Source organism: Comamonas sp. 17RB (assembly GCF_030056555.1).
GTDB lineage: Bacteria > Pseudomonadota > Gammaproteobacteria > Burkholderiales > Burkholderiaceae_C > Comamonas > Comamonas terrigena.
This window is the reverse complement of the sequence record NZ_JASHHY010000014.1, coordinates 56,787-113,516: the sequence shown is the minus strand read 5'-3', so window position 1 is coordinate 113,516 and position 56,730 is coordinate 56,787. Positions and strand designations below refer to the sequence as shown.

Annotated in this window: 50 protein-coding genes, 1 pseudogene and 1 riboswitch (2 of these 52 running past the window's edge); of the genes and pseudogenes, 24 read left to right on the top strand and 27 right to left on the bottom strand. The window is 67.6% G+C overall.

The features are described from left to right. Window positions 1-655, bottom strand: the 5' portion of a protein-coding gene (locus QM470_RS21170; protein ID WP_280025142.1) for an LrgB family protein. It extends 41 nt beyond the left edge of the window; the window shows 655 of its 696 coding nt (coding positions 1-655); the start codon lies at window positions 653-655; the stop codon falls past the left edge of the window. Between the two features lie 2 nt (window positions 656-657). Beyond that, window positions 658-1,131, bottom strand: a complete 474-nt coding sequence (locus QM470_RS21165) for a CidA/LrgA family protein (RefSeq protein ID WP_283340640.1) — start codon at window positions 1,129-1,131, stop codon at window positions 658-660. A 77-nt stretch (window positions 1,132-1,208) separates the two neighbouring features. Between QM470_RS21165 and QM470_RS21160 the strand changes: the two genes are divergently transcribed. The 7 genes from QM470_RS21160 (at window position 1,209) to QM470_RS21130 (ending at window position 7,093) form a co-directional block, all read left to right on the top strand. Further along, window positions 1,209-2,126 carry a LysR family transcriptional regulator gene (locus QM470_RS21160; protein WP_283340639.1) on the top strand — a complete coding sequence of 306 codons (918 nt, stop codon included), beginning with the start codon at window positions 1,209-1,211 and terminating at the stop codon, window positions 2,124-2,126. Between the two features lie 196 nt (window positions 2,127-2,322). After that, a complete protein-coding gene (locus QM470_RS21155) occupies window positions 2,323-3,291 on the top strand; it encodes a tripartite tricarboxylate transporter substrate binding protein (protein WP_283340638.1) in 969 nt (322 codons plus the stop codon). Between the two features lie 85 nt (window positions 3,292-3,376). Next, a complete protein-coding gene (locus tag QM470_RS21150) occupies window positions 3,377-4,135 on the top strand; it encodes an SDR family NAD(P)-dependent oxidoreductase (RefSeq protein WP_283340637.1) in 759 nt (252 codons plus the stop codon). An 89-nt stretch (window positions 4,136-4,224) separates the two neighbouring features. Next, window positions 4,225-4,908 (top strand): ankyrin repeat domain-containing protein, encoded by a 684-nt coding sequence (locus QM470_RS21145; protein ID WP_283340636.1) that lies wholly within the window; start codon window positions 4,225-4,227, stop codon window positions 4,906-4,908. Window positions 4,909-5,256: 348 nt separating this feature from the next. Beyond that, entirely contained in the window at window positions 5,257-5,640 is a 384-nt protein-coding gene (locus QM470_RS21140; RefSeq protein ID WP_283340635.1) for a hypothetical protein, read from the top strand. 216 nt (window positions 5,641-5,856) lie between these two features. Next, complete coding sequence (locus QM470_RS21135) at window positions 5,857-6,057, top strand: hypothetical protein (protein ID WP_066538664.1); 201 nt, start codon at window positions 5,857-5,859, stop codon at window positions 6,055-6,057. Window positions 6,058-6,250: 193 nt separating this feature from the next. Beyond that, a complete protein-coding gene (locus QM470_RS21130) occupies window positions 6,251-7,093 on the top strand; it encodes an HNH endonuclease (RefSeq protein ID WP_283340634.1) in 843 nt (280 codons plus the stop codon). 39 nt (window positions 7,094-7,132) lie between these two features. On the opposite strand, the gene metH is transcribed toward QM470_RS21130, so the two are convergent. The 3 genes from metH to QM470_RS21115 all read right to left on the bottom strand — a co-directional run bounded on the left by metH (window position 7,133) and on the right by QM470_RS21115 (window position 11,628). After that, window positions 7,133-9,883 (bottom strand): methionine synthase, encoded by a 2,751-nt coding sequence (gene metH / locus QM470_RS21125; RefSeq protein ID WP_283340633.1) that lies wholly within the window; start codon window positions 9,881-9,883, stop codon window positions 7,133-7,135. 35 nt (window positions 9,884-9,918) lie between these two features. After that, window positions 9,919-10,022: riboswitch (S-adenosyl-L-homocysteine riboswitch) on the bottom strand. A gap of 90 nt (window positions 10,023-10,112) precedes the next feature. Continuing rightward, complete coding sequence (locus tag QM470_RS21120) at window positions 10,113-10,880, bottom strand: VIT1/CCC1 transporter family protein (protein ID WP_283340632.1); 768 nt, start codon at window positions 10,878-10,880, stop codon at window positions 10,113-10,115. Between the two features lie 226 nt (window positions 10,881-11,106). Continuing rightward, window positions 11,107-11,628: a PACE efflux transporter gene (locus QM470_RS21115; protein ID WP_283340631.1), complete on the bottom strand. Its 522-nt coding sequence runs from the start codon at window positions 11,626-11,628 to the stop codon at window positions 11,107-11,109. A 94-nt stretch (window positions 11,629-11,722) separates the two neighbouring features. Between QM470_RS21115 and QM470_RS21110 the strand changes: the two genes are divergently transcribed. The 3 genes from QM470_RS21110 (at window position 11,723) to QM470_RS21100 (ending at window position 14,767) form a co-directional block, all read left to right on the top strand. Further along, window positions 11,723-12,640 (top strand): LysR family transcriptional regulator, encoded by a 918-nt coding sequence (locus QM470_RS21110; protein ID WP_283340630.1) that lies wholly within the window; start codon window positions 11,723-11,725, stop codon window positions 12,638-12,640. A gap of 145 nt (window positions 12,641-12,785) precedes the next feature. Next, a complete protein-coding gene (locus QM470_RS21105) occupies window positions 12,786-13,688 on the top strand; it encodes a PPK2 family polyphosphate kinase (protein WP_283340629.1) in 903 nt (300 codons plus the stop codon). A gap of 104 nt (window positions 13,689-13,792) precedes the next feature. Then, complete coding sequence (locus QM470_RS21100) at window positions 13,793-14,767, top strand: Bug family tripartite tricarboxylate transporter substrate binding protein (RefSeq protein ID WP_283340628.1); 975 nt, start codon at window positions 13,793-13,795, stop codon at window positions 14,765-14,767. Window positions 14,768-14,809: 42 nt separating this feature from the next. Here QM470_RS21100 and QM470_RS21095 read toward each other — a convergent pair whose 3' ends face one another. Next, window positions 14,810-15,739 carry a fumarylacetoacetate hydrolase family protein gene (locus QM470_RS21095; protein ID WP_283340627.1) on the bottom strand — a complete coding sequence of 310 codons (930 nt, stop codon included), beginning with the start codon at window positions 15,737-15,739 and terminating at the stop codon, window positions 14,810-14,812. Window positions 15,740-16,078: 339 nt separating this feature from the next. Between QM470_RS21095 and QM470_RS21090 the strand changes: the two genes are divergently transcribed. After that, window positions 16,079-17,386: a Glu/Leu/Phe/Val family dehydrogenase gene (locus QM470_RS21090; protein ID WP_283340626.1), complete on the top strand. Its 1,308-nt coding sequence runs from the start codon at window positions 16,079-16,081 to the stop codon at window positions 17,384-17,386. A gap of 70 nt (window positions 17,387-17,456) precedes the next feature. Here QM470_RS21090 and QM470_RS21085 read toward each other — a convergent pair whose 3' ends face one another. The 7 genes from QM470_RS21085 to QM470_RS21055 form a co-directional block, all read right to left on the bottom strand. Further along, window positions 17,457-18,323, bottom strand: a complete 867-nt coding sequence (locus tag QM470_RS21085) for an HpcH/HpaI aldolase/citrate lyase family protein (protein WP_283340625.1) — start codon at window positions 18,321-18,323, stop codon at window positions 17,457-17,459. A 29-nt stretch (window positions 18,324-18,352) separates the two neighbouring features. Then, window positions 18,353-18,730, bottom strand: coding sequence for a VOC family protein (locus QM470_RS21080; protein WP_283340649.1), 378 nt, complete (start codon window positions 18,728-18,730; stop codon window positions 18,353-18,355). A gap of 66 nt (window positions 18,731-18,796) precedes the next feature. Next, a complete protein-coding gene (locus QM470_RS21075; protein ID WP_280012667.1) occupies window positions 18,797-19,798 on the bottom strand; it encodes a tripartite tricarboxylate transporter substrate binding protein BugD in 1,002 nt (333 codons plus the stop codon). Between the two features lie 106 nt (window positions 19,799-19,904). Further along, entirely contained in the window at window positions 19,905-21,269 is a 1,365-nt protein-coding gene (locus QM470_RS21070) for an MmgE/PrpD family protein (RefSeq protein WP_283340624.1), read from the bottom strand. 72 nt (window positions 21,270-21,341) lie between these two features. Next, a complete protein-coding gene (locus tag QM470_RS21065; protein ID WP_283340623.1) occupies window positions 21,342-22,538 on the bottom strand; it encodes a CaiB/BaiF CoA transferase family protein in 1,197 nt (398 codons plus the stop codon). A 19-nt stretch (window positions 22,539-22,557) separates the two neighbouring features. Continuing rightward, entirely contained in the window at window positions 22,558-23,724 is a 1,167-nt protein-coding gene (locus tag QM470_RS21060) for an acyl-CoA dehydrogenase family protein (RefSeq protein WP_283340622.1), read from the bottom strand. Between the two features lie 93 nt (window positions 23,725-23,817). Further along, window positions 23,818-24,708, bottom strand: coding sequence for an HTD2 family dehydratase (locus tag QM470_RS21055; protein ID WP_283340621.1), 891 nt, complete (start codon window positions 24,706-24,708; stop codon window positions 23,818-23,820). A gap of 147 nt (window positions 24,709-24,855) precedes the next feature. On the opposite strand from QM470_RS21055, the gene QM470_RS21050 reads away from it, so the two are divergent. Further along, window positions 24,856-25,785 (top strand): LysR substrate-binding domain-containing protein, encoded by a 930-nt coding sequence (locus QM470_RS21050; protein WP_283340620.1) that lies wholly within the window; start codon window positions 24,856-24,858, stop codon window positions 25,783-25,785. A gap of 67 nt (window positions 25,786-25,852) precedes the next feature. Here QM470_RS21050 and QM470_RS21045 read toward each other — a convergent pair whose 3' ends face one another. The 9 genes from QM470_RS21045 to QM470_RS21005 form a co-directional block, all read right to left on the bottom strand. Beyond that, window positions 25,853-26,281 carry a hemerythrin domain-containing protein gene (locus QM470_RS21045; RefSeq protein ID WP_283340619.1) on the bottom strand — a complete coding sequence of 143 codons (429 nt, stop codon included), beginning with the start codon at window positions 26,279-26,281 and terminating at the stop codon, window positions 25,853-25,855. Further along, the gene (locus tag QM470_RS21040; RefSeq protein ID WP_283340618.1) at window positions 26,281-28,578 is read right to left on the bottom strand and encodes a nitric-oxide reductase large subunit; all 2,298 of its coding nucleotides are present in this window, start codon (window positions 28,576-28,578) and stop codon (window positions 26,281-26,283) included. The genes QM470_RS21045 and QM470_RS21040 overlap by 1 nt, the downstream gene beginning before the upstream one ends. Before the next feature lie 277 nt (window positions 28,579-28,855). Then, on the bottom strand, window positions 28,856-30,070 hold the full coding sequence (locus tag QM470_RS21035; RefSeq protein WP_283340617.1) for a Fe-S oxidoreductase: 1,215 nt from the start codon (window positions 30,068-30,070) through the stop codon (window positions 28,856-28,858). Window positions 30,071-30,219: 149 nt separating this feature from the next. Beyond that, on the bottom strand, window positions 30,220-31,284 hold the full coding sequence (locus tag QM470_RS21030) for a homocysteine S-methyltransferase family protein (RefSeq protein WP_283340616.1): 1,065 nt from the start codon (window positions 31,282-31,284) through the stop codon (window positions 30,220-30,222). Window positions 31,285-31,375: 91 nt separating this feature from the next. Then, window positions 31,376-32,044 carry a DNA oxidative demethylase AlkB gene (gene alkB / locus QM470_RS21025; protein WP_283340615.1) on the bottom strand — a complete coding sequence of 223 codons (669 nt, stop codon included), beginning with the start codon at window positions 32,042-32,044 and terminating at the stop codon, window positions 31,376-31,378. 17 nt (window positions 32,045-32,061) lie between these two features. Continuing rightward, window positions 32,062-33,183, bottom strand: coding sequence for a histidinol-phosphate transaminase (locus QM470_RS21020; RefSeq protein WP_283340614.1), 1,122 nt, complete (start codon window positions 33,181-33,183; stop codon window positions 32,062-32,064). A 47-nt stretch (window positions 33,184-33,230) separates the two neighbouring features. Further along, window positions 33,231-34,046 (bottom strand): N-formylglutamate deformylase, encoded by an 816-nt coding sequence (gene hutG / locus QM470_RS21015; RefSeq protein ID WP_283340613.1) that lies wholly within the window; start codon window positions 34,044-34,046, stop codon window positions 33,231-33,233. Window positions 34,047-34,105: 59 nt separating this feature from the next. Further along, window positions 34,106-35,503: an FAD-binding oxidoreductase gene (locus tag QM470_RS21010; protein ID WP_283340612.1), complete on the bottom strand. Its 1,398-nt coding sequence runs from the start codon at window positions 35,501-35,503 to the stop codon at window positions 34,106-34,108. Window positions 35,504-35,651: 148 nt separating this feature from the next. Continuing rightward, window positions 35,652-36,212 (bottom strand): acyloxyacyl hydrolase, encoded by a 561-nt coding sequence (locus tag QM470_RS21005; RefSeq protein ID WP_283340611.1) that lies wholly within the window; start codon window positions 36,210-36,212, stop codon window positions 35,652-35,654. Window positions 36,213-36,487: 275 nt separating this feature from the next. Between QM470_RS21005 and recQ the strand changes: the two genes are divergently transcribed. The 8 genes from recQ (at window position 36,488) to QM470_RS20965 (ending at window position 48,406) form a co-directional block, all read left to right on the top strand. Continuing rightward, window positions 36,488-38,356: a DNA helicase RecQ gene (gene recQ, locus QM470_RS21000; protein ID WP_066538612.1), complete on the top strand. Its 1,869-nt coding sequence runs from the start codon at window positions 36,488-36,490 to the stop codon at window positions 38,354-38,356. Window positions 38,357-38,473: 117 nt separating this feature from the next. Next, window positions 38,474-40,138, top strand: a complete 1,665-nt coding sequence (locus tag QM470_RS20995) for an acyl-CoA dehydrogenase family protein (RefSeq protein ID WP_283340610.1) — start codon at window positions 38,474-38,476, stop codon at window positions 40,136-40,138. A gap of 166 nt (window positions 40,139-40,304) precedes the next feature. Then, complete coding sequence (locus QM470_RS20990) at window positions 40,305-40,820, top strand: sigma-70 family RNA polymerase sigma factor (protein ID WP_283340609.1); 516 nt, start codon at window positions 40,305-40,307, stop codon at window positions 40,818-40,820. Window position 40,821: 1 nt separating this feature from the next. Beyond that, window positions 40,822-41,847: a FecR domain-containing protein gene (locus QM470_RS20985; RefSeq protein WP_283340608.1), complete on the top strand. Its 1,026-nt coding sequence runs from the start codon at window positions 40,822-40,824 to the stop codon at window positions 41,845-41,847. A gap of 183 nt (window positions 41,848-42,030) precedes the next feature. Further along, a complete protein-coding gene (locus QM470_RS20980) occupies window positions 42,031-44,490 on the top strand; it encodes a TonB-dependent siderophore receptor (protein ID WP_283340607.1) in 2,460 nt (819 codons plus the stop codon). Window positions 44,491-44,693: 203 nt separating this feature from the next. After that, window positions 44,694-45,893, top strand: a complete 1,200-nt coding sequence (locus QM470_RS20975) for a threonine ammonia-lyase (RefSeq protein WP_218333311.1) — start codon at window positions 44,694-44,696, stop codon at window positions 45,891-45,893. Between the two features lie 208 nt (window positions 45,894-46,101). Further along, window positions 46,102-46,254, top strand: a complete 153-nt coding sequence (locus tag QM470_RS20970; RefSeq protein ID WP_172591880.1) for a hypothetical protein — start codon at window positions 46,102-46,104, stop codon at window positions 46,252-46,254. A 283-nt stretch (window positions 46,255-46,537) separates the two neighbouring features. Next, window positions 46,538-48,406 (top strand): phosphoenolpyruvate carboxykinase (GTP), encoded by a 1,869-nt coding sequence (locus tag QM470_RS20965; RefSeq protein WP_283340606.1) that lies wholly within the window; start codon window positions 46,538-46,540, stop codon window positions 48,404-48,406. 339 nt (window positions 48,407-48,745) lie between these two features. Here the strand turns inward: QM470_RS20965 and QM470_RS20960 are convergent. After that, window positions 48,746-49,216 (bottom strand): annotated as a pseudogene (locus QM470_RS20960) (LysR family transcriptional regulator); the annotation flags it as partial. A 96-nt stretch (window positions 49,217-49,312) separates the two neighbouring features. On the opposite strand from QM470_RS20960, the gene QM470_RS20955 reads away from it, so the two are divergent. From QM470_RS20955 to QM470_RS20945, 3 genes are all read left to right on the top strand, one after another. Beyond that, window positions 49,313-50,653: a D-amino acid dehydrogenase gene (locus tag QM470_RS20955; protein ID WP_283340605.1), complete on the top strand. Its 1,341-nt coding sequence runs from the start codon at window positions 49,313-49,315 to the stop codon at window positions 50,651-50,653. Window positions 50,654-50,810: 157 nt separating this feature from the next. After that, window positions 50,811-51,368, top strand: coding sequence for a flavodoxin family protein (locus tag QM470_RS20950; RefSeq protein ID WP_280013930.1), 558 nt, complete (start codon window positions 50,811-50,813; stop codon window positions 51,366-51,368). A 125-nt stretch (window positions 51,369-51,493) separates the two neighbouring features. Beyond that, window positions 51,494-52,009, top strand: a complete 516-nt coding sequence (locus tag QM470_RS20945; RefSeq protein WP_370510822.1) for a flavin reductase family protein — start codon at window positions 51,494-51,496, stop codon at window positions 52,007-52,009. Window positions 52,010-52,117: 108 nt separating this feature from the next. On the opposite strand, the gene minE is transcribed toward QM470_RS20945, so the two are convergent. The 4 genes from minE to QM470_RS20925 all read right to left on the bottom strand — a co-directional run bounded on the left by minE (window position 52,118) and on the right by QM470_RS20925 (window position 56,268). Next, complete coding sequence (minE, locus tag QM470_RS20940) at window positions 52,118-52,381, bottom strand: cell division topological specificity factor MinE (RefSeq protein WP_066538587.1); 264 nt, start codon at window positions 52,379-52,381, stop codon at window positions 52,118-52,120. Window positions 52,382-52,387: 6 nt separating this feature from the next. After that, window positions 52,388-53,200 (bottom strand): septum site-determining protein MinD, encoded by an 813-nt coding sequence (minD, locus tag QM470_RS20935; protein ID WP_066538586.1) that lies wholly within the window; start codon window positions 53,198-53,200, stop codon window positions 52,388-52,390. A 74-nt stretch (window positions 53,201-53,274) separates the two neighbouring features. After that, complete coding sequence (minC, locus tag QM470_RS20930; protein ID WP_066538578.1) at window positions 53,275-54,015, bottom strand: septum site-determining protein MinC; 741 nt, start codon at window positions 54,013-54,015, stop codon at window positions 53,275-53,277. A 162-nt stretch (window positions 54,016-54,177) separates the two neighbouring features. After that, window positions 54,178-56,268, bottom strand: a complete 2,091-nt coding sequence (locus QM470_RS20925) for an acetoacetate--CoA ligase (RefSeq protein WP_283340648.1) — start codon at window positions 56,266-56,268, stop codon at window positions 54,178-54,180. Between the two features lie 200 nt (window positions 56,269-56,468). Here QM470_RS20925 and ubiM point away from each other — a divergent pair, with 200 nt between their 5' ends. Continuing rightward, window positions 56,469-56,730: the 5' end (the start) of a 5-demethoxyubiquinol-8 5-hydroxylase UbiM gene (ubiM, locus tag QM470_RS20920; protein ID WP_218333305.1), read on the top strand. Its footprint extends 1,019 nt past the window's final position; the window shows 262 of its 1,281 coding nt (coding positions 1-262); the start codon lies at window positions 56,469-56,471; the stop codon falls past the right edge of the window.

The window sequence follows — 56,730 nt, the reverse complement described above, 5'->3', positions numbered from 1 at the left end:
TCACGGCTCCGGCAATCAGCATCACCAGCGATGCCATCACCGCCTGCACCTCGCCGGCCTGGCGGGCGCGCGCCACACCGCTGCCGTGGGCCGCACCGCCCCAGCAGGCACCGGTGGCCAGCTTGCTGCGGATGCGGGGCAGCAGGCGCAGCACGGTCTGGCCCAGCAGCATGGCGCTGACGCCGGTCAGCAGCACAAACAGCGCGGCCAGATCGGTGGGGCCGCCCAGCACCTTCTCAGCCTCGATGGCGAATGGCGTGGTGATGGAACGCACGGCCAGGCCTTTTTCCAGTTCCTCGGGCAGACCGAACCACTGGGCAAAGGTCACCGAGGTGCCAATGGACACCACGGTGGCCGCCAGCACGCCGGTGGCAATCGACATCCAGTGCTTGCGCAGCAGGTCCCGGTGGGCATGCAGCGGCAGCGCAAAAGCCACGGTGGTGGGCCCCAACAGCCAGACCAGCCAGTGCGTCTGGGCGTAGTACTGGGGAAAGCGCACCTGCGTGAGCAGGGCCAGCGTGACCAGCACCACGGGCGTGGCGATGATGGGCATCAACAGCACATGCGGGTGGCGGCCGTACAGGCGCTTGTTCACCGCGTAGCACGCCACGGTGGCGGCAAAGGACAGCAGGCCGATCACCTCGTTCGAGAGCATGTTCACACCTCCCCCCGCACCGCACGGCGCGCACGGGCCGTGGATTTGCGGCGCGCCAGCCACAGCTCCAGGCGGTAGACCCGGTCCACGGCCAGGGCCGTCACCGCCATCACGCAGGCGGTGCTGATCACGATCACCGCCAGGATGCGCAGGCCCTGGTGGCGGATCAGGTCGGGGTACTCGGTCACCACCAGCATGGCGGGGACAAAGAACAGCAGCATCTCGGCCATCAGCCAGTTGGTGCCGGCCTGCAGCCACTGGGCCTTGACCAGCCCCGTGAACAGGCCCACGGCCAGCAGGCCGAAGCCGATCAGCCCGGCCGGCATGCTCCAGCCAAAGTGCTGGCGCATGCCTTCCATGGCCGCCCAGATCGCACTGAGCATGCCCACCTGCACCACCACTCTGGCCAGCGGCCAGACGGACTGTGCCGCACGGAGAGTGAGGGGCCGCGCAAGCAGGGTCGGAATTCTTGACATGGGACAAAGTCTAGGGTTTACCCCTGTATTCGTAAAATGAATAATTTCCATAAAAGCCATGCTTTAAAGGAATCCCCATGGACCTGCGTGCCCTGCGCTACTTCATCGAGGTGGTGCGCCAGAACGGTTTCACCCGCGCGGCCGACACCCTGCATGTGACCCAGCCCACCATCAGCAAGATGGTCAAGGCGCTGGAGGACGAGCTGGGTGGACCGCTGCTGCTGCGCGAGGGCCGCGGGGTGCAGCTGACCGATGCCGGCCAGGTGGTCTATGACCGGGGGCAGGAGATGCTGGACCAGGCCCGGCTGCTGCGCCAGCAGGTGGCCGAGGTGGACAACATCACACGCGGCGAGTTGAGCGTGGGCATCATGCCCACCACCGGCCACTACATGGCGCCGGTGATTGCGCTGTTCCAGCAGCGCTTTCCGGGCGTGCACCTGCAGGTCAACGAACAGGGGGCACGCGCCCAGTACCAGCTGATCCAGGAGGGCAAGCTGGACATGGCGCTGGGCTTGTTCTCGGCCCCCGATCCGGCGCTGGAACGCTACACCGTGGCGCAGCAGAAAACCCGCGTGGTGCTGCCCGTGCACCGTGTGGGCGATCCCGACCGGCCGCTGCGCTGGCAGGATCTGCGCGACCTGCCCTTTGTGCTCTACACCTCGGACTTTGCGCTGCACGAGCATGTGCTGCAGCAGTGCGAGGCGGCAGGCTTTTCGCCCCAGGTCAAGGTGCAGACGCGCTACTGGGACTTCATCGGCCATCTGGTGGCCGCGGACGTGGGCGTGGCCGTGATGTTCGAGCATGTCATCGCCCGCTATGACCCCCGGCGCGTAGCCAGCCGTCCGCTGACCGAGCCGGCGATCACCTGGGATGTGGCCCTGATGTGGCGGCCCGGCTACCTGTCCCGCGCCGCGCGGGCCTGGCTGGACTGCGTGCGGGCCGTCTATCCCCGCCCCCTGCACGGGGCGGACCAGCCACCGCTTCCGCAGTCGTAGCCACCCGGATGCCCGGAGCGCCTGCCGGGGCAGCCAGCAAGCCATGCAGTGGTGCGACGTCCCAACTCTGCTGCGCCTCGCTCATACCGATGCCGATGCCGGTCCCAGCGCAGGTGCCACCCTGCGCCGGGCATTGCTGGTGTAATCGGGCAGCCCCGCCGCGGCAGGGCGCTTCACCACAACGACACCGAGACATATGCAACGCCGACATTTTCTTGCCGCTGCTGCGGCCTCCTGTGCCATTCCCACGCTGCCCGCCCGGGCGGCTGGCAAGCCCGTGCGCATCGTCGTGCCCTATGCCGCTGGCGGCGCCATCGACCTGAGCGTGCGCCGCATGGTCACCATGCTGGAGGCCGAGCTGGGCACCGTCATCATCGAGAACCGCCCGGGCGGCGGCGGGGGCATCGGCATGGCGGCCGTGGCGCGCGCACCGGCCGACGGCCTGACCCTGGGCATTGCCGCCGTGGCCACCAACGCCATCAACCCCTGGCTGTTTGCCAACCTGGCCTACGACCCGATCAAGGACTTTGCGCCCATCACCCAGATGACGCGCATCCCCAACGTGCTGGTGGTGAATACCGAGGTGGCACAGCAGCGCGGCATCGCCAGCCTGGGCGATTTTGTGGACTTTGCGCGGCGCGAATCCGGCAAGCTGACCTATGCCAGCGGCGGCAACGGCAGCGCCGGCCATCTGGCGGGCGAGATGTTCAAGCGCGAGGCCCAGGTGGACATCGTGCACGTGCCCTACAACGGCGGTGCACCGTCCCAGCTGGCCTTGCTGTCGGGCCAGGTGGACTGCTCCTTCGACAACCTGGCCAGCGCGGCGGCCAACATCCGCGCCGGCAAGCTCAAGGCCCTGGCCGTGACCACCGCCCAGCGCAGCGAACTGCTGCCCGACCTGCCGGCGGTGGCCGAGCGCTTCAAAGGCTTCCAGATCGATACCTGGTGGGGGCTGGTGGCTCCGGCCGGCACGCCCACGGAGGTAGTGCAACGCCTGAACGCCCAGGCGGTGAAAGCCTTGTACAGCGCCGAAGTGATGGCCTTGTACCGCGACATGATGATGGAAACCGTCACCAGCACCCCGGATGCCTTCGGCGCCTTCATGCGATTGGAACTGGCGCGCTACCAGCAGGTGGTGCGCATCAGCGGCGCCACCGTGGGGTGAGTGCACCGCCGTCCGCGCTGCGCACCCTCCCAGGCAGGGCCGCAGGCCCTGCCGTTTTCTGGAAAAATGCTTTTCACCTCCGCCCATGCACGATGCCTTTCTGGCCCAGCACACTGTTTTCATCACCGGCGCCGGCCGGGGCATAGGCCAGGCCGTGGCCCTGGGTCTGGCGGCCATGGGTGCCCATCTGGTGGTCAGCGACCTCGACGGTGAGGCGGCGGCGGCCACCGCCGCAGACATCCGCAGCCGTGGCGGTGTGGCTTCCAGTCTGGCGCTGGATGTGGCGGATGCCGCCGCCTGCCAGACTGCAGCGGCGACGCTGCCACTGCCTGCCGGTCACCGCCTGGTGCTGGTGAACAACGCCGGCATCCGCCCCAAGCACGCTTTCGACAGCCCGGACCGCGATGCGCAATGGCGCCGCACCATGGACATCAACCTGGACGGCGCACGCCACACCATCCTGGCCTTCCAGGCCCTGCTGGCGGCCAGCGGCGGCAATGTGGTGAACGTGGGCTCCATCTCGGCCTCGCGCGCCTCGCCGGGGTCCATCGCCTATTCCACCTCCAAGGCGGCCGTGGAGATGCTGACCAAGGTGATGGCACTGGAACTGGCCCCCCAGGGCATCCGCGTGAACGCGGTGGCACCCGGCGTGATGCTGACCGGCATGACCGAGCAGACCCGCAAGGACCCCCGGCATGTGGAATACATCCTGCGCCGCGTGCCGCTCAAGCGCTATGGCGAGCCCGCCGAGATCGCGGGGCCCGTGGCCTTTCTGGCATCGCCGCTGGCCAGCTACATCACCGCCACAGTGCTGAATGTGGACGGTGGCTATCTGGCGGCCTGATCCGGTGTGCCACTGCGTGCACCGCGCCCACGCTGCGCCGGCTATGCTGCGGCCCTGGGCAGCCGTGTCCGCTGCCGTGTTGCACTGCCATGACGCCATCCTTTCACGCCCGCCGCCACACCCTGTACCGCACCGCTGCGCTGCTGTTCGGGCTGGGCGGCTTGCCACTGCTGCACGCCATGTCTGCCACTGCCTTGCACGAAGCCGCCACACGCGGTGACACCGCCGTGCTGCGCCAGCAGCTGCAACAGGGCGTACCCGTGGATGGGCGCGACGGCGCGGGCCGCACCGCCTTGCTGGCCGCCACCCATGCCAACCAGGTGGAAGCCGCGCGCCTGCTGGTGGCCGCCGGGGCCGATGTGAATGCCAAGGACGCCATCCAGGACAGCCCCTATCTGTACGCCGGCGCACGTGGGCTGCTTGAGATCCTGCAGCTCACCCTGTCCCACGGCGCCGACCTGCGCAGCACCAACCGCTACGGCGGCACCGCCTTGATTCCCGCTGCCGAGCGCGGCCATGTGGAGGCCGTGCGTACGCTGATCACCGCCGGCGTGGAGGTGGACCACATCAACCGCCTGGGCTGGACGGCGCTGCTGGAAGCCATCTTGCTGAGCGACGGCGGCCCCCGCCACCAGCAGATCGTGCAACTGCTGCTGGCCGCTGGCGCCAACCCCAACCTGGCCGATGGCGACGGCGTGCGCCCGCTGCAGCATGCCCAGCAGCGCGGCTACACCGCCATCGCCGATCTGCTGCGCGCCGCAGGCGGGCGCTGACCTGCCCCGCAGCCCCTGGCTGCCGTGGCGCAGGGCGTGCTGCGTGCACCACCACCAAAACTATCAAGACAAGAGCAACCCACACGCACACAGCATGCGTGAACTGCCATTTTCACCAGAAGAATTTGTACAACGTCGCCGCACATGCAAGGCGCATTCACGCACCGCACTGAGGGAATCTTCGAACTGCCCGGCGGAATGCAAAGATTTTTTCAATCCACCGCCGCGCCGGAGCACGCTACCCTCGCGCCTGCGCCGACCAACGGTAGTCCCTGAAAAACGTTTTTCATTCCGGGACACCCTGCGTCCGCGGCCATAAAAAAGATTGCGCTCAGGGAGGAAAACCACATGCTCACCATCCGCCGCGGCCTGCTGCTGGCGGCCACCCTTGCCTTGGGCGGCTGCCTGTTCGACGAAGCCATGCTTCCCGAAACCCTGCACTTCCCTCCCGGAACTCCCATCACCTACGGCGGCAAGCCCGCCAAGCTCTATGGCACCGAAGCCTGTGCCCAGGGGGAGCTGGCAGGCCATTCCTGCCTGATCTTTCCGCCCAACCGCCCCACGTCCAAGGCCGTGATCATCAGCGGCCAGCGGGTGAAGGAAATCCAGGTCACCGCCAAGCGCGACCCCCAGAACCCCACGCATTTCATCGTGGTCGACGACCAGGGCCGCCGGCTGCTAAGCACCACCGGCAACCACGACGACATGGCGAATATCGAGATCGCCTACTGAGCCCCACGGCGCGCCCTTGGCGCGCCTTGCTGCCTTCCTACGCAGCGCAGCCACGGCCGGTCCGCAGGCGCCCACGCTAGCAGCGCCACCTGAACGCCAGATGAGCGAATCCCCGGGCCTGAAATACGTATTTCCCAGTGATTGCAGGCCCTGGGGCACAGGCCCAGAATAGGCACGGAACTCTTGTCCGTCTTTTCAATAACCTGGAGATAACAGATGAAAAGCACCTTGCTCGCCCTCGGCCTTGCCGCCGCCTTTCTGGCCCCTGCCGCCTACAGCAGCCCGCTGACGGCCAGCCAGCACACCCAGGTCTCCGCCGCCAAGAAGACGTCGGCACACGCCACGCCCCACAAGGCCAAGGCCACCAAGCACGCCAAGGCCAAAAAGCGCCCGCAACACATGGTCAAGAAGGCCTGATCGGCTGCGGTCCACAGACCGCAGTCCCCAAGCAAAAAGCCAAGGCATTGCCTTGGCTTTTTTGTTCCTGTGAAGTCATTGCTCGCTTTTCTGAATGCCTCCTAAGCTGAAACATTCACCAAAGAGAGGAAGCAGCGGTGCTGCAACATTCAAAATTCATCTGCTGCAATGTCTTGGGCCCAGTAATCCGCCCATGAGTGCGATCCCTTATCGCGTCGGAGCGCTCTACCACCGCAGACAAGATATCCATGCACGGTACAAAGGCCAGCAATACGGTAGTATCTCCACGCCTGCCAACCTGCCCTATGTCTTTATCTTCAGCAGTGAAGCTGGCGATGAATTTGGCTACTCCGATGGCTTTCAAACTGACGGCACTTACTGGTACACCGGTGAGGGCCAAGTCGGTGACATGCAGATGACCAAAGGCAATGCAGCCATCCTCAATCACCACCACCAAGGCAAAGCATTGCTTTTGTTTGAAGCTCCCGCGAAAGCAAGCAAAGGTTCTGTGCGCTTCGCGGGAGAGATGGCGTATATGGCCCACCACTGGGGGCAGAAACCCGACCGCACAGGACAACTGCGCCAAGCTGTTGTCTTTCACCTAGAGCTTCTGCCGGAGACCAGCGCGGCGCCTCCGCACCATCGCCACGTACAAGAAAACGCTCCGCTGTATGTCAAACGTCCTGCTGCTATGGAAAATCTGCGCCAGCAGGCCTTACGCGCAGCGCCCGCTTCCGCAACCGTGGCCGAGCGACTGATTCAGGTGCGCAACCGCGCGCAAGCGATTAAGGCCTATGCCCTTGCACACGCCCAAGGTCACTGCGAGGCCTGCCAACAGCCCGCACCATTTGAAACACGCAAAGGCCCATTTTTAGAAGTCCATCACGTGTTTCGTTTGGCCGATGGCGGGCCTGATCACCCCGACAAGGTCGTTGCTCTGTGTCCCAATTGCCATCGCAGGGCACATTACGCCAAAGACGCCGATACGTTTAACATCCAACTGCAGAACTGGTTGGCCACACACGAAAGCACATAAAAAAAGGCCGCTAATGCGGCCTTTTTTTAATCAAAGCAATCAGCCCAGGTTCGGTGCCAGTGCCCGGCGCATCACGTCCAGGTCGATGCCGCGTCGCTGGGCCATGTCTTCCAGCTGGTCTTCACCGATCTGGCCCACGTTGAAGTAGGTGGCGTCGGTGTGACCCAGGTAGAAGCCGCTGACGCTGGAGGCCGGGAACATGGCCAGGCTTTCGGTCAGGGTCATGCCGATCTCCTGGGCGTTCAGCACCTTGAACAGATCGGTCTTGGCCGTGTGGTCGGGGCAGGCGGGGTAGCCCGGCGCGGGACGGATGCCTTTGTACTGTTCCTTGATCAGTTGCTCGTTGCTCAGCTGCTCGTCTTCGGCATAGCCCCACAGGTCCTTGCGCACGCGCTCGTGCAGGCACTCGGCAAAGGCTTCGGCCAGGCGATCGGCCAGGGCCTTGAACATGATGCCGCTGTAGTCGTCCAGCGCAGCTTCGAATTCCTGGTCCTTCTTCTCCGCACCGATGCCCGCGGTGACGGCGAACATGCCGGCGTAGTCGGCAATGCCGCTGTCCCTGGTGGCCACAAAGTCGGCCAGGCAGCGGCTGGGGCGCATCACGCCGTCCACGATCTGCTTTTCAGTCTGCTGGCGCATGCCGTACCAGGTGCTCAGCACCTTGGTGCGCGACTCATCGGTATAGAACACGACGTCGTCGCCCACCCGGTTGGCTGGGAACAGGCCCATCACACCATTGGCCTGCAGCCAGCGGCCTTCGATGATCTTCTTGAGCATGGCCTGGGCATCGGCCAGCACCTGGCGTGCCTGCTCGCCCACGACCTCGTCCTCGAGGATGGCGGGATAGGGACCGGCCAGGTCCCAGGTCTGGAAGAACGGGCCCCAGTCGATGTAGCGGGCAATCTCGGCCAGATCGAAGTTCTGGAACACCTTGCGCCCCAGCGCACGGGGCACCACCGGAGCATGGTGGGCAAAGTCCACCGGCGTGGCATTGGCGCGGGCCTGCTCCAGCGTCCACAGCGGGGTCTTCTTCTTGTTGGCGTGCTGGCTGCGGGCCTTGTCGTAGTCGGCCATCACCTCGCTGACATAGGCATCCTTGCCTTCGCCCAGCAGGCTCTGCGCCACGCTGACCGAGCGCGAGGCATCGGGCACATAGACCACCGGGCCTTCGTAGTTGGGCGCAATCTTCACGGCCGTGTGCACGCGCGAGCAGGTCGCGCCGCCGATCAGCAGCGGAATCTTCTTGATGCGGAAGTAGTCGTCCTTGTGCATTTCGCCTGCGACATACTGCATCTCTTCCAGGCTAGGGGTGATCAGGCCGGACAGGCCGATGATGTCCGCCCCCTCGGCCTTGGCACGGGCCAGGATCTCATGGCAGGGCACCATCACGCCCATGTTGATGACTTCGAAGTTGTTGCACTGGAGCACCACGGTGACGATGTTCTTGCCGATGTCGTGCACATCGCCCTTGACGGTGGCGATGACGATCTTTCCCTTGCTCGACACATCCAGGCCGGCGGCTTCCTGCTGGCGCTTTTCCTCTTCGATGTAGGGCACCAGGTGGGCCACGGCCTGCTTCATCACGCGGGCGGACTTAACGACCTGGGGCAGGAACATTTTGCCCGCGCCGAACAGGTCACCCACCACGTTCATGCCGTCCATCAACGGCCCTTCGATCACGTGCAGCGGGCGGCCGCCGCCCTGCACCACGATCGCCTGGTAGGCCTCTTCCGTGTCTTCGGTGATGAAGTCGGTGATGCCGTGCACCAGGGCGTGCGACAGGCGTTCGCTGACGGTGCGGGGGTGCTCGGCCGTGCCGCGCCATTCCAGCTTCTTGCTGTCGTCCTTGGCGTTGCCCTTGGCCTGGTCGGCGATCTCCAGCAGACGCTCGGCCGCATCGGGGCGGCGGTTCAGCACCACATTTTCCACGCGCTCGCGCAGCTGGGGTTCCAGATCGTCGTACACGCCAACCATGCCAGCGTTGACGATGCCCATGTCCATGCCGGCCGCAATCGCGTGGTACAGGAACACGGTGTGGATGGCTTCGCGTACCGGGTCGTTGCCGCGGAACGAGAACGACACGTTGGACACGCCACCGGACACCTTGGCACCGGGCAGGTTCTGCTTGATCCAGCGCGTGGCTTCGATGAAATCGACGCCGTAGTTGTTGTGCTCTTCAATGCCGGTGGCCACGGCAAAGATGTTCGGGTCGAAGATGATGTCTTCGGGTGGGAAGCCGACCTCATCGACCAGCAGGCGGTAGGCGCGCTCGCAGATCTCGATCTTGCGTTCGTAGGTGTCGGCCTGGCCTTTTTCGTCAAAGGCCATGACCACGGCGGCCGCGCCATAGCGCTTGACCAGCTTGGCGTGCTTCTTGAACTCCTCGACACCTTCCTTCATGGAGATGGAATTGACGATGCCCTTGCCCTGCAGGCAGCGCAGGCCGGCCTCGATCACCTCCCACTTGGAGCTGTCCACCATCACCGGCACTTTGGCGATGTCGGGTTCCGACGCAATCAGGTTCAGGAACCGCACCATGGCCGCCTTGCTGTCCAGCATGGCCTCGTCCATGTTCACGTCGATCACCTGGGCGCCGTTTTCCACCTGCTGGCGGGCCACGGCCAGGGCTTCCTCGTACTGCTCGTTCAGGATCAGGCGCGCAAACGCCTTGGAGCCGGTGACGTTGGTGCGCTCGCCCACGTTGACGAACAGCGTGTCCTCGCCGATGAACACGGGCTCCAGGCCCGACAGGCGCATGGGAGGAATAGAGACGGGGACAGCAGCAGACATCGCACTCACCTGTGTGAAAACAATTGGGGATACAAAACAGGTGAGCGCCGTTGCATGCGGCAGGGCCGCAGCCTGCCGGGGCCCCAAGCCTGACGGGCGGGTTGGCATCAACCGGGCCGCTGCAGCGCTCCTTGGGGCGAAGCCTGCAATTTTACGGCGTGCAGCGCCTCCGTGCCTGTTGTGTGCCCGCAAGGCGGGTCGGCCGCACGCTGGACGCTCCCCTGCGGGGCTATATCTGCCCGGCCACCAGGCGGCCGACCGCATAGGTCACGCCCATGGCCAGCAGGCCCCCCGCCACATTGCGCAAGGCCGCCCGCAGGCGCGGTGCGCCGCCCAGGTGCGCCGATGCCACGCCGGTGGCCACCAGCGCCAGCAGCACCGCCACGGCCGTCCAGGGCACGGCCCGGTCTGCGGGGGACAGCAGCACGGTCAGCAGCGGCACCAGCGCCCCGATGGCAAACGACAGGGCCGAGGCCCAGGCCGCATGCCAGGGGTTGGTGTACTGGCCGGGCTGTATGCCCAGCTCCAGCTCCGCATGGGCGGCCAGGGCGTCGTGCTGCGTCATCTCCAGCGCGGCCTGGTGGGCGGTGGCGTGCTGCAGGCCCTTGCGCTGGAGCATGGCGGTCAGCTCGCGCAGCTCGGCCTCGGGCAGGGCCGCCAGCTCGGCCTTTTCCTGGTGCACGGCCGCTTTCTCGGTGTCGCGCTGGGTGCTGACGGAAACGTATTCGCCCGCCGCCATCGACAGCGCGCCCGCCACCAGCCCGGCCACGCCGGCCGCCAGCAGGGCGGAGAAGCTGGCATTGGCCCCGGCCACGCCCAGCACCAGGCCGGCCGTGGACAGCACGCCGTCATTGGCGCCCAGCACGGCCGCGCGCAGCCAGTTCAGCCGGCTGGACAGGGCCGCCCCATGGCTGCGGTCCAGCACCGCATGCGGCGCACCGGCAGGGGCATGGCCTGCGGCAGAAGACGAAGGTGACGAGGAAGGCGATGGCTGCACGGCAAACTCCTGGCACAGACGGCATTCACCCGGACGGTGACGCCGCACCTGCCAAGCATTGTGCGCCGTGCCGCGGATTGCCGGGGTACAGGGATGCCGGAATGCGCACGCACCGCGTGGCGCAAAAAAGCCCGCTGCGATGCAGCGGGCTTTTCAAATTTTTTTGGGAGGGGTGCCGCGCCGGTTACAGCGGTTGCGGTGGCTGCCGCCCGGCGGGGACAGACCGTCAGCTGGCGGCGACCGGCTGTGCCTGGGCCGAGGCCGGCAGGCCAAAGATGCGGTCAAAGCACCAGTTGAAGACAAAGGTGTAGACCATGAAGAACACCAGCAGACCGGCTTCCATCACCACGGCCTGCCACAGCGAGATCTCGAACCACCAGGCCATCAGCGGGATCAGCATGGCGGCGATACCGCCTTCAAAGCCCACGGCATGCACGATGCGGCGCAGCAGGGAGCGGCCCTTCTGGGTCTGGCGCAGCTCCCAACGCTCGAACAGCCAGTTGAACGTGAGGTTCCACAGGATGGCGATGGAGGAAGCCACCACGGCCATCACCCCGGAGGCGCCCGAATCCTGGCCTGTGGCCATGAACAGCAGGCTGGAGACGATGATGGCGATCAGCTCATACAGGCCGACAAACACCACACGGCGCTTGGCCCCTTGCAGGCCCGTGGCACGGACAGGGGTGGCGGTTACGGGAGAAACAGACGAAGCAGAGGAAGAGGCAGAGAGAGAACTTGCGGATGCCATCGCAGAGACGGGTTTCGACATGCTGCGCAGTGTATGTTTTGAAAACTGAAGAAGAAAGTCAGCTTCTTTCAAATTTACTGATAGATTGCCCGGCATGGCTTTTCCTCCCGAACAGGTCCCGCTGTTTCTGGCCGTGCTGGACAGCGGCTCGTTTTCCGCCGCCGCGCGCCGGCTGGGGCGCGTGCCGTCGGCCGTCAGCATGGCCGTTGCCCAGCTGGAGGCCGAGCTGGACCTGCAGCTGTTCGACCGCAGCGGGCGCGAACCCCGGCCCACCGCCGCGGCCCGTGCGCTGGAGCCGCAGGCGCGTTTGCTGGCCGCTCAGCTGCAGCAGCTCAACCAGCAGGCCCAGGCCCTGCACCAGGGGCTGGAAGAGCGGCTGACCTTTGCCATTGCGCCCGAGCTGCTGTCCACCGCCTGGGCCGATGGCCTGGTGCCGCTGGTGCAGGAATTCCCCGCACTGACGGTGGAGGTGCTGGCCGCGCCGCAGGACGATGCACTGGAGCTGCTGCACGCCGGCCGCGCCCAGCTGGCCCTGGTGTTCGAGCGCCCGGCGATTGACGGGCGCGAGGACTTCCAGGAAATGGGCCAGGAAACCCTGGTGGCCGTGATGGCCCCGCAGTTCGCCCCCTGGCGCGCCGCACTGGCCGCCCAGGCACCCGGGGGCCCCGCCCCCCAGCTGAACGTGGACCAGCTGGCCGCCACGCGCCAGGTGCTGGTAGCCAGCCGCGACCCGCAGCAGACCGATCCGCGCTTTGTGTTTGCCCACCAGCAGTGGCGCACCGACAGCCACCAGGCGGCGCTGTCGCTGATCAGCACCGGCCTGGCCTGGGGCTGGCTGCCCAAGGGCCTGGTGGAGGCCCACATTGCCGCCGGCACGCTGCTGGAGATTCCCGTGCAGAACCTGAGCAACGGCACCACCTTGTTCGTGGACTGGGTCTGGTCCAAGGAGCGGCCCCTGGGCCTGGCCGCGCAGCGCTTTGTGCACATGCTGCGCGAACGCCCCGCGCACTGAGCACCGGGCACTGAACACTGAACACTGCAGGTACCGGCTGGCGCAGCCCGCGGATTTATGGCACAACAGTTGCAACAGTGCTTGTGGATGGCACAAGCAGCTACGGTTTTGCCAGCATTTCCCTTCGCACCAGGAGCCGCCTGCCATGGCCACCAAGAAAGCCGCGCCCCCTTCCACGCCCGCCTCCCCGTTCACCAGCCGCGATGCGGCGCTGCGCAAGTGCTGGCAAAGCTGCCAGCCGGGCAGCCCGCAGGCCGGCAGCACCGGGCGCTTTGTGGACCTGTCGCACTTCGACCCGGCCGGAAAACCGTTTGCCACCGGTAAAGGCAAGGCGCAGGACAAGGCCAGGGTGCTGGAGCTGGCCGGGGAGTTGGACGCACTGCAGAACATCTTCTATGCCGACCGGCGCTACAAGCTGCTGGTGATCCTGCAGGGCATGGATGCGGCCGGCAAGGACGGCACGCTGCGCGGCGTGTTCGGCCAGATGTCGCCGCTGGGCGTGCGCACCGTGGGCTGGAAAGCACCCACCGAGACCGAGAAAGCCCACGACTATCTGTGGCGCATCCACCAGCAGGTGCCGGGCGCGGGCGAGGTGGTGGTCTTCAACCGCAGCCAGTATGAAGACGTGCTGGTGCCCGTGGTCAACGGCTGGCTCACGCCCGAACAGCAACAGCAGCGCTACGCGCAGATCAACGACTTCGAGCGCATGCTCAGCGAGACCGGCACCCTCGTCGTCAAGTTCATGCTGCACATCAGCCAGGACGAGCAGCGCCTGCGCCTGCAGGAGCGCCTGGACGATCCGGCCAAGCACTGGAAGTTCGACCAGAACGACCTGCAGGTGCGCGCCCAGTGGTCCGACTACCAGCAGGCCTATGCCCACCTGCTGGCCGCCACGCACACGCCGTGGGCGCCGTGGACCATCGTGCCGGCCGACTCCAAGACCCACCGCAACCTGATGGTGGCCACGCTGCTGCGCGAGCTGCTGCACAACCTGGATCTGCGCTACCCGCCCGGGGACCCGGCGCTGGAAAAAATCACCGTGGTCTGAGTGCGTGCCCCCCCGGGGCCTAGGGACAGCGTCTATGGACGCCCTGCGCCCCGGCACCGAGCATGGATGCCTTGTCACACCGTTCCCATACTGGAGCCCTACCGATGATCGACCGCCGCCTGTTTCTGTCCCGCAGCACCGCTCTCTGCACCGCGGCCGCCCTGCCCGTCTGGGCCCAGAGCCCCTGGCCCGCCCGCCCCATCCGGGTGGTGATTCCCTATGCCGCCGGCGGCGTCACCGACAGCGTGGGTCGCCGGCTGATCGACCAGATGGCCCAGGCCCTGGGCCAGCCCATGGTGGTGGAGAACAAGGGCGGTGCCGGCGGCACCGTGGGCATGGCCGAGGTGCTGAAGGCCGCGCCCGATGGCTATACGCTGGCCCTGACCGCCATCAGCCCGCTGACGCTGTCGCCCCACCTGATGAAGCTGCCCTACGATCCCGCCAAGGACGTGGTGGCCGTGGCGCCGATGATGTATTCGCCGGTCTATGTGCTGGCCACGCCGGCCTTCCAGGGCAAGAGCTGGGAAGACCTGATCGCCCAGGCCAAGGCCCAGCCCGGCACCATCCGCTTCGCCACCTCCGGTGTGGGCTCGGTGGGTCACATCATGCTGGAGCAGATCCAGCACCAGACCGGCGCACAGTTTGTGCATGTGCCCTACAAGGGCGTGGGCCAGACGGTGAACGACGCCGTGGGCGGGCATTTCGAGATCATGACCGGCAACCCCTACGGCACCATCAACGGCCTGATCACCCAGGGCAAGCTGCGCGTGCTGGCCACGACCGGCCCGCAGCGCGCCCCCAACCAGCCCCAGGTGCCAACGCTGGCAGAAAAAGGCCTGGCGGCGGCCAACATCACCTCGCTGTTCGGCTTTGTGGCGCCGGTGCGCACCGCCAGCGACGTGGTGCAGCGCCTGAGCAGCGTGGTCCAGGCCCAGCTGGCCACGCCCGCCATCCAGGAAGCGCTGCGCAGCACCGACAACGTGGGCCTGCAGATGAGCCCGGCGGAATTTGGCAACCTGCTGCAGCAGGAAAGCCGCGCCAATGCGGACATCATCCGCAAGGCCCGCATCACGCTGTAAGGCCGCGGCAGGGCTTGCCGCCCGCGCGGCGGCCGGCCTGCGTCAGAACTGCCAGGCCAATGTGCCCAGGCCGGCAAATTCGGCGTGGAAACGGTCACCGGCCTGCAGCTGCATGCAGCCGCACCAGGTGCCGGTGGTGACCACCGTCCCGGCCGGCACGCTGCCGTAGGCCTGCGCCACATGCTGCAGCCAGTCGCGCAGCAGCCAGGCCGGATCGCCCAGGCTGTGCGTGCCGGTAAACACCTGCGGCGCGGCGCCGTTGAGTGTGACGGCGCAGGTCTGCGCACTCCAGTCCCGGCCCTGCAGCGCGTCCATGCCCTGCCAGTCGCCCAGCAGCAGGCCGCCGTGGCACTGGCCGTCGGCCAGCTGGGCCAGCGCGGGGGCCTTCAGGCCATCGCGCCAGCGCACGTCCACCCACTCCAGTGCCACGCACCAGGCATCCACCAGCGCCAGCGCGCCGGTGTGGTCCAGCGCAGCGGCCTGTTCGGCCGAGACCGCGCTGCCGATGCGCAGCGCAATTTCCGCTTCGGCGCCGCGCAGCTGGAACACAGGTCCGGGCGGCGGTGCTTCGGCCAGACCGCTGAGCACGCCCGGCTCCGGCAGGGGGGCATGCACCAGCGACTGGGCACGGCCGGGGCCGCCGCTCTTCCAGTAGCGCGGCGCACGGTCGGCAGGCCACCAGCCATAGGTCTGGGCCAGTGCGCGCTGCACGGCGCGGGCATCGTCCGGTCCGCGCAGCAGCGGTGCGACATCGGCCCCCAGGGCCTGGGAAGCGCCCAGCTTGCGCGACCACCACAGCGCATCGGCCATGGCATAGGCGTCTTCGTGCAGGTCGGGGGCCTGCTTGCTCCAGTCCGGCAGCACGTCCTGCTGGTCCTGCAGCGCGGGCGCCAGGCCGATGGGGGGGGTGTTGGCAAAGGGGGCAGGACCGCTGGCGCACCAGCTGTCCTGGCAATCGTTCTTTTCAGGCATGGTGCCGATGATGGCAAATTCCGCGCCCGCCTGCGCGGTCCGCAGGCTTTGCGCCGCCGTCGCTGTGACCCTTGGCGCTGTCAGGGCATGCACGGCGGCAAGGGTTTTCCGCGCTGGCGCACGGCTTTCGCGTGGCAAACACTGCGACAGAAGGCTTCTGTTGCAATCACTTTGTCCGAAAGTTAGACACCGATCCAAGATCATGCGCAAAATGCATGAGACCGCAACCAACTGGCCTTGGACAGCATCCGCCGCTGTGCCTACTCTGGAAAAAAGCAGGCGGATGCCGCCCACTCGCGCAGCGGGCGGCATCCATTCCATCTCCACCCAGGCCCTACCATGCAAGCCTCCAGTACCTCCGCATCCAAACCGGCACATGCGCTGCCCTCCTACCTCAACGCCCATGACCTCGGCCCCTGGGGCAACTACCTGCAGCAGGTCGACCGGGTCACGCCCTATCTGGGTTCGCTGGCGCGCTGGGTGGAAACGCTCAAGCGCCCCAAGCGCATCCTGATCGTGGATGTGCCGATCGAACTGGACAACGGCACCATCGCCCACTTCGAGGGCTACCGCGTGCAGCACAACCTGAGCCGCGGTCCCGGCAAGGGCGGCGTGCGCTTCCACCAGGATGTGACGCTGTCCGAAGTGATGGCCCTGTCCGCCTGGATGTCGGTGAAGAACGCGGCCGTGAACGTGCCCTATGGCGGCGCCAAGGGCGGCATCCGTGTCGATCCCAAGACGCTGACCCGCGGTGAGCTGGAGCGCCTGACGCGCCGCTACACCAGCGAAATCGGCATGATGATCGGCCCCTCCAAGGACATCCCGGCGCCGGACGTGAACACCAACGGCCAGATCATGGCCTGGATGATGGACACCTACTCCATGAACACCGGCGCCACCTCCACCGGCGTGGTCACCGGCAAGCCGGTGGACCTGGGTGGTTCGCTGGGCCGGGTGGAAGCCACGGGCCGCGGCGTGTTCACCGTGGGCGTGGAAGCTGCCAAGCTCACCGGCCTGGCCATCCAGGGTGCCCGCGTGGCGGTGCAGGGCTTCGGCAATGTGGGCGGCACGGCCGGCAAGCTGTTTGCCGATGCCGGCGCCATCGTGGTGGCGGTGCAGGACCATACCGGCAGCATCTACAACGCCAAGGGCTTTGACGTGCCCGCGCTGCTGGAACATGTGGGCAATACCGGCGGTGTTGGCGGCTTCAAGGGCGGCGACAAGCTCAAGAACGAGGAGTTCTGGGGCGTGGACTGCGACATCCTGATTCCCGCCGCGCTGGAAGGCCAGATCACGGCCAAGAATGCCGGCAAGATCAAGGCGAAGATGGTGATCGAAGGCGCCAACGGCCCCACCACCCCGGAAGCCGACGACATCCTGAACGAAAAGGGCGTGCTGGTGCTGCCCGACGTGATCGCCAACGCCGGCGGCGTGACGGTGTCCTACTTCGAATGGGTGCAGGATTTCTCCAGCTTCTTCTGGACCGAGGACGAAATCAACGCCCGCCTGGTGCGTATCATGCAGGAGGCCTTTGCCGGCATCTGGCAGGTGGCGCAGGAGAACAAGGTGTCGCTGCGCACCGCCACCTTCATCGTGGCCTGCAAGCGCATTCTGCACGCCCGCGAAATGCGCGGTCTGTACCCATAAGGCCTGGACCGCATCCAGTCTGCAGGGGCCGCGTCAGCGGCCCTTTTTGCATGGCCGCCGGCCGCGAGCGTCAGGGTGCGCTGCGTTGCAATGCCCAGGCGTGGCGCTGCAGGGTCTGGCGCGCCAGATGGAGCACCGGGGCATCGACCATGCGGCCGTCCAGCACGCACACCCCGCCCTGCGCGGCCTCCATGGCCTGCACCACCTGCCGGGCACGCGCTACGGCTTCGGGCGTGGGTGCAAACACCGCATGTACGGCGGCCACCTGCGCCGGGTGGATGCACAGCTTGGCGCCAAAGCCCATGCGCTGGGCGCGCCGGGTGTCGGCGGTGGTGGTGGCTGCATCGCGCGTGTCCACGGTCACCCCGTCGATGGGCTGCGCCAGTGCACCCCGGCGCGAGGCCAGCACCAGGGCCATGCGCACCGGCAGCAGCTCGGCTTCGTCCGGCGCGCACTGCATGCCGGCATCCACCTGGAAATCCAGGTGGCCGAAGGCCAGCCGGGCCACCTGCGGCGCAAGGGCCAGGGCATCCGCGGCATCCAGCCCGGCCACCGACTCGATCAGCGGCACCAGCGCACAGGCGCTGCCCGCCGCAGCGGCCACGCCCTGCAGCGTATCGGCCGACTCGGCCTTGGGCACCACGGCACCGGCCACGCCCTGCCCGACCAGCTGCGCCAGCGCACGCAGATCGGGTGCGTGCCAGGCCGTGCCTGCGGCATTGATGCGCACCAGCAGGCGCGCACGCTGCGCCGCAGACAGGTCGGCGCATGCGGCCAGCAGGGCGGCGCGGGCGCCGTCCTTGTCGGCCGGGGCCACCGCATCCTCCCAGTCGGCAATCACCATGTCGGCACCGCTGGCCAGGGCCTTGGGCAGGCGCTCAGGGCGGTTGGCAGGGACGAACAGAAACGAGCAGGCGTGCTGCACCAGTGCGGACATGGCAGGGGTCTCCAGCTGACCGGAAGCGGTCAGAGGTATTCGGAAATTTCGATCAGGTTCAGATCGGGGTCGCGTACATACACCGAGCGTATGGGACCGCGTGCGCCGGTGCGTTGCACCGGGCCGCATTCCACGGCGATGCCGTGTGCGGCCAACTGCTGCTGGACCTGTTCCAGCGGCACGGCCGCAATGAAGCACAGGTCCAGCGACCCCGGAGTGGGGTGCTGGGCCTTGGGCTCGAACTCCTTGCCCTTCAGGTGCAGATTGATCTTCTGCCCGTTCCAGACAAAGGCCTTGCGGCCTTCGCCAAACGTCTGCAGTTCCATGCCCAGCACGGTGCAGTAAAAGTGCACGCAGGCGGTCTCATGTGCGGTGGTCAGGACCAGGTGGTCCAGGCGGTCGATCAATGCAGTCATACAGGGCTTTATTCCATGGGCACGGCCGTCAGGATGGCGGCCGTGCCACAGCGGGGATTATTCGGCGGTGACGCCAGCAGCCTTGATCACCTTGTCCCAGCGGGCGACTTCAGCTTCCAGGTGCTTGCGCAGGCCTTCGGGGGTGGCTTTTTCGGGCGAGACCAGGTCGGAGCTGAGTTCGCCAATGCGCTTTTTCACGTTGTCGTCCTTCAGCGCCACGTTCAGCGCCTTGTTGATCTTGTCGACCACGTCCTTCGGCGTGCCCTTGGGCGCATACATGCCGTGCCAGACCTTCACGTCAAAGCCCTTCAAGCCCTGTTCGTTCAAGGTCGGGATCTCGGGCAGCGAGGACAGGCGCTCGGACGTGGTCACGCCGAACACCTTGGCACGCTTGCCGTCCTTGATCACCGGCACCGTCTGCGTGGTCTGGTCGCACAGCAGGTCCACCTGGCCGCCCATCAGGTCGTTCATGGCCGGACCGGCGCCCTTGTAGGGCACGGTGGTCAGCTTCACGCCCATCTGGTGCATGAACAGCATGCCGCACAGCTGCGACACGGCGCCGATGCCGGCATTGGCCAGCGAGACCTTGTCCTGGTTCTTCTTGACGTAGTCCTGCAGTTCCTTGAAGTTGCTGGCCGGGAAGTCCTTGCGCGACAGCAGCGTCATGGGCACATCCAGCACCTGGCCGATGTATTCGAAATCCTTCAGCGGGTCATAGGGCAGCTTTTTGTACAGCGCCGGCGCAGTGGCCATGCCCATGTGGTGGATCAGGATGGTGTAGCCGTCGTTCTTGGACTTGGCCACGCGGGCCGGGGCAATGGTGCCGCCCGCGCCCACGGTGTTCTCCACCAGCACGGTCTGGCCCAGGCTCTGGCCCATGGGCACGGCGATCAGGCGTGCCACCACGTCGGTAGGGCCGCCGGCGGTGTAGGGGACCACCAGCGTGATGGGCTTGTCGGGCCAGTTGTTGGCCATGGCGCTGCCGGCACCCAGGGCCAGCACAGCGCCTGCAGCGCAGGCACGCAGGGCCCAACGGCGGGAAGTGGAAGAACGGGTCATGGAGTGTCTCCTTAGGGTCACAGGGCAGGCATTTCTGTGGTGCCATTGCCCTCGGGGGAAAGCATGCCCGCAGCCCCCGCCGCAGACATGCCAGATTGGGTACCGATCAGGCCAGCAGCCGCGCCACACGGGGCCACTGCGCGACCTGCCACAGCTGCTGTACCGCCTGCTGCACCTGCGCAGCAGGTACCTGGCTGCCGTAGGCGGCCAGGCGCAAGGCCTTGTCGGTGATTTCCTGGCGGCTCAGCGTGTTGCCCGGGTCGCCCTTGGGCTCATCCACACGGCCGTGCAGCGTGCGTCCATCGGTGGTCTGCACCGTCACTTTGCCGATCCAGCGTTGCGGATAGGCGGCGTCGACTTCGGGGTCGAGTGCCATCGTGACTTTGTTGCGCAGGGCCACAGTGTCAGCGGCCAGATACTGTTCGTCGAATTCGGTCAAACCCGCATGACCAAAGCGCGCGGCAAGGGCCAGCACGGTGCCCATGGAGAACTTGCTCTGGTGCACCGTGGCGGGCGAGGTGACCGGCCCCAGCACATCGATGGCCCCCTGGTGCACATGGCAGATGACCTGGGCGATGTCGCCGATCTGCACGCCGTCACGTTGCATGACCTGCAGCAGGGCGTCGGCCGCCGGGTGCGTGTGGCGGCAGGAGGCATGCCATTTGAAGCTGGTCTCCGCCGTGGCCCAGCGCGTGCCCAGGCCGTCGGTGAGGCGGGCGGGGTCGGCATCGGTGCTCATGCCGGCGGCCAGCCCTTGCGGGCCGGTGAAGATGTCCTGCGCGCCGGTGAAGCCGTCCTGCGCCAGATAGGCCGCCATCAGCCCGGCCGCTGCCGCGTGCGCGGTGTGCAGCTGCTTGCTGTCGGCCGCGGTGCGCAGAAACTCCCACAGGCCGGCCGCCTGGGTGCCGGCCGAACCCAGCGCATGCTGCATCTGTGCCGGCGTCAGCCCCAGCAGATTGCCCACCGCGGCCGCGGCCGCCAGCGTGCCGGCGGTGCCCGTGGTGTGGAAGATCTTGTAGTGGCTGCGGCCCAGGAATTCGCCCACGCGGATGCCCACTTCATAGCCGGCCACGCAGGCGGCCATCAGCTGTGCGCCGCTGGCGCCCAGGCTCTGCGCCACGGCCAGGGCCGGCGGGAACACCACGGCCGCCGGGTGGAACACCGAGCCGTTGTGCACATCGTCCTGTTCGGCCACATGCGCGGCCGCGGCGTTGGCCAGCGCCGCCATCATGGGCGAGGTCGTAGCGCTCTGGCCGAGCACTTCGCACGGCCCTTGCTCAGGGCCTTGCGACAGCGCGAAGCGCGCAATGCTGTGCACCGGGCGGGCGTTCTGCCCCGCCAGCACAGAGCCGAACCAGTCCACCCACAGGTCTTCCGCCTTGCGCTGCACGGCAGCCGGCACCTGGCTCCATTGCAGGGTGGCGGCGAACTGGGCCAGCGGGTGGATGGCGACTTGGTTTTCTACTTTCATGGCGGTCTCCTGTACTTTGGGGCGCTTGGCATGCCCCGGCATGCCCGTGCGATGTGCGTGGTGGGGTCGTGCTCAGGCCGTCTGTGCCTGCTGCAGTGCGGCCACCTGCTCCGCGCTCCAGCCCAGCTCGGCCAGGATGGCGGCGTTGTGCTGCCCCACGGCGGGAATCGGGTCCATGCGGTAGTCGAAGGCGCTGTTCACGCCCGGCGGCAGCAGCGCCGGTACCTCGCCCGCCGGCGTGTCCACGGTGCGCCAGCGTTGGCGTGCTGCCAGCTGCGGGTGGGCCCACAGGCCGGCCATGTCGTTGACGCGGGCGTTGGCAATCCCCGCCGTTTCCAGCCGCTTCACCAGCTGGGCCGCAGTGAGCGCCTGAAACTCCTGCAGGATCAGCTCCTGCAGCGCCGCGCGGTGGGTGTTGCGGTTGGCATTGCTGTTGAAGCGTGCATCAGTGGCCACTTCGGGGCGCAGCAGCACGGCGTCGCAAAAGACTTTCCATTCACGCTCGTTCTGCAGGCCCAGCATCACGGTGCCGCCGTCCCCGGCCTGGAACGGGCCGTAGGGGTAGATGCTGGCGTGCGATGCGCCGGTGCGTGGCGGCGGGGTGGCGCCGTCGTAGGCGTAGTACAGCGGGTAGCCCATCCATTCGCCCATGGCTTCGAGCATGGACACATCGATGTGGCTGCCCTCGCCCGTCTTGCCGCGCAGCAGCAGGGCCGACAGGATGTTGGTGTAGGCGTACATGCCCGCCGCAATGTCGGCCACCGAAATGCCGGACTTGCTGGGCGTTTCCGGTGTGCCGGTGACAGACAGGAAGCCGGCCTCGCTCTGGATCAGCAGGTCGTAGGCCTTTTTGTCGCGGTAGGGGCCGTCGCTGCCGTAGCCGCTGATGTCGCAGACGATCAGTCGGGGGTTGTGCGCCTTCAGCGCCTCGTACGACAGGCCCATGCGCGCTGCCGCGCCGGGCGCCAGGTTCTGCACCAGCACATCGGCGCTGGCCAGCAAGGCCAGCAGGGCCTGCTTGGCCTGGGGCTGCTTCACGTCCAGCGCCAGGCTTTGCTTGCTGCGGTTGATCCAGGTGAAGTGCGAAGACTGGCCGTTCACGCGCTGGTCGTAGCCGCGCGCAAAGTCGCCGCTGCCGGGGCGTTCCACCTTGATGACGCGCGCGCCCAGATCGGCCAGCTGGCGCGTGCAAAACGGTGCTGCCACCGCATGTTCCAGCGAGACGACGGTGATGCCGTCCAGCGGACGGGGGCGTTCAGAGAGTGCCATGTCGAATGTCCCCCGGTGCTCAGAAGGAACGGGGCAAGCCCAACAGGTGCTCGGCCACGTAGGAATAGATCAGGTTGGTGGAGATGGGCGCCACCTGGTAGAGCCGCGTCTCGCGGAATTTGCGTTCCACGTCGTATTCGCAGGCAAAGCCAAAGCCGCCGTGGAACTGCAGGCAGGCGTTGGCCGCTTCCCAGCTGGCCTTGGCCGCCAGGTACTTGGCCATGTTGGCCTGGGCGCCCATGGCTTCATGCCGGTCGAACAATTCGCAGGCTTTCCAGCGCATCAGGTTGGCGGCTTCCAGCTCGATGAAGGTCTCGGCAATCGGGAACTGCACGCCCTGGTTCTGGCCGATGGGGCGGCCGAACACGGTGCGGTCCTTCACATACTGGGTCACGCGGTCCATGAACCAGTAGCCGTCGCCGATGCACTCGGCGGCGATCAGCGTGCGCTCGGCGTTCAGGCCGTCCAGGATGTACTTGAAGCCCTTGCCTTCTTCGCCGATGAGGCTGTCTTCGGGCAGCTCCAGGCTCTCGAAGAACAGCTCGTTGGTCTCGTGGTTGACCATGTTGGGAATGGGGCGCACGGTCATGCCCTTCTTCTCGGCCTCGCGCAGGTCGACCATGAAGATGGACATGCCTTCGGACTTCTTCTTCACCTCGGCCAGCGGCGTGGTGCGGGCCAGCAGAATCATGAAGTCGCTGTGCTGGATGCGGCTGATCCACACCTTCTGGCCGTTGATGACGTATTTGTCGCCCTGCTTGACGGCGCTGGTCTTGATCTTGGTGGTGTCGGTGCCAGTGGTGGGCTCGGTCACGCCCATGGACTGCAGGCGCCAGGCACCGCTGGCGATCTTGGGCAGGTACTTCTGCTTCTGCGCTTCGGAGCCATGGCGCAGCAGCGTGCCCATGTTGTACATCTGGCCGTGGCAGGCACCAGAGTTGCCGCCGCAGCGGTTGATTTCTTCCATGATGACCGAGGCTTCGGTCAGGCCCAGGCCGGAGCCGCCATATTCCTGCGGGATCAGCGCGGCCAGCCAGCCGGCTTCGGTCAGCGCATTGACAAAGGCTTCGGGGTAGGCGCGCTCCTCGTCCACCTTGCGGAAGTACTCGTCCGGAAAGCCTTTGCACAGGTCGCGGATGGCGTCGCGGATTTCGGGGTAGTTGTTGCTCTGGGTCTGTTCAATCATGGCGTGGTCTCTTCCAGCCGGAACGGCTGCTGGGCTGGCCTGCGGCGGTGCAGGCGGCCGGGGTGTGGGGGGTCTGGGGCATGTGCAGGCCGCTCAGGCCAGCGTGGCGGTGGCCTGCATGGTCAGCCAGCCCTCGTGGTCCTGGGCCCACAGCTCGATGGTCTTGCCGTCGGCCGAAGGTGTGCCGTGCACGCTGAAGGCATGCAGGTCGAACGTGGGGCGCACGGCCTTGAAGGCAAAGCTGGCCAGCTGCGCGCCGGGCACGCTGCGGCGCACCAGGTCCACCAGCAAGGTGGCGATCAGCGGGCCGTGCACGATCAGGCCGGGATAGCCTTCCACCTGGGTGACGTACTGGCGGTCGTAGTGGATGCGGTGGCCATTGAAGGTCAGCGCCGAGTAGCGGAACAGCAGCACGTCGTCCGGCACGATGGTGCGCGACCATGCGGCCTGGCCGGCCAGCGGCGGGGTCTGCGGGGCCGGTGCGGCCTCGCCCGGCTGGGCCAGCGGGCGGTAGACGATGTCGTGCTCCTCCGTCAGCGCCACGCCCCGGGCGTTGCGGAACTGGTGCTCGACCTGCACGAACAGCAGCTCGCCCGAGCGACCGGCCTTGTGCTTGACCGACTGGATGGTGGAGGTGCGCTCCACCTCCTGCCCGACCTGGAGCGCGTTGCCGCTGTCCCAGCGCAGGCGGCCGCCCGCCCACATGCGGCGCGGCAGCGGCACCGGCGGTAGAAAACCGCCGCGCCGGGAGTGGCCGTCCGGGCCGATCTCGCTCTGGCGCGCATGCGGCAGGAAATACAGCCAGTGCCACAGCGGCGGCACCACGCTGCCGGGTGCGGGCGGGGCATCGTCACGGTCCAGCGTGGCCGACAGCGCACGCAGCGGCGCCGTGGTGATGCTGTCGGGCGTGGTCTCGGACTTGCCTTGCCAGGTTTGCAGATGGGCCAGGGCGGCGGCGTCGATCAGGGGGGAGAAATCGCTCATGGTGCGTGCGGTCCAAAGCCCAGACACACAAGCCGGGCCGATGGCGCATCTTGGCGCCGCGGTGCCCTGTCTACAATCACACAGTTTGCAAGCCATCCTTCTGCTTTTTGGAAGGCTCTCCGTTTTAAGTAGAAACCCTCTGCCGCCATGCAACTGGAACTCAAGGACCTGCGTCTATTTCTTTTGATAGCACAGGCAGGAAGCCTGACGCGCGCTTCGGAGCAGTCTCATCTGTCGCTGGCGGCGACCAGCGCGCGCATCAAGGCGCTGGAGGAACAGGCCGGCATGCCTTTGCTGATTCGAGAGGCTCGGGGGGTGCGCCTGTCGCCGCCGGGCGAGGCCTTTCTGCACCATGCCCGCGCCATGCTGGAGCAGACCCGCCAGCTGCAGGCCGATCTGCAGGAATACGGCGCCGGCCTGCGCGGCCATGTGCGAGTCTTCGCCAACACCACGGCGGTGACGGAGTTCATGCCCGACATCCTCGCCGCCTACCTGATGCAGCACCCGCACATCAGCGTGGACCTGCAGGAACGCCCCAATGCCCACATTGCGCACGACATCCGCGAAGGCCGGGCCGACCTGGGCATCATCGCCGGCGAGGTGGATACGCACGGCCTGACCAGCCTGCACTTCAGCACCGACCGCCTGGTGCTGGTCACCCCCGACACACCGGCCTGGCGCAGCCACCAGCAGATCGCGTTTGCCCAGGTGCTGCACGAGCACTTTGTCGGCATGCACCGCCACAGCACGCTGCAGACCTTTCTGGACCAGATCGGCCAGCAGCTGGGCCACACGCTGCGGCTGCGCATCCAGCTGTCCAACTTCGACGCCATGTGCCGCATGGTGGCCGCCGGCGTGGGGGTGGCCGTGGTGCCGGAAAGCGCCGCGCTGCGCCACCGCAGCCAGAGCCCGCTGCACCGCGTGCAGCTGCAGGATGCCTGGGCCGTGCGCCCGCGCTACATGCTGCTGCGCGAAGGGCAGATGCCCTCCCCCCATGTGCAGGCCTTGATGGATGCCATCCAGGCCTACCACCTGCCCCAGGCCGCGCCGCAAGGGGCCGGTGCACCCGCCGGATAAGCCACCGCCAGCCCACAAAAAAGCGGCCCCGCAGGGCCGCAACGATGGATCACTCACACAACCCGTTTCAGTGCGCGTCTGCCAGCTCCTGCGCCTCGATCTGCGGATAGAACTCCCGGTCTTCGCGCAGCATGCGCTCGTGCAGCTTGCGCAGCACCAGGTTGGCATCGTCGCGGAAGCCTTGTGCGTCCTCGCGCACGCGCTGGCTGGTGTTCCAGCGCCGCGCAAACGCGTCATAGGCGGCGGCGATCGGCACCATGTCGCGCTGGTAGTGGCGCGCCAGCCGGGCCAGATCGCTCTGGCGGTCGGTCTGCAGCGCCGGATACAACACCTGGTCCTCCACCGCCAGGTGCAGCTTGATCAGCGCGCTCATGGCCACGATGCCCTGGGCAATTTCCTCGGCATGGGTGCCCGCGCCGGCGCGGGCCAGGTCCCGTAACTCGGCGATGCGGCGCTTGATGTCGCCATGCTGGTGCTTGAACTTGTCGATCTGCATCACATGCCTTTCGCCAGCACGGCCTCGGCCGGGGCCGCAGGGGCCGGGGTTCCGAACAGTCCGCGCACCACCTGCCAGCTCACGCACAGGGCGCCGACGATGAAGACCACATCCCCGAAGGTGCGCACCCAGCGCAGGGTCTGCAGGAAGGGCTGCTGCAGGAAGGCTTCGCCGCGGGCGTACCACAGGCCTTCGCTGACGCTGGCGTGAAACTGGAACAGTCCTATGGGCAGCAGGCTGGTGAACATCATCAGCGCCAGACCGGCGTTGAGCCACCAGAAGCCGGTGCGCATCAGGCTGTCGCTGAACACCAGCTGCGGGCGCACATAGCGCAGCACCATCAGCGTGAAGCCCAGGGCCAGGAAGCCATAGACACCGAACAGCGCGGCATGGGCATGCACCGGTGTGGTGTTCAGGCCCTGCAGGTAGTACAGCGAGATGGGCGGGTTGATCATGAAGCCGAAGACCCCCGCACCCAGCATGTTCCAGAAGGCCACGGCCACAAAGCACATCAGCGGCCACTTGAGGTGTGCCATCCAGGGCGTGCGGTGCTGCAGGCGCCAGTGTTCCCAGGCCTCATGGCCCAGCACCACCAGCGGCACCACTTCCAGTGCGCTGAACGATGCGCCCACGGCCATCACCGGGGTGGTGGTGCCCGCGAAGTACAGGTGGTGGAAGGTGCCGGGCACACCGCCCAGCATGAACAGCGAGGCCGAAGCGAGGCTGGCTGCCGTGGCCATGCGGTAGGACACCAGGCCCAGGGTCGAGAAGATGAAGGCCAGTGCCGTGGTCGCAAAGACTTCGAAGAAGCCTTCCACCCACAGGTGCACCACCCACCAGCGCCAGTACTCCATCACCGACAGGTGGGTGCGCTCGCCGTAGAACAGGCCGGAGCCATAGAACAACCCGATGCAGACCACCGAGCAGGTCAGCAGCGCCAGCAGGTTCTTGTCCTGCCCGCTGGGGGCCAGCAGCGCAGGGAAGATGCCCCGCGCCATCAGCACCAGCCAGAAGACGATGCCGGCGAACTTGCCGATCTGCCACAGACGGCCCAGGTCCACGTATTCATAGCCCTGGTGGCCCAGCCAGAAGTTCCATTCTGGCGGCAGCACCTGGGCAATGGCGAAGTAGTTACCGATGAAGGAACCCACGCACACCACGACCAGGGCCCAGAACAGAATGTCCACGCCCAGCTTCTGGTACTTGGGGTCCTTGCCGCCGTTGATCAGCGGTGCCAGGAACAAGCCGGCCGCCAGAAAGCCGGTGGCAATCCAGAACAGCGCGCTCTGGATGTGCCAGGTGCGCACCAGCGCGTACGGGAACCACTGCGACACATCCACGCCGTAGAACTGCTGGCCTTCCACCGTGTAGTGGGCGGTGAAGCCGCCCAGGAACACCTGGGTGGTGAACAGCGCCACCACCAGGAACAGGTACTTGCCCAGGGCGCGCTGCGACGGGGTCAGGGGCACGCGGCTGAGCGGGTCGTGCACCGGCGGAGTGGGATCGTCTTCTTCCTGCTTGCGCAGGAAGGACCAGCCCCAGACCAGAAAGCCCACGCCGGCCATCATCACCACCACGCTCATCACCGACCAGACCAGGTTCTCCCCCGTGGGCTGGTTGCCGATCAGCGGCTCGTGCGGCCAGTTGTTGGTGTAGGTGGCCCCGCTGCCGCCCACGTCAGCCGGGCGTTCGGTGGCGGCGGCCCAGGCCGTCCAGAAGAAGAAGCCCGCCATCTGCGCGCGGCGTTCGGCGCTGGGCAGGGTGTTTTCCTTCATGGCGAAATGCTCGCGGCTTTTTTGCAGCGCCGGGGCATCGCTGAACAGCTGGTCGTAGTAGCGCGCCGTGCGCGCAATAGCTTCGGCCCGCAGGTCCGACACCGTGGCCGTGCCCGTGGCGGCATCAAAGGTGTTGCGGCGGTATTCGGTCTTGAGGCGATCGCGCAGCACAGCCTGGGTGCCGGCATCCAGCTGGGCAAAGGGCTTGCCCTGCTCACGCTCGGCCGCCACGTCCAGCCAGGCCGTCAGCTCGCGGTGCAGCCAGTCGGCCGTCCAGTCCGGCGCCTGGTAGGCGCCGTGGCCCCAGATGGAACCCAGCTGCATGCCGCCGACGGACTGCCAGGCCGTCTGGCCGTCGAGGATGCTTTCCTGCGTATAGAGCACCTCCCCGCTGGCCGTGGCAATGCGGTCCGGAATCGGCGGCGCCTGGCGGTAGACCTCGCGACCGTAATAGCCCAGCAGGCTGAAGGTGACGATCAGCACCGCGATCAAGGCCAGCCAGTGTTTGCGGTAGCTACCCATGGTGCACCTCCGGGGCCGCCACGGCGGCTGCGGGGTGGTGGTTCAACGAAGTGTTCATAGTGCCTTGCCTGTAACGATGGATGGCAGGCTGTGAGCAAAGCCGGGGCCAGCCTTATCAGGCAATCAAATCAAACACTTGCGACACCACTAGGTGTTTTTCACCCCACCTCAATAGGTGTAAATCACCCGGCACAGGGTCATAAACACCCTACCTCACCACGACATCCGGCCACGGCCACGGCCACGCACACGGACTTCGGCAGGGACACCGGAGCGGTCAGAGGCGGCTGGAGCGCGAGGCGGCCCACAGGCTGTTCATCTCGGCACAGAATGGCTGGGCGCATTCGGCGCGGCCCTGGTACTGGCAGCCGGCGCGGTTGCACTGGCCGTCGCTGCCATGCTGCTGGCGCTCGCGCGGCAGTTGGCCGCTGGCCTGCTGCTGGGCCATGTGCAGCCAGGGATCACCGCCCCGCGCCAGAAGGGCCTGGTAGGCCTCCTGCGGCAGCATGCCGGGGGGCAACAGGCCGGCCGTGACCGCCTGCTGTGCAACCTGGCTGGCCGCCATCGGCATGGGCTGAAACTCCAGCTGCAGCACGGCACTGGTGCGCATGGCCTGGGTCTGCGCCGCTGGCAAGCCTTGCGGCGCCAGCACCAGGCCAAACGTGGCATTGGCCAGCTGCTGCACACTGCTGCCGTAGGGCAGCAGCAAGGCCCCCAGGGCACTGCCGGACAGCACAGGACCGCCCCCTGCCAGCTGCGCCCCCAGCGCCTGGCCCAGCACGCTTTGCGCCTGGGCCCAGGCCACGGGAACCCGCAGCGTCAAGGTGAAAGCTCGCTCGCCGTCCGGCCCCTGCAGCACGCCCTGCTGCACCAGCCAGTTCTGCAGCGTCGGCACGGCGGGCCGTACGGTGGCCGCCGGCGTAGCGGCACCGGTGGTCGGCCCCGCTGCGCCTGCCGTTGCAGCCGGTGCGGCACCCGTGCCACTGCCTGTGGCCGCCTGCGCCGCAGGAGCAGCGGACGCCGGGGTGGTTGAAGGTAGGACCGGAGCCCCAGCCGTACTGCCCGCCCCGCTTTGCAGCACCGCCTGGGCCAGCGCCGCAGGCCAGGACTGCACGCTGAGCAGTTGCTGCGGCAGCGGCTGGCCGGCCGAAGCCTGCTGCACCAGGGCGGCCAGCAAGGCCTGCCACTGGGGAGTGACCCCACCCGCCGGCCAGTTGGCGGGCAGCTGCACCGTGCCCCCCTGGATCTGCTGCACCAGCTGGGACACCAGCTGGGCAAAGGCCTCGGCCTTGATCGCCTGCTGCGCCTGGGGTGACAGATTGACGGTCTTGGCCAGCGCCGCCTGCGCCGCCGCCAGGATGGGTGCCACCTGGGCGGCAGAGGCCACGCCCGAGACCGGCAACACGGCACTGGCCGCACTGGTGGCGGCCGTGGGCGTCGCAGCGGCAGGGGCTGCGGTCGGGGTGAGCGAGGAAGGCAGGGAGGTGGTCACGGCCCGACTGTAGAACAGTTGCGCCCGCCGGGCCCTATGGGCATGCCCGGCGGCACCCTGAACGCGCTGCCGTGCGGGTCGCTGGCGCTGCTGGCCACCGTTGCAGGGCTTGCCATGTTTCCACCTGGCTGAGGGTGCGCACCGCGCCTTCAGGCGTGGGCGGGATAGAACAGCTTGCGGGTGGTGGTGGACTGCACGGCCCGGGCGATGGCGCCGATGTGGTCGGGCGTGGTGCCGCAGCAGCCGCCGACGATATTCACCAGGCCTTCGGCCGCAAATTCATGCACCAGGCGGCCGGTGATGTCGGGGGTCTCGTCAAAGCCGGTGTCGCTCATGGGGTTGGGCAGGCCGGCATTGGGGTAGCAGCTGATGAAGGTGTCCGGTGCGGCCTTGGCCAGCTCCTGGATGTAGGGGCGCATCAGCGTGGCACCCAGTGCGCAGTTCAGGCCCACCGACAGCGGGTTGCTGTGGCGCACGCTGTGCCAGAACGCGGTGACCGTCTGGCCGCTCAGAATGCGGCCCGAGGCATCGGTGACGGTGCCGCTGATCATGATGGGCAGCCGCTCGCCGGTGGCATCGAAGGCTTCTTCGACCGCGAACAGCGCGGCCTTGGCGTTGAGCGTGTCGAAAATGGTTTCCACCAGGATCACGTCCGCGCCGCCTTCGATCAGGGCCACGGTCTGCTCGAAATAGGCCTGGCGCAGCTGCTCGAAGGTGACGTTGCGGGCCCCCGGGTCGTTCACGTCGGGGCTGATGGACGCGGTCTTGGGCGTGGGGCCCAGGGCGCCGGCCACATAGCAGATGCGGCCGTTGACGCTGTACTTGTCGCAGGCGGCACGGGCCAGCTGGGCGCTCTTGAGGTTCATCTCGCGCGCCAGATCGGCCATGCCGTAGTCCTCCTGCGCCACGGTCGTGGCGCCGAAGGTGTTGGTTTCGATCAGGTCCGCTCCGGCCGCCAGGTATTTTTCATGGATGTCGCGGATCACGTCCGGGCGGGTGATGGACAGCAGCTCGTTGTTGCCCTTCACGTCGCGGGGAAAGTCGGTGAAGCGATCGCCTGCGCCATCGGCGCCGCTGTAGCCTTCGCCCCGGTACTGGGCCTCACCCAGCTTGAAGCGCTGGATCATGGTGCCCATGGCCCCGTCGAGGATGACAAGGCGTTGGGCCAGGGTGGCGGGCAGTTCTTGGGCGCGGGTGTAGATGGGCAGGCTCATAACCCCCGATTGTAGGAAGAGCGGCCCGCCCCGCGCAGCAGCGGGTGCATCGTGGCCCGCGCGGGCCACCAGCCCGGCAGCCCGTCATACGTCACTGCGGCCGGTAATGGCTGCGCGCCATGCGGAAGGTCAGGTTCCAGCGCCGGGGCCCCAGCAGCGGGTGGGCGCCGTCCTGCAGCGGCAGCACCCCGTGGTAGGCCATGCGCGTGGCACCGCCCCAGACCAGCACATCGCCGTGCAGCAGCGTGAAACGCCGCACCGGGCTGCTGCGCTCCAGCCCGCCCCACTGGAAGCGGCAGGACAGCCCCAGCGAGACCGAGACAATGGGCGCTGCCCAGTCCTGCTCGTCCGCATCGCGGTGCAGGCCCATGCGGGCCCCCGGCAGGTACTGGTTGACCAGGCACACATCCGGCGCATAGCCGGGGTAGCCCGCCGCCGCGGCGGCGGCCACGGCCTGGTCGCGCAGGAAATCCGGCATCGCCGGCCAGGCCACGCCGGTGTCCGGGTTGGTGGCGCTGTAGCGGTAGCCCGCCGCATCGGTGACCCAGCCGTAGGCGCCGCAGTTGCTCATGCGCACCGACATGGGCTTGCCGCTCGGCGTGCAGCTGGCCCGCAGCGGCTGCAAGGCCAGCACCTGCTGCACGGCGGCTATCCACTGCGTCTGCTGCTCCAGCGCCCAGCCGCGCAGCAGCCAGGCCCCATCGTCGATGGCCATGCGCTCCACGGGCTGGGGCGGGTCATCGAACAGCGAGGCCGTCATGGTGCGGGTCCGGCGGCTTAGATGGGCCGTCCCAGCACGGCCGACAGCGCCTGCACAAAGCGCTGGTTGTCTTCCTGCAGGCCCACCGACACGCGCAGGAACTGGGTGAAGCCCGGCTCCTTCCACGGCTTGATGATGACGCCCTTGGCCAGCAGGCCTTCGGCCACCACGGCCGCATCGCGCCCCACTTCCACAAACAGGAAATTGGTGGCCGACGGCGCCACGCGCAGCCCGGCAGTGCGCAGGCGCTGGGCCAGCGCCTCGCGCTCCAGCACCGTGGCCTGCACGCTGCGGCGCATATAGGCTTCGTCCTTCAGCGCGGCCATGGCCGCCACCTGGGCCGCCTGGTTCACATTGAACGGGGTGCGCACCCGGTCCAGCAGGGCAATGGTGGCGGCGTCACCCGCCACGCCATAGCCCACGCGCAGCCCGGCCAGGCCCCAGGCCTTGGAGAAGGTGCGCAGCACGATCCAGGGCTTGCCGCAGTCCTGCAGCTGGGCCAGGGTGTCGGGGTAGCCGGGCGTGAGGCTGGCGTATTCCACATAGGCCTCGTCCACCACCAGCAAGGTCTGCGGCGATGCGGCCTGCAGCAGCTGGGCGAACTGCTCGGCCGTCCACATGCAGCCCACCGGGTTGGACGGGTTGGCAATGAACGCCAGCTTGGGCGCGCGCTGCAGCGCGGCGCACCAGGCGGCCAGATCGAATTCCAGATCGGCCGTCAGCTCCACCAGTTCCACGCTGGCACCCATCATGCGCGGGTAGATCTCGTGCAGGCCGAAGGACGGGCGCTGGGTCAGCACCACATCGCCCACGCCGGTGAAGGCCTGGCACAGCATCTGGAGGATGTCTTCCGAACCGTTGCCCAGCACCAGCTGGCCTGGCTGCACCGCGTGGCGGGCGGCCAGCGCGTCGCGCAGCGTGGTGGCACTGGCATCCGGGTAGTACTGGATCTGGCGTGCCAGATCCACCAGGGCCGCGCCCACGCGGGGGCTGGGACCATGGGGGTTCTCGTTGCTGCCCAGGCGGGCGATGTGCTGCACGCCGTAGCGGGCGCGCACGGCATCGGACGACAGACCGGCGTTGTAGGCAGGCAAGGTGGGCACTTCGGGGCGTGCCAGTTGGGCAATGTTCTCGTTCATGGCAAAAAAGGCGGCGCGGTGCGGGGGGCCGTCGCCGCCGTGGTCTCTCAGGGTTGTGCCGGCTGCTGCACCCAGGTCAGGGCCGTCTGCAGCAGCTGCTGCAGCGTGGGCTGGAGGGAGCCGGCACGTTCGGGCAGGTAGGCAAAGGGCAGCGCTTCCTGCATGTAGCTGCACTGCGTGAGCTCCAGCTGCACGGCGTGGATGCCCTGCTCCGGCTGGCCGTAATGGCGCGTAATGTAGCCGCCTTTGAAGCGGCCGTTGAGCACCGCCGTGGCACCGGGTGCCTGCTCGGCAATGGCCAGCAGCTGCTGCGCCAGTTCCGGTGCGCAGCTGGCGCCATCGGCGGTTCCCAGGTTCAGATCCGGCAGCTTGCCGTCGAAAAAGCGCGGCAGCACCGAGCGGATGGAATGCGCATCCCACAGCAGCACGCGGCCATGCTCGGCGCGCAGGCGGTCCAGCTCGGCCCGCAGCTGGGCATGGTAGGGCGCCCAGTAGGTGCTGCGGCGGCGCGCCACTTCGGCGTCGTCCGGCTGGTCCTGGGCACGCTGGTACAGGGGCGTGTCGTCAAAGGTGTCCACCGGGCACAGGCCGGTCACGCTCTGGCCGGGGTAGAGGCTGGCGCCATCGGGGGAGCGGTTCAGGTCCACCACATAGCGCGAATGGGTGGCCGCCAGGATGGAGGCACCCATGGCCTTGGCAAAGGCGTAGAGCTCGGGCATGTGCCAGTCGGTGTCGGGCACCTGGCGGGCTTCGTCGGTGAGCAGGGCCGCGATGTCGGTCGGCACATGTGTGCCCGCGTGCGGCATGGACACCAGCAAGGGCAGGGTGCCCTGGCGGAAATGGAAGGGAGCGATATCGGTCATAGCGTGCATGGGAGAGATGCGGGCCGGCCCGCCACAGCGGGCCTGGGAGGCCAGGTGGTTTACAGGTCGAACACCTTGCCGGGGTTCATCAGATTCAGCGGGTCCAGCGCGGCCTTGATGGCGCGCATGGCTGCCAGCTCCTGCGGCGTGCGGCTGGCATGCAGGAAAGGCTTTTTGTGCAGGCCGATGCCGTGCTCGGCCGAGACGCTGCCGTGGAACAAGGCCACCTGCGCGTACAGCGCGGCTTCCACCGCGTCACATTCGCCGTGGACGGTGGCGCCGTCGGTGGAGACATGCAGATTGCCGTCGCCCACATGGCCGAAGAACAGCGTGTGGTGACCGGGCCAGCGCGCATCGAAGTCCGCCTGGATGGCTTGCGCAAAACGGCCGATGTCGGCCTGCGGCAGGCTGACATCGAAATTGATCGGGGGGTGCATCTGGGTGTTCAGCTCGGCCGGCGCTTCGCGCAGCTTCCACAGCGTGCGGGCCTGGGTGTGCGACTGGGCGATCACGGCGTCGGCCACTTCACCGGCCTCCATGGCTTCGCCCAGGGCCTCTTCCACGGCGTCGCGCAGGCTGGCTTCGTCCTTGCCGTCCACGTCGATCAGCGCCAGCAGCGGATGGCGTTCGGCCAGCGGGGCCTGCAGCTTCTGCCACTGGATGGAGGCCTGCACAAAGCTGTCCCACATCAGCTCGAACGCGGCCACGCTGTTGCCGAAACGGCCTTGCATGCGCTGCAGCACGGCCAGCGCGGCATCGAAATGCGGCACCGCCACCAGGGCCGTAGCCTTGGCCTGGGGCATGGGGCGCAGGCGCAGCAGCACGCGGGTGATGACGCCCAATGTTCCTTCAGCGCCGATGAAGAACTGCTTGAGGTCGTAGCCGGTGTTGTTCTTCAGCATGGGGCGCAGCATAGGCAGCACCGTGCCGTCGGCCAGCACCACTTCCAGGCCCAGCACCTGCTCGCGCATCATGCCGTGCTGCAGCACGCCGTTGCCGCCGGCATTGGTGGAGACATTGCCGCCGATCTGGCAGCTGCCGCGTGCGCCCAGGTCCACGCCGAACACCATGCCGGCCGCCACGGCGGCTTCCTGCACGGCCTGCAGCGTGACACCGGCCTGCACCGTCACCAGGCCGGTGCGGGCGTCCACGGCTTCCATGGCATTCATGCGCTCCAGCGACAGCGCCACACAGCCTTGCACCGGCACGGCACCACCGGCCAGGCCGGTCAGGCCGCCCTGCGGCACCACGGCGATGCGGTGGGCATGGCACAGGCGCAGCACGGCCGCCACCTCCTCGGTGCTGCGCGGGCGCACCAGGGCCAGCGGGGCCACGGGCGGCTGCCCGCTCCAGTCGGTGTGGAAGCGCGCTTCCACCGCGGCGCCCGTCTGGACGGCCGCGTCGCCCAACTGCTGCTGCAGCGCGGAGAGAAAAGAGTCGATGGAGGGAAGGGACATGAGAGCAGGAAACCTTTTCAAACGGCACACAGCCCCCGGGGTGAGCCGGGGGCTGCGGGAGATGCACCTCGGCATTGTCGTGCCATGCGCCCGGTGCCGTCAGGCCCTGCGGCAATTCCGCTGTGGCCCATCGGGCAAGTGCGCCCCCTCAGAACACGTGGGCGTAGCGCAGCAGCAGAAAGTTCTCGCCCGGATTGGGCTCCTTGATGCCGGCATTGGAGCTGTGCTGGATGCGCAGCGACAACTCATGCGCCCGCTGGGGGCCAAAGTTGCGCCCCAACCCCAGATGGCTGGAGAAGTTGACCCGGCTGCCAAAGGCATCGCTGCCATTGCGGTAGTGGCGGCTGAACCAGCTCACACCGGTGCCCAGTTCCACAAACCAGGGGGATTGGCCCGCTGCACCACGCCAGCGCAGGCTGGGCCCCAGACCCAGCACCAGGGTGTTGCGCCGCGCCGATGCCGGCGGGCGGCTGGACCAGTTGCCCACATACCCGTCCCACTGCCCGCGCACCACACCGCTGCCCAGCGCCCAGGACCAGCTGGTCCAGGGCCAGGTCAGGCCCACGGTGGTGGCGTAGGCCTCGCGCTCACCCGCCCCGCCCTGCAGGTACAGGGTGGGGGCTTCCTGGGCCCGGGCCGGGCTCCCGGCCGCCAGGGCGGCAAAGACGGTGACGCCGGTGGCGATCCCGCGCAGGGCGTGGACATGCATGGGCTGCTCCTCGGTGGAATGGCCAGACGGTCGGGGCTGGCCTGTGTGTGTGGCCTGCCCAGTCTGCAGAGAAAACCGCGGCCCCGGCGTAGGCCGGCGGGCCGCACGCTGTCAGCCAATGCCGCATTGGCTGGGGCCACGCCAAGCCCCTGCAATGCCGTTGCGCGGACGGGCCGGCGCACAATAGCGGCCGCCACCTTCGGTGGACCTCCCGATAAAAACTCCCTCTACAGCGCGCCCTGCCTGCACCGCGCGCTCACTTTTCGAGATTCCCCTTGTCTGCCGCCCTGTCCACCCTCCAGAACGTTTTTGGCTATGCCTCCTTCCGGGGCCCCCAGGCAGCCATCGTGGACCAGGTGGTGGCGGGCGGCGATGCGCTGGTGCTGATGCCCACCGGGGGCGGAAAAAGCCTGTGCTACCAGGTGCCCGCCATCGTGCGCCAGCAGGCCGGACAGGGCGTGGCCATTGTGGTGTCGCCGCTGATCGCGCTGATGCACGACCAGGTGGGCGCGCTGCACGAAGCCGGGGTGAGTGCGGCGTTCCTGAATTCGTCGCTCAGCTACGACGAAGCCCAGCAGGTGGAATGGCAGCTGCAGAGCGGCCAGCTGACCCTGCTCTACGCCGCCCCCGAGCGGCTGGTGACGCCGCGCTTTCTGGGTCTGCTGGACGACCTGCACGCCCAGGGCCAGCTGAGCCTGTTCGCCATCGACGAAGCGCACTGCGTGAGCCAATGGGGCCATGACTTCCGCCCCGAATACCGCGCCCTGTCGGTGCTGCACGAGCGCTATGCCGGCGTGCCGCGCATCGCGCTGACGGCCACGGCCGATGCGCTGACGCGGGCCGACATCGTCGAGCGCCTGCACCTGGAACAGGCACAGCAGTTCGTCAGCAGCTTCGACCGGCCCAACATCCGCTACACCATCGTCGAGAAAAAGGACGTGACGCAGCAGCTGCTGCGCTTCATCCAGAACGAGCATGCGGACGAAGCCGGTGTGGTGTACTGCCAGTCGCGCCGCCGGGTGGAGGAAATCGCCCAGACCCTGCAGCAGGCCGGCATCAACGCCCTGCCCTACCACGCGGGCTTCCCGTCCGAAGTGCGCCAGCAGCACCAGGACCGCTTCCTGCGCGAAGAGGGCATCGTGATGGTGGCCACCATCGCCTTCGGTATGGGCATCGACAAACCCGATGTGCGCTTTGTGGCCCACGTGGACATGCCCAAGAACATCGAGGGCTACTACCAGGAAACCGGCCGCGCCGGCCGCGACGGGCTGCCCGCCCATGCCTGGATGGCCTATGGCCTGAGTGACGTGGTCAACCAGCGGCGCATGATCGACGAAGGCGGGGCCGAGGAAGAATTCAAGGCCGTGCTGCGCAGCAAGCTCGATGCCCTGCTGTCGCTGGCCGAAGCCACCGACTGCCGCCGTGTGCGCCTGCTGCAGTACTTCGGGGAAACCTCCAGCCCCTGCGGCAACTGCGACAACTGCCTGCACCCTCCCACCGTGTGGGACGGCACGGACGCCGCGCGCAAGCTGCTGTCCACCATCTACCGCGTGCACGAGATGAGCGCCCTCACCTTTGGTGCCGGCCACATCATGGACGTGCTGCGCGGCAAGGACACCGACAAGGTGCGCCAGTTCCTGCACGACAAGGTCTCCACCTTCGGCATCGGCAAGGGCTACAGCGAAACCCAGCTGCGCGGCGTGATGCGCCAGCTGCTGGCCACCGGCGCCCTGGGCCTGCACAAGGTGACCAGCGAAAACAGCGGCCATGTGTTCGACACCCTGTGCCTGACCAGCGGCTCGCGCGACGTGCTGCGCGGCGAGGTGCAGGTGCAGCTGCGCGAAACCGTGGCGGCCGCCCGCAGCCGCAGCACCAAGCGCGGCGTGCAACCCAATGCCGCTGCTGCCAACCTGGGGCCGGATGCGCAGGCCCGCTTCATCAACCTCAAGGCCTGGCGTTCGGAAGTGGCCAAATCGCACAATCTGCCGGCCTATGTGATCTTCCAGGATGCCACCTTGGCCGCGATTGCCGAGCAATGCCCCGGCTCGCTGCAGGCCCTGGGCAGCATCAGCGGCATCGGCAGCAAAAAGCTGGATGCCTACGGCGCGGAAGTCCTGCGGGTCATCGGCGGCCCCTCGGTCTGAGGCCCCTTGCAGGGCACCGCCCGCGGCTCCCGCAGGCGGCGATCGGGAAACCTGCTAATACCCGCACACCGGCAAACCCGCCATACTGCCCCGCTACTGCTGCTGGGAGGTATGACGATGGCTTCTGACGACACCCACGAGGTTTTCAACCAGGTCGATGAACCGTGCCAGCAGGCACCGCTGCAGCATGATGCGGCCCTGCTCCATGCCGTGCAGCAGGACCACGCCAGCTGGGCCCTGCCCTCGCTGCAGGACTACGCCCAGCGCGTCACCTCGCCGGCCACCTGGCAATGGGCCCAGCTGGCCAATACCCATGCCCCCAGGCTCCAGGCCTTCGATGCCCGTGGGCGGCGCACCAACACCGTGCACTACCACCCCTGCTGGCATGCCCTGCTCACGCTGTACCGCGAACAGGGCCTGGTCGGGCTGCCCTACGAGAACACCCGCGCCGGCCGCTGGACCGCCTGGGCAGCGGGCTTCTATCTGCACGGCCAGGTGGAACAGGGCTCGCTGTGCCCCGCCACCATGACCACTGCCGCCATCGGCGTGCTGCGCCACGAGACCGCGCTGTGGCCCCACATCAAGGCCGGGCTGCTGTCCCGCCACTTCGATGCCCAGGACCGGCCCTGGCCCGACAAGCAGGCGCTGTGGGTGGGCATGGGCATGACGGAAAAGCAGGGCGGCTCCGACGTGCGCGCCAACACCACGCAGGCCGTGCCCGACGGCGCCTCCGGGCGCGGCCAGGCCTACCGGCTCACGGGACACAAATGGTTTTTCTCGGCACCGATGAGCGATGCCCACCTGGTGGTGGCGCAAACGCCCGATGCCGGCCCCGCCTGCTTCTGGGTGCCACGCTGGCAGCCAGACGGCACACGCAACGCCGTGCACCTGCTGCAGCTCAAGGACAAGGTGGGCAACCGCAGCAACGCCAGCAGCGAGGTGGAATTCCATGGCGCCTACGGCCTGCTGCTGGGCGAGCCCGGCCGGGGCATTCCCACCATCATCGAGATGGCCACCACCACCCGCCTGTGCTGCGTGCTGGGCAGCAGCGCCATCCTGCGCCAGGCGCTGGTCCAGGCGCTGCACCATGCCCAGCGCCGCCAGGCCTTTGGCAAGCCGCTGGTGCAGCAGCCGCTGATGCGCAGCGTGCTGGCCGATCTGACGCTGGAAAGCGAAGCCGCCACCATGCTGGCCATGCGCCTGGCCAGCGCCTTCGAAGCCTGCGAAGGCGCCGACCCGGCCCCGGCAGAGCGGGCCTGGAAACGCCTGATGACACCGGCCGCCAAGTTCTGGGTCTGTAAGCGCGCTGTCGAGGTGGCAGGGGAAGCCATGGAGGTGCTGGGCGGCAACGGCTATGTGGAACCCGCCGTGGTGGCCCGGCTGTTCCGCGAAGCGCCGGTCAACAGCATCTGGGAAGGCTCGGGCAACATCATGTGCCTGGACATGCTGCGCGCGCTGGGCCGGGAGCCCGAAGGCAGCCAGGCCCTGCTCGCCCACCTGATGGATGCCGCCGGGGAAGACAGCCACCTACTGACCGAGCTCCACGCCCTGCAGGCCCTGCTGCACCGCCCCCCTGCCGAGCAGGAGCTGCTGGCCCGCCTGATCGCCCAGAAGCTGGTGCTGGTGGCCCAGGCCTGCCTGCTGCGCCGCCATGCCCCTTCCTGGGTGGCCGACGCCTTCATCGCCACCCGCATCGTGCACGGCAGCGCCCGCGTGGTGGGCGCCATCGACGCCCGCACGCTGGATGTGGCGGCACTGTTGGAACGCGCCTTGCCTGCCTGAACCCGCGCCCCCCAACCGGTCCGCGCGCCCACCGCCCGGACCGCACTGTGGCGCCCGGCAGACACTGGGCGGGGTCCGCGCAGCCTCTGTGGGGCGATGCGCCCGCATGGAATTGCAGAGTCCATAGAATACGAACAATTCTTATTCATAGATTCCAGGCTTTTCCATGTCCGCCCCCCTCAGCGCTGCAGCCCATACCCTGCAGACGTTCTACCTGCAGCACCATGGCTGGCTGGTGGCACGGCTGCGCCGCAAGATCGGCTGCCCCTGGGACGCTGCGGATCTGGCACAAAGCACGTTTTTGCGCGCCTGGACGGCACCCGGCCAGCCGCTGGACCAGGTGGCGGAGCCCCGTGCCTACCTCACCACCATCGCCCAGCGCCTGCTGTCCAACCACCTGCGCCGGCGCCAGATCGAACGCGCCTACCTGGAGGCACTCAGCGCCCTGCCCGACCCCGTCGCACCGCCCCCCGATGTGCAGCTGATGGTGCTGGAGACCCTGGTCGCTATCGACCAGTTGCTGGACGGCCTGCCCGCCGTGGCCCGCCAGGCCTTTTTGTTGTGGCGGCTGGAAGAGCTGACCCAGGAAGAAATTGCCCAGCAACTCGGCCTGTCCCGCACCACGGTGCGCCGCCACCTGGCCAGCGCCGCCGAGCGCTGCTACTTCGGCATGGGGGAGTGAGATGGAACACCCGGCTCCTCCTTCGGCTGCGGCCGCCATCCCGCCTGCCGTGGCCCGTGCCGCCGTGCACTGGCTGCTGACCCTGGACGATGACAGCGCCCCCGCTTCCGAGCACACCCGGCAACAATGGCACCGCTGGCTGCAGGCCGACCCGCTGCATGCCCAGGCCTGGCAGCGCATCGCCACCCTGGATGCACAGTGGCAGCAGCAGCTGCACGGCCTGCCGGCCTCGGTCGCACGCCAGGCCTTGACCGCGTCCGGCCACGGCCGGCGCCACGCCCTGCGTCTGGCCCTGCTGCTGACGGCCGGCACCGGCGGTCTGCTGGCCTGGCAGCAGAGCGGCTTGGGCCAGCCCCACTGGCAACGCCTGGCGGCCGACCTGGCCACGGCCACGGGGGAGCAGCGCAGCCGCGAGCTGGCCGACGGCACGCGGCTGTGGCTGAACACCGCCACGGCGGTGGACCTGCACTACAGCGCCACCGAACGCCTGATCGTGCTGCGCGCCGGGGAAATCCTGGTGCACAGCGCGCCCGACAACGCCCCGGATGCCACCACCGGCCAGCCACGCCCGTTGCGGGTGCGCACGGCCGAAGGCCTGGTGCGCGCCATCGGCACCCGCTTCACGGTGCGCCAGCACGCACAGCACACCAACGTGGCGGTGCTGGAAGGCGCGGTGGAACTGCGCCCGGTCCGGGCACCGCAGGACGTGCTGCGCCTGGAAGCCGGGGAGCAGGCCACGCTCGGGCGCAACCAGGCCGGCCCTGCCGCCCCTTTGGCCGAGGGCGCCGGGGCCTGGCACGACGGCATGCTGGTGGTGAACGATATGCCCCTGCCCGACTTCCTGACCGAGCTGTCGCGCTACCGCTCCGGCCTGCTGCGCTGTGCCCCCAATGCCGCCGGCCTGCGGGTTTCGGGCGCCTACCCCCTGGCCGACACGGACCGCGTGCTGAACGCCCTCACCCGCGCCCTGCCGGTGCAGCTGCAAGCGCGCACCCGCTGGTGGGTCACGGTCGAACGCCGCAGCTGACGCCGGCAATTCACTCCGGATTGCATAGCACACCAGGCTTTCCTGAAAAGCATCTGCAGCCTTCTTCTCAAAAATCTGCAAAAACCCCGGCCATTTCCGGCTCCTTGCGTGTCAAGCCCCTCAGACGGACTGCGCCCACGCGCCAGCCCAGCTTTCTGCCTATCCACCGAGGGATTCCACCGCATGAACCGCCGACCGCTTCACCCCCAGCCCACCGCCACGGCGCGGGCCACCCACCTGCTGTGCGCCAGCCTGATCGCCTGTGCCACGGCCCTGCCCGCCCTGCCGGCGCTGGCCCAGACCAGCACCGCCCAGGCACAGCGCAGCTACACCATCCCCGCCGGCACGCTGGCCTCGGCCCTGAACCGCCTGGGCCGTGAATCCGGAGCGCTGATCAGCTTTGCCCCCGATCTGGTGGCTGGTCTGCAGACCAGCGGCGCCCAGGGCACACAGGGCGTGGCCCAGTCCCTGGCGGCCCTGCTGGCCGGCACCGGCCTGGAAGCCGTGCCCGACGCCAGCGGCGCCTACGCGCTGCGCCGCATCCCCGAAGCCGCCCAGCGCAGCAGCGGCGGCGCAGCCACTCTGGCTGAAGTGAAGGTGACGGCCGCCGCCACGGCGGCGGACGGCACCACCGAAGGCACGGGCCGCTACACGGCTGCAGGCCCCAGCGGGGCCGCTACCGGCTTGGCGCTGACGCTGCGCGAGACCCCGCAGTCGGTCACCGTCTTCACCCGCCAGCGCATGGAAGACTTCAAGCTGCAGACGCTGACCGATGTGATGGAGCAGACGCCCGGCCTGACGGTGAGCCGCCAGAACCAGATGGTCACCTACAACGTGCGGGGCAGCACCGCCAACCTGCAGGTGGACGGCTCGCGCCAGCTCTCCAGCGGCTGGGGCTTCAACACCCACACGCTCTACACCATGGACGACCTGGCCGACATCGACCGCGTCGAGGTGCTCAAGGGCTCGTCCGGCCTGATGAATGGCGACGGCAACTACGGCGCCACGATCAACCTGATCCGCAAGCGCCCGACCAAGGACTTCCAGGCCCACGTGGAAGCCAGCGCCGGCAGCTGGGACAGCTACCGCGCAGATGCCGACATTGCCGGCCCGCTGAACGCCGAAGGCAGTCTGCGCGGGCGGCTGGTGCTGTCGGAAAAGCGCGCCCGCGGCTTCCGCGACTACGAGGACTCCAGCGGCCGCATGGTCTACGGCACGCTGGAATACGACCTCTCGCCCGACACCCTGCTGAGCGCCGGCGTCACCTACCGCGAACGCACGCTGCGCGGCTCCGGCGCCACCACGCCCCTCCAGGCCTATTCCGGTACCGGCGCCTTCGTGGGCTGGATGCCGCGCTCCTACAACAACGGTGCGCGCTGGGCCGGCTACGAGCAAAAAGGCCTGAACCTGTTCACCCGGCTGGAGCACAACTTCGGCCAGGGCTGGAAGGCCAAGCTGCAACTGGTGCACGAGGAAATCGACGTGCCCGAACAGCTGCAGGGCTATATGAACAACGCCCTGCCAGGCGCCGTGAACTTTGGCCGCTATGGCGAGAACACGACACGCAACCAGAGCATCCAGGTGGACGTGCAAGGGCCTTTCTCCCTGTTCGGCCGCCAGCACGATCTGCTGCTGGGTGCCGGGGCCTCCAAGAGCCGCATCAATCTGCAGCGCGGCGGCGGCGACAACACCACGCTGGGCGCGCTGGGCCTGGACTATGCCCAGGGCGGCGGCGCGCTGCCGAATGTCAACCTCAGCGGCCTGACCTATTCCGATGACCTGTTCAGCCGCAAGCGCAACTATGTCTATGCGGCCGGCCGCTTCAGCCTGGCCGACCCGGTCAAGCTGATCGTCGGCGCCCGCGCCACCAATTACGACCAGAAGGATGTCTCCGACGTCAGCTGGTACAACTACGATCTGCACGAACGCGGCGTGGTGACGCCCTATGCCGGTCTGGTGGTGGATGTGGCCCGCGATGTGTCGCTGTATGCCAGCTACGCCAGCATCTTCCAGGCCCAGAGCGCCAAGAACGCCAGCGAACAGACGCTGCCGCCGGAAGAGGGCAAGACCTACGAGATCGGCGCCAAGGGCGAGTTCTTTGACAAGCGCCTGAACGCCAGCGCCGCCTACTTCTGGATGAAGACCGACAACACCGCCGAAACCGTGGGCCAGACGCCCGCGGGCGAGACCATCTCGCGGGCGGTCAGCGGCGTCACGCGGCGCGGCTGGGAGCTGGAGCTGTCCGGCGAGCTGGCCCGCGGCTGGCAGCTGCAGGGCGGCTTTGTGATGAACAGCAGCACGCTGGACTCGTCCAGCACCACGCCCAAGTACCAGTTCAAGCTGGGCACCACCTACCAGTTCCGCGATTCGGCCCTGCAAGGGCTGACCGTGGGCGCGGCCACCCGCTGGCAGAGCGACATCTCCACCAGCCGGGGGGCGACCACGCTGCGCCAGGACGCCTACTGGCTGGTGGACCTGATGGCCCGCTACCAGGTCGACCGCCACTGGAGCGTAGCCGCCAATGTGAACAACGCGATGGACAAGCGCTACTTCGCGGGTGTGACCAACTTCAACGCCCAGGGGCTGTTCTACACCTGGGGCGCACCGCGCAGCCTGAACCTCAGCGCGCGCTACGACTTCTGACGCAGCGCTGCCTGCGCGGCCGAACGCGGCGCAAGCAGGCGGCACAGAAGCCATGGCGGTGCCCGGCAGCACCCTGTCGGCGACCGGTGCCCTGTGTGCAGCGCACCGGCGTTCGCCGTGCATGGCGCGATGGCAGCGGCAGTACGGCAGATATGGCAATCTGTCAGACTTTGCCGCCTGCACTTTCCGTACCCGCCCCGACCATGCTGACCTACGCCGATATCCAAGCCGCCGCCACCCGACTGCGTGACCAGGTGCTGCAAACGCCCTGCGTCGAATCCGAGACGCTCTCGCAGATCGTGGGTGCGCAGGTGTTCCTCAAGTTCGAGAACCTGCAGTTCACGGCCTCCTTCAAGGAACGTGGTGCCAGCAACCGGCTGCAGCTGCTGAGCGCCGAGGAAAAGGCGCGCGGCGTGATTGCCATGAGCGCCGGCAACCACGCCCAGGGTGTGGCCTACCACGCACAGCGCATGGGCCTGCGTGCCGTGATCGTGATGCCGCGCTTCACCCCCGGCGTGAAGGTGGAGCGCACCCGTGGCTTTGGCGCCGAGGTGGTGCTGCACGGCGACACCCTGGAGGAGGCGCGCCAGCACGCCTTCCTGCTGGCCAAGGAACAGAACCTGACCTTTGTCCACCCCTTCGACGACGAGGCCGTGGCGGCCGGCCAGGGCACGCTGGCCCTGGAAATGCTGGCCGTCCAGCCCGACCTGGACACCCTGGTGGTGGCCATCGGCGGCGGCGGCCTGATTGCCGGGGTGGCCACGGCCGCCAAGGCGCTCAAGCCCGGCATCCGCGTGGTGGGGGTGCAGACGCAGCGCTTTCCGTCCATGCTCAACGCCGTGCAGGGCACGGACCTGCCCATGGGCCAGTCCACCATCGCGGAAGGGATTGCCGTGGCCACGGCCGGCACCATCACCCGCGAGGTGGTCAAACGGCTGGTGGACGAGCTGCTGCTGGTGGATGAAGGCGATATCGAGCAGGCCGTGCTGATGCTGCTGGAGATCGAGAAGACCTTGGTCGAAGGCGCGGGCGCTGCCGGTCTGGCCGCCCTGATCCGCCACCGCGAGAAGTTCGCCGGCCAGAAGGTGGGCCTGATCCTGTCCGGCGGCAACATCGACCCGCTGCTGCTGGCTGCCATCATCGAGCGCGGCATGGTGCGCTCCGGCCGTCTGGCGCGCGTGCGCGTCAGCGCACGCGATGTGCCCGGCGTGCTGGCCCAGATCACGGCCACCGTGGCCGCCGCCGGCGCCAACATCGAGGAAGTCCACCACCAGCGCGCCTTCACGCTGCTGGCCGCGCAGAACGTGGAAATCGACTTTGTGCTGCAGACCCGCAACCAGCAGCATGTGGAGCAGGTGCTGGAAGCGCTGCGGGCTGCCGGCATGCAGGCCGCGCGCGCCTGAGATTCTTGGGTACCGTGGCACCCCGCCCCCTGGCTGCGGAGCGGAGTGACGGTACCCGGCGGTGGAGCCAGCCTGCCACGCCCGCGGACCTGCGCCGTGGATAACCCTGTAGCCGGGCCATGCCGTCCCTTCCACAATGGCAGGACGAACGAGGTCTGCGTGGCGCACCCGCCACCTGGTTGTCCGACTGCCCGCAAGGAGTGAACGCATGAGCCATGACCCCGCTGCCCACGATGCGCAGCCCCAGATCAATCCCGACGACGCCGCCGAGGCGGTGGTGCCCCTGATTCCCATCGTGCTGCCGCTGGTGGGGGCCGTGATGATGTTCCTGCTGGCCTTCATCGCCGTGAACATGGCGTGAACGGCATCCGCCTTCGAAAACTGCCCCGCAAGGGGCTTTTTTCATGCCGGCGAATTTCTGCTTTATGCATATCTTTATGCATATGAGACATAGTTTTCCGGGTTGTCCCACTGGCTTTTTACAGCCGCCTTCCTAGAATGGCTTTCCCGGCGCCGGTCATCGGCTGCCTGATAGCGCCCGCAGTGCCCCCTATGGACGAGCTGCTTTGCCCAACCGCCCCTTGGTACGCCCCGCGCGTGCCCGGTTCGGCAAAACCGTTTACCCACTATCAGGAGATCCTTCGATGAACGCCCTCGCCCCCCAGGCCCTGCAGGTGCAGGCGCCCGCCTTCGTGAAAAACCCCAAGCTGATCGCCTGGGTGGCCGAAATGGCCGCACTGTGCAAGCCCGCCCGGATCCACTGGTGCGACGGCTCGCAGGAAGAGTACGACGCCCTCTGCCAGCAGCTGGTGGACGCCGGCACGTTCAAGAAGCTCAACCCCGCCAAGCGCCCCGGCAGCTTCCTGGCCTGGTCCGACCCGTCGGACGTGGCCCGCGTGGAAGACCGCACCTACATCTGCTCGGCCCGCAAGGAAGATGCCGGCCCCACCAACAACTGGATGGCCCCCGCCGAGATGCGTGCCACTTTGCAGCCGCTGTTTGACGGCTGTATGACAGGCCGCACCATGTATGTGGTGCCGTTTTCCATGGGCCCGCTGGGTTCGCCCATTGCCCACATCGGCATCGAGCTGTCCGACAGTGCTTATGTGGCCGTCAACATGCAGATCATGACCCGCATGGGCAAGGCCGTGTACGACGTGCTCGGCACCGACGGCGAGTTCGTACCCTGCGTGCACACCGTGGGCGCACCGCTGGCGGCCGGCGAGACCGACCAGACCAGCTGGCCTTGCAATCCCACGACCAAGTACATCGTCCACTACCCCGAAACGCGCGAAATCTGGTCCTACGGCTCGGGCTACGGCGGCAACGCCCTGCTGGGCAAGAAGTGCTTTGCACTGCGCATTGCCTCCACCATGGGCCGCGACCAGGGCTGGCTGGCCGAACACATGCTGATCCTGGGCGTGACCAACCCCGAAGGCCAGAAGTACCACGTGGCGGCGGCCTTCCCCAGCGCCTGCGGCAAGACCAACTTCTCCATGCTGGTGCCGCCCACCGGCTTCGAAGGCTGGAAGGTCACCACCATCGGTGACGACATCGCCTGGATCAAGCCCCAGGCCGATGGCTCGCTGCGTGCCATCAACCCCGAAGCAGGGTATTTCGGCGTGGCTCCGGGCACCAACCTGCTGACCAACCCGAACTGCATGCAGAGCCTGGACAAGAACGTCATCTTCACCAACGTGGCGCTGACCGATGACGGCGATGTGTGGTGGGAAGGCCTGGAAAAAGACCAGGGCAAGCTGCCGGACCACCTGATCGACTGGAAGGGCCAGGACTGGACCCCGGCCATTGCCAAGGAAACCGGCGCCAAGGCCGCCCACCCCAACGCCCGCTTCACCGTCGCCGCCACCAACAACCCCGCGCTGGACGAAGCCTGGGACGACCCCAAGGGCGTGAAGATCGATGCCATGATCTTCGGCGGCCGCCGCTCCACCACCGTGCCGCTGGTGACTGAAGCGCGCAACTGGACCGAAGGCGTCTACATGGCCGCCACCATGGGTTCGGAAACCACGGCCGCCGCCTTTGGCGCGCAAGGCGTGGTGCGCCGCGATCCGTTCGCCATGCTGCCGTTCGCCGGCTACAACATGAGCGACTATTTCCAGCACTGGCTGAACCTGGGTGCCAAGATCGAAGCCCAGGGCGCCGCGCTGCCCAAGATCTTCACCACCAACTGGTTCCGCAAGGACGCCGACGGCAAGTTTGTCTGGCCCGGCTACGGTGAGAACATGCGCGTGCTGAAGTGGATGATCGACCGCATCGAAGGCCGTGCCCAGGGCCAGCAGACCGCGTTCGGCGTGGCCCCCACCTATGGCGAAATCAACTGGACCGGCCTGGACTTCAGCGCCGACCAGTTCGCCAGCGTGACCAGCATCGACAAGGCCGCCTGGAACGAGGAAATGCAGCTGCACACCGCCCACTTCGACCAGCTGGCCTACAACCTGCCGCAGGAACTGCTGGCCACCAAGAAGGCGCTGGAAGCCCGCCTGGCCGCCTGAAGCCGTTGTTCCCAACAGGTGCCTCGTATGCAGATGCTTCCGGTGTCTGCCTGCCACAGGCGCCTGCAAAGCCAAAGGAGCGTGCACAGCACGCTCCTTTTTTCATGCCATGAAAAAAGCCACGGCCTGGTGGGCGGTGGCTTTCGACAGAGGGGCTGCGGCGGGTGCCGCAGCCGGCGCGGGACGGGAATCCGCGTATCAGCGTTCCTGGCGGTCCATGGCGCGGGCCAGGTCGGCCATCAGACGGGCGTCCTGCAGGGCCATGTTCCAGGTGCGTTCATCTTCTGCGGCCATGCGGCGGCTGTGTTGCCAGGCGCGCAGGCCCTGGCGCAGCGACACCAGGCTGCGGCGCAAGGTGGTCACGCAGCCCAGCACCTCGCCGGAACGCAGCCATTCCTGGGTGAAATCCTGGTCGTCCGTGATCACTTCCAGCGCAATCCCGGCCCGCACCAGCGGCGTCAGCGCCTCCAGGGCCCAGGTGGCAATGCTGTCGGCATTGACCGCGACGGCCAGGCCCACCCCGGCGCCAGAGCCGGCCGTGTGGGGCGCCAGGGTCTGCATGTCGCGCGCCAGATCGGCCCGCAGCAGGCGCAGCTGCTGGGCATGCTTGAGCAGCAACTGCCCGGCGCGGGTGGGCCGCAGGGGCCGGCTGCGCACCACCAGCACCGATCCGGCCTGCTCCTCCAGCGCCCGCAGGCGCTGCGAGACGGCCGACTGCGTGACATGCAGGCGCTGCGCGGCCTTCTCGAACCCACCGGTTTCCACAATGGCGGCCAGGCACTCCAAGGCCACCGGGTCCCAATGCTGCATCGCGTCTTCTCCTGCGTTGTATTAGCTGCGCTTATGGATTCACAAGGAATGTAATCCGGCTTGGCGTCCTGCGGGTGGCACACCACACTGCGCTCCATGAAAACCATCATCCTCGGCGCCGGCATCATCGGCATCAGCACCGCATGGCACCTGCGTGCCCGCGGCCACGACGTGATCGTCATCGACCGCCAGGCCGAGGCAGCGCAGGAGACCAGCTTCGCCAACGCCGGCCAGATCTCGGTCAGCTACTGCGAACCCTGGGCCAACCGCGAAGCCCCGCTGAAGGCGCTGAAGTGGATGTTCGACGCGCAGGCGCCGTTGCTGTTCCGTCCCCAGCTGGACTGGCAGCAGTGGCGTTGGGCGCTGCAATTCCTGGGCCAGTGCAACGACCGCGCCTTCGCGCGCAATGTGCAGCAGATCGTGGCCCTGGGCGCCTACAGCCACACCGCCCTGCAGCAGATGGTGGCGGAGACCGGCATCAGCTACCACCGGCTGGAGCGCGGCATTGCGCACTTCTACTCCAGCGCCCAGGCCTTCGAGGAGGCCGGCGAGGCCGTGGAAATCATGCGCCAGCACGGCGTGCAGCGCCAGCTGGTCAGCCGCGACGAGCTGCTGCGCATCGAGCCGGCTTTCACGCCCTACAAGGACCAGATCTTTGGCGGCACCTTCACGCCCACCGATGAAAGCGGCGACGCCCGTGCCTTCACCCAGCAGCTGGCCCAGTTGTGCGCACAGCGCGGCGTGCAGTTTCTCTACGGCCACGATGTGCTGCGCCTGAACCAGGCCGGCGGCGAGGTGCAGTCCATCACCGTGCGCCAGCGCCTGGACGATGGCCCAGGCCGCGAACAGACGCTGACGGCCGACAGCTTTGTCGTGGCCTGCGGCAGCTACAGCGCGCCGCTGCTGCGCACCGTGGGCGTGGACCTGCCCATCTACCCCGGCAAGGGCTACAGCGCCACCTTCCGCATCCTCCAGCCCGATGCCGCACCGTTTGTGTCGTGCATTGACGACGCGCGCAAGATCGCCATGAGCCGTTTCGGCGACCAGCTGCGCGTGGCCGGCACCATCGAGCTGGGCGGCTTCGACCTGTCGCTGGACAGCCCCGTGGCCCAGGCCCGCTGCCGCATGCTGAGCGAGCGCATCGAAGAAATCCTGCCCGGCGTGTGCGACACCCGCTCCGAAGCCGAAGGCGGCCAGCCCAACTACTGGTGCGGCCTGCGCCCGGCCACGCCCACCAACATCCCGTTCATCGGCCATACCGGCGTGGGCAAGCTGTGGGTCAATGCCGGCCACGGCACCCTGGGCTGGACGCATGGCGCCGGCTCGGGCAAGGCCCTGGCAGCGCTGATTGCCGGCGAGCGCCCGGCCATGGACTTCGGCTTTCTGGGCCAGGGCCGCGACCCTGTCGCCTGGCACCAGCGCCCGATCGAGGCCTGACCGGGGCAGACCCGGGCGGGCCTGGCGGCTTTCCGCCGCCGCAGCACCCGCTGTCGCTGCGGCGGTGGGGAACGGCCATCTGGCATTCGGCTGTCGCTGCGCGCACCGCAGTGTCCGCGCGACACGCCGGCCCCCCCGGCGCCGCTACCATCGGCGCATGCGCAACGACCACTATCTTTTTCTGACCGCCTCGGCCCGCGAGCCCCATGTCATCGGCAACACCGAATGGCTGGCCCGCGAAGCCGCCCGCCACCTGCCGGACGACGTGCAGCAGACCTGGGTGCACCTGGCCCAGGAACCTATCCCCGCGTTTGTCGATGTGCGCCACAGCGCCGGCAGCTACCCTGCGCCCGAAGGCCGCATGGCCGACCTGCTGCAGGCCACGCTGGATGCCAGCCACCTGGTGCTGGTCTGCCCTGTGTACTGGTTCAGCCTGCCCACGGCCGTGAAAGCCTATCTGGACCACTGGAGCGGCTGGCTGCGCGTGCCGGGACTGGACTTCAAGGCCCGCATGGCCGGCAAGCCGCTGTACCTGGTCAGCACCGGGGGCGAACGCCGCAAGGCCCAGCCCTCCATCGACGCGGCCCAGCTGTGCGCCGAATTCATGGCCATGCCCTGGGGCGGGGCCTTGTGGGGCAAGGGCGGTGCGCCCGATGCGGTGCAGGCCGACACCGAGGCCGTGCAGGCGGCTGCCGGCTTTCTGCAGCGCGCTTGATCCGCATCGGGGGCGGGGCCTTGCACGGACCGGAAAACCGGTCCGCAGCACTGCACGCCATAATGGCGGGCGCTGCTGCCCGCTTGACCGGCATCAATCCTTTTTGACCACCATCCGCCCTGCCCTTGCTCGCTCCTGCCGCTTTTACCACCCGTGATTTCCGTCACGCCCTGGGCCAGTTCGCCACGGGTGTGACCATTGTCACCACGGCCGATGCCCTGGGGCGCCCCATCGGGCTGACGGTCAGCTCGTTCAACTCGGTGTCGCTGGAGCCGCCGCTGGTGCTGTGGAGCATGGCCCACCGCGCCGCCTCGCTGCCGGTGTTCCAGCAAGGCGGGCACTACGCCATCCACGTGCTGGCCGCCGGCCAGCAGGAGCTGGCCCAGCGCTTTGCCACCCGCGGCGTGGACAAGTTTGCCGGGGTGACCTGGGAAGCCAACGAGCAGGGTGTGCCCCTGATCGAAGGTGCAGCCGCCGTGTTCGAATGCAGCAACCGCAGCCGCTATGACGAGGGCGACCACACCATCTTCGTCGGCCTGGTGGAGCGCTGCCAGCACCTGCAGGGCGTGCAGCCCCTGATCTACCACGGCGGCCATATGTACGCCAAGCACGGCCTGCCGCCGGCCCCCTACACCGACTGAGCGGCCCCGCCACCCGGCACGCGCTGCCCGGAGCAGCCCGGAAGAACAAAAAGCCTATCCCCATGTGGGGACAGGCTTTTTTTATGGCTCTTGCAGACCGCCAGCGGCTCAGCGCTGGGCGTCGGGCAGCTCGATTTTCACTTCCAGCACTTCCAGGTTGTCCTGGCGTTCCAGCTGCACCTTGATGTCGCTGGGGTTGATCGACACGTACTTGGAGATCACCGCCATCAGCTCGCGCTGCAGCGCAGGCAGGTAGTCGGGCTGGGCATTGGAGTTGCCCACGCGCTCGCGCGCCAAAATGATTTGCAGGCGTTCCTTGGCGACCGAAGCGGTTTTCTTCTTCTCGCCCAAAAGCATGGAGATCAGGGACATGCCGACTTACCTCCCACCAAAGATACGCTTGAAGAAACCGGGCTTTTGCGCGTCGATGAAGCGCATGGGCTTTTCTTCGCCCAGGAAGCGGTCCACCACGTCCTTGTAGGCCTCGGACACATCGGTGCCCTGCATGTGCACGGCGGGCACGCCCTGGTTGGAGGCCTGCAGCACGGTTTCCGACTCGGGAATCACGCCGATCAGCTCGATGCGCAGAATGTCCTGGATGTCCTCCAGCGACAGCATCTGGCCGTCTTCCACGCGGTTGGGGTTGTAGCGGGTGATCAGCAGGTGTTCCTTGACCGACTCGCCCTTGGTGGCACGGTCGGTCTTGGAGCTGAGCATGCCCAGAATGCGGTCCGAGTCACGCACGGACGAGACTTCGGGGTTGGTCACCACCAGCGCCTCGTCGGCGTAGTGCATGGCCATCAGCGCGCCGCTTTCGATGCCGGCGGGCGAGTCGCAGACGATGTATTCAAAGTCCATGGCCGCCAGATCGTCCAGCACCTTCTTGACGCCATCCTGCGTCAGCGCTTCCTTGTCGCGCGTCTGCGAGGCCGCCAGCACGAACAGGTTCTCGCACTGCTTGTCCTTGATCAGGGCCTGGTGCAGATTGGCTTCGCCCTGGATCACATTGATCAGGTCATAGACCACGCGGCGTTCGCAGCCCATGATCAGGTCCAGATTGCGCAGGCCGACGTCGAAGTCGATCACTGCAGTCTTGTGGCCACGCAAAGCGAGGCCGGAAGCAAAGCTGGCACTGGTGGTGGTCTTGCCCACACCACCTTTGCCGGAAGTCACAACGACGATTTTGGCCATGTTTGCAGTTTTCCTTAGAGACTGATTGCGTGGTTCTTGTGTACGGTTCAGTCGGGGCTGTTCAGCTCCGAAGCTTACAGGGATTCGATGATGATTTTTTCCCCCTCCAGGCGTACCTTGGCGGGTTTGCCCGCCACATCGGCTGGCAGGGGGGAATCGATCGCACGGTAGATGCCGGCAATGGAGAGCAGCTGCGGCTCCATGCAGGTGCTGAAGATGCGGGCTTCGGTGTTGCCCCGGGCGCCAGCCACGGCACGGCCGCGCAGCGGGGCATAGACATGGACGTTCCCGTCGGCAATCACTTCCGCACCATAGCTGACCATGCCCAGCACCACCACATCGGTGTTGCGGGCGTAGACCTGCTGGCCGGAACGCAGCGGGCGGTCGATGATCAGGGCGTCGGACAGGGGTGCCGGAATTTCGCGCACCACCTCCACCTCACGGATCACTTCCCGGATTTCCACCGGGGCGGAGCGCGCCGGCAGTGCATCCGGTGCGGCCATCAGGCCAGCGGCATGGGCGGCGGCCATCTGGTCGGCCGAGCCGCCGCGCACCGCCACGGGCTGGGTGTGGTGGCTGGAGAGCACCCGGCGCAGCTCGGCAAAGTCCACAGGGTCTACCGCCTCGCGGATGTGCGAGAGGTCGATCAGCACCGGATCGTTGTCAAAGAAGTCGGGGTCGGCGGCCAGGCGTTCTGCCAGATCGTGGGCCAGCACATGGATGTCTGTGTCCTTGAGCACCACGGCCACCACCGGCAACTGGGCACTTTTCAGGTCAAAACTGGTGCGGGCTGTGCCCTGCGATTCAACGGCCATGGAATGCGATAGGTGCGTAGGTGAAAGGAAACGCCATCTCGAAGCTGGAAAGTGTACCCCGCTGTGCGGAATGTCGGCCACGCGCCTGCCGCGGGCGCGCAACACCGTGTAACCCTGTGCGGGCGGCCAGGCAGGGGCGTCGCACAGGCGGCGCCCCTGCGTTCAGGCGGCCTGCGCCTGGCGCGCCAGGTACTGGGCGGCAAAGGCTTCGTACCAGGGCAGGCAGCCGGCATTGGCCATGGTGTCGGGGTTGACCACCTTGGCCAGCGGCTGGCCCAGCAGCAGCTTCTTGATCGGCAGCTCCTGCTTCTTGCCGGTCAGCGTGCGGGGGATCTCGGCCACCTGCACGATCTCGTCCGGCACAAAGCGGGGCGACAGTGCGGTGCGGATGGCAGCATTCAGCCGCTCGCGCAGCGCGGCGTCCAGCGTCAGCCCCTCGCGCAGCACCACGAACATCGGCATCCAGCTTTCCTTGCCCAGGTACTCCAGGTCCACCACCATGCTGTCCAGCACCTCGGGCAGGGCTTCGATGGCGCTGTAGAGCTCGCTGGTGCCCATGCGCAGGCCGTGGCGGTTGATGGTGGCATCGCTGCGGCCGTAGATGGTGCAGCCGCCCTGCGCACCGATGCGCAGCCAGTCGCCGTGGCGCCAGACCCCTCCGGCCGCAGCCGGCAGGTCGCCGCCGCCAGGCTGGCGGCCGTGGCCGGGGGCATAGCTGTCGAAGTAGCTGGACAGGTAGCGGCTGCCGTCCCGGTCGCCCCAGAAGTACAGCGGCATCGAAGGCATGGGCTGGGTGCAGACCAGTTCGCCCACGGCGTCGACCACCGGACGGCCCTGCTCATCCCAGGCTTCCACGGCCGCGCCCAGCTGGCGGCACTGCATCTCGCCGGCCAGCAGCGGCAGCTCCCGGTTGCCGCCGATGAAGGCACCGCAGAAATCGGTGCCGCCCGAGATGTTGTTCCACCAGATGCCGGGCGTGCCCAGCCGCGCAAACTGGTCCGTGCCCCATTGCTGCACATCGGGGGACAGGGGGGAGCCGGTGCTGCCCAGGCTGCGCACGCGCGACAGATCACCGCAGTCCGCCAGATCCAGCCCTGCCTTCATGCAGCCGGTGTAGAACGCCGCGCCGGCCCCGAAATTGCTCACCCCGTGGCGCGCGGCAAAGCGCCACAGCACGCCCCAGTCGGGCTGGGCCTTGCTGCCGCTGGGGCTGCCGTCATAGATCACGCAGGTGGTCCCGCCCAGCAGGCCGCCCGCCTGGGAGTTCCACATCACCCAGCCGGTGGAGCTGTACCAGTGGAAGCGCTCGCCCCAGCTGTTGGCGTCATAGCTGGGGCCCACGTCGTTGTGCAGGGCTTTGAGGCACAGCGCCACCAGCACCATGCCGCCATGGCCGTGGACGATGGGCTTGGGCAGGCCGGTGGTGCCGCTGGAATAGACGATCCACAGCGGGTGGTCGAACGGCAGCCATTCGGGCGCGAAGGCGGCCGTGGCGGCATCGTCGCGGGCCAGCACCTGGGCCAGATCGGCGCTGTCGGCCACCGCCTGGGCCGCATGCGGGCTGCGCAGCACCACCACATGCGCCAGCGTGGGCAGCTGGGCGCGCAGCTCCTGCAGCACGGCGCTGCGGTCCAGCGGCTTGCCGGCGTAGTACACGCCGTCCACGGCAATCAGCGCCTTGGGCTCGATCTGCTTGAAACGGTCCAGCACGGCGGCGGTGCCCATGTCGGGCGCGCACACGCTCCAGACGGCGCCCAGGCTGGCCACGGCCAGCAGGGCGACGATGGCCTCGGGGACATTGGGCAGGTAGGCCGCCACCCGGTCGCCCTTGCCCACGCCCTGGGCGCGCAGGTGCAGGGCCAGCGCGGCCACCTGGCGCTGCAGATCGGGCCAGCCCAGTTCGCGGACCTGGCCCTGTTCGTTGTCGGCGATCACGGCCGGCATGCCGGCGGCGTGCGCGGGCTGCACATGGCGCAGCACCTGGCGCGCGTAGTTCACCTGGGCGCCGGGGAACCACTGTGCACCGGGCATGACATTGCGCGCCAGCACGGCCGTGTGGGGCGTGGGCGACTCGACGTGGAAGTAATCCCAGATGCTCTGCCAGAAGGCATCGAGCTCGGTGGTGGACCAGCGCCACAGCGCGTCGTAGCTGTCAAAGCGCAGACCGTGCTGCTGCGCCAGCCACTCCTGGTAGAGGCGGATCTGGGGAATATGGGGGGGATGGGACGCAGAGGGGGAGGTAGAGAGCGGCATCCCGCCAGCGTAGGCGCGGCCCCAGATTGTCGCCATGCTAGGTGCACCAATTGACAAAGTCGGTCCGGCAGCATTGCATGTTCTTGTCATACTTGAGGCAGTGCAAGCCTGTGCCCGCTGTCTGCGCGCACAATCCCTGCACCCAGCGCCTTCGCCTGTGCGACGGCCTGCCTGTGTTGATTTCTCAGTTGTTTACGCCAATGTCCATGCATACCGATGCCCTCATCGTGGGCGCGGGGCCCGCCGGGCTCTCGCTTGCCATCTCTCTGGCCCAGGCCGGGCTCCAGGTGACGGTGCTGGAGCAGCAGCCGGCCCTGGCCCTGCAGCAGCCCAAGCCCGACGGGCGCGAAATTGCCCTGACCCACCCCAGCGTGCAGACCCTGCAGCGCCTGGGCAGCTGGGAGCTGCTGCAGCCGCATGAGCAAGGCCAGATCCGCGAGGCCCAGATCCACGACGGCCCGG

Coding starts and splice junctions, on each gene's coding strand:
- QM470_RS20970 (WP_172591880.1), top strand. CDS start 46,102: ATGAGCCATGACCCCGCTGCCCACGATGCGCAGCCCCAGATCAATCCC.
- QM470_RS21085 (WP_283340625.1), bottom strand. CDS start 18,323: ATGTCCGCACTGGTGCAGCACGCCTGCTCGTTTCTGTTCGTCCCTGCC.
- QM470_RS20980 (WP_283340607.1), top strand. CDS start 42,031: ATGAACCGCCGACCGCTTCACCCCCAGCCCACCGCCACGGCGCGGGCC.
- QM470_RS21055 (WP_283340621.1), bottom strand. CDS start 24,708: ATGAGCGATTTCTCCCCCCTGATCGACGCCGCCGCCCTGGCCCATCTG.
- QM470_RS21060 (WP_283340622.1), bottom strand. CDS start 23,724: ATGATTGAACAGACCCAGAGCAACAACTACCCCGAAATCCGCGACGCC.
- QM470_RS21100 (WP_283340628.1), top strand. CDS start 13,793: ATGATCGACCGCCGCCTGTTTCTGTCCCGCAGCACCGCTCTCTGCACC.
- QM470_RS21075 (WP_280012667.1), bottom strand. CDS start 19,798: ATGACCCGTTCTTCCACTTCCCGCCGTTGGGCCCTGCGTGCCTGCGCT.
- QM470_RS21090 (WP_283340626.1), top strand. CDS start 16,079: ATGCAAGCCTCCAGTACCTCCGCATCCAAACCGGCACATGCGCTGCCC.
- minC (WP_066538578.1), bottom strand. CDS start 54,015: ATGGCCGTTGAATCGCAGGGCACAGCCCGCACCAGTTTTGACCTGAAA.
- QM470_RS21115 (WP_283340631.1), bottom strand. CDS start 11,628: ATGGCATCCGCAAGTTCTCTCTCTGCCTCTTCCTCTGCTTCGTCTGTT.
- QM470_RS21130 (WP_283340634.1), top strand. CDS start 6,251: ATGAGTGCGATCCCTTATCGCGTCGGAGCGCTCTACCACCGCAGACAA.
- alkB (WP_283340615.1), bottom strand. CDS start 32,044: ATGACGGCCTCGCTGTTCGATGACCCGCCCCAGCCCGTGGAGCGCATG.
- QM470_RS21165 (WP_283340640.1), bottom strand. CDS start 1,131: ATGTCAAGAATTCCGACCCTGCTTGCGCGGCCCCTCACTCTCCGTGCG.
- QM470_RS20965 (WP_283340606.1), top strand. CDS start 46,538: ATGAACGCCCTCGCCCCCCAGGCCCTGCAGGTGCAGGCGCCCGCCTTC.
- QM470_RS21070 (WP_283340624.1), bottom strand. CDS start 21,269: ATGAAAGTAGAAAACCAAGTCGCCATCCACCCGCTGGCCCAGTTCGCC.
- QM470_RS20995 (WP_283340610.1), top strand. CDS start 38,474: ATGGCTTCTGACGACACCCACGAGGTTTTCAACCAGGTCGATGAACCG.
- QM470_RS21030 (WP_283340616.1), bottom strand. CDS start 31,284: ATGAGCCTGCCCATCTACACCCGCGCCCAAGAACTGCCCGCCACCCTG.
- QM470_RS20990 (WP_283340609.1), top strand. CDS start 40,305: ATGTCCGCCCCCCTCAGCGCTGCAGCCCATACCCTGCAGACGTTCTAC.
- metH (WP_283340633.1), bottom strand. CDS start 9,883: ATGTCTGCTGCTGTCCCCGTCTCTATTCCTCCCATGCGCCTGTCGGGC.
- QM470_RS21005 (WP_283340611.1), bottom strand. CDS start 36,212: ATGCATGTCCACGCCCTGCGCGGGATCGCCACCGGCGTCACCGTCTTT.
- minD (WP_066538586.1), bottom strand. CDS start 53,200: ATGGCCAAAATCGTCGTTGTGACTTCCGGCAAAGGTGGTGTGGGCAAG.
- QM470_RS21105 (WP_283340629.1), top strand. CDS start 12,786: ATGGCCACCAAGAAAGCCGCGCCCCCTTCCACGCCCGCCTCCCCGTTC.
- QM470_RS20975 (WP_218333311.1), top strand. CDS start 44,694: ATGCTGACCTACGCCGATATCCAAGCCGCCGCCACCCGACTGCGTGAC.
- QM470_RS21155 (WP_283340638.1), top strand. CDS start 2,323: ATGCAACGCCGACATTTTCTTGCCGCTGCTGCGGCCTCCTGTGCCATT.
- QM470_RS21045 (WP_283340619.1), bottom strand. CDS start 26,281: ATGCAGATCGACAAGTTCAAGCACCAGCATGGCGACATCAAGCGCCGC.
- hutG (WP_283340613.1), bottom strand. CDS start 34,046: ATGACCGATATCGCTCCCTTCCATTTCCGCCAGGGCACCCTGCCCTTG.
- QM470_RS21010 (WP_283340612.1), bottom strand. CDS start 35,503: ATGTCCCTTCCCTCCATCGACTCTTTTCTCTCCGCGCTGCAGCAGCAG.
- minE (WP_066538587.1), bottom strand. CDS start 52,381: ATGTCCCTGATCTCCATGCTTTTGGGCGAGAAGAAGAAAACCGCTTCG.
- QM470_RS21140 (WP_283340635.1), top strand. CDS start 5,257: ATGCTCACCATCCGCCGCGGCCTGCTGCTGGCGGCCACCCTTGCCTTG.
- QM470_RS21095 (WP_283340627.1), bottom strand. CDS start 15,739: ATGCCTGAAAAGAACGATTGCCAGGACAGCTGGTGCGCCAGCGGTCCT.
- QM470_RS20950 (WP_280013930.1), top strand. CDS start 50,811: ATGCGCAACGACCACTATCTTTTTCTGACCGCCTCGGCCCGCGAGCCC.
- QM470_RS21040 (WP_283340618.1), bottom strand. CDS start 28,578: ATGGGTAGCTACCGCAAACACTGGCTGGCCTTGATCGCGGTGCTGATC.
- QM470_RS21050 (WP_283340620.1), top strand. CDS start 24,856: ATGCAACTGGAACTCAAGGACCTGCGTCTATTTCTTTTGATAGCACAG.
- QM470_RS20925 (WP_283340648.1), bottom strand. CDS start 56,268: ATGCCGCTCTCTACCTCCCCCTCTGCGTCCCATCCCCCCCATATTCCC.
- QM470_RS21135 (WP_066538664.1), top strand. CDS start 5,857: ATGAAAAGCACCTTGCTCGCCCTCGGCCTTGCCGCCGCCTTTCTGGCC.
- QM470_RS21110 (WP_283340630.1), top strand. CDS start 11,723: ATGGCTTTTCCTCCCGAACAGGTCCCGCTGTTTCTGGCCGTGCTGGAC.
- QM470_RS20955 (WP_283340605.1), top strand. CDS start 49,313: ATGAAAACCATCATCCTCGGCGCCGGCATCATCGGCATCAGCACCGCA.
- QM470_RS21065 (WP_283340623.1), bottom strand. CDS start 22,538: ATGGCACTCTCTGAACGCCCCCGTCCGCTGGACGGCATCACCGTCGTC.
- QM470_RS21160 (WP_283340639.1), top strand. CDS start 1,209: ATGGACCTGCGTGCCCTGCGCTACTTCATCGAGGTGGTGCGCCAGAAC.
- QM470_RS21020 (WP_283340614.1), bottom strand. CDS start 33,183: ATGAACGAGAACATTGCCCAACTGGCACGCCCCGAAGTGCCCACCTTG.
- QM470_RS21145 (WP_283340636.1), top strand. CDS start 4,225: ATGACGCCATCCTTTCACGCCCGCCGCCACACCCTGTACCGCACCGCT.
- QM470_RS21150 (WP_283340637.1), top strand. CDS start 3,377: ATGCACGATGCCTTTCTGGCCCAGCACACTGTTTTCATCACCGGCGCC.
- QM470_RS20985 (WP_283340608.1), top strand. CDS start 40,822: ATGGAACACCCGGCTCCTCCTTCGGCTGCGGCCGCCATCCCGCCTGCC.